A 57,042-nucleotide genomic window follows, 5' to 3' on the forward strand; every position below is an offset into this window, starting at 1 on the left:
TAGTCGGAGCTCTTTATTATTTAGAAGAACATGGTACAGGAAGTACGTGGACTGATCGGTTAGAAGAGATAGTTAATCGTCTGGATTTAAGCCTAGATAATCCGTTGATGTCTGCCCAGGAAATTTTATCTAATCCTCTTCAGAGAGCTTTTACTGAAGTGAATAAAGAATTAGATAAGAGGAGTAGTTAATGAAGCCGCTTGAAATTATATCTTCTAAAATACTAAGTGAGATGAAGGATGCTCTAGAAAGGGATGGGGGAGTGTCAATTTATCAAAATGATGAATCCTATCAGGGGTTAGAAGGTAAAATATTGCTCCCTACTACTATGAAGGTAAGTGAACCAGCTCCTATCCTAGAAGTGTATGGAACAAGAGGGGAAGAGTTAAATGATGCTGAAAACGCAATTAAGGTTTATGAGTTTTTAGGCGCACTAAATAGAACTCAGGCAGCTGATCTTCGGTTATGGGTTACGTTAACTCATACAGTTTTTTGGGAGTATTGCCGAAAGCGTTGGACTGCTATTGGTAGCACTAACTATGTTTTAGAGCATTGGTTTGAAAAGAAGGGGGCTGGATTAGGCGCACTTAGACGTAATTCCATCTCTAGATTGTGGTGGGCCGCTCATCTTACTGTTGCTCCTTGGGAAGGCAAAGGCAAGAAAGAATACGAAATTTTTCAAGACAGTGATCGTGCAATTTACACCGGAATCCTGCTTTCTCAGCAGCAAATATTTTTTGATGTTTTAGAGCGAAGCTACGGTAGTAATTCAAAGATAAGAATATGTCTTTTAGATGCCTTGAAAGAATACCTGCCTCAAGTAACTAATAAAGATGGCCTATCTCGGGAGGTTTCAAAGAAACTGAGATTGGTTTTGAAAGGTCGCCACTTAGAAGCTCTTCCGGTTATTGAACTTAAAAAAATAATGCATAACTTGGTAGAATATGAAGCTGAAAATTTAGTGAGGGTAGAGTAAATTAAGATGCTACAGTATTTCAAGTAGTTGATGAGGGAGGTGTTATATGTGTACATTGAGTAAATAAAACAAGGCATGATAATTTTATTGTCACATATTTTATACAATTGTTATATAAATCATCATACATAATTAATTAGTTGTTTAAATTGAAAAGGAATTCATGAAGAATAAAATATTAGACTTGTCCAAAAATGAGTTGGATGGTGCTCTATCTGCACTTCCTAAGGATGATTTAAATAAGTTTATTTTGTTTACGGAAACAATGCGTATTCTTGACTATTGGTCAGTATTTAGAGATATTCTTCCAAATAAGTATTCACTATCTATTCCTGATTTCGAAATATTAAAACTTGGATGGAATTTAGCACTGGAGCATCTTTATGTTCCTGTTAAGACTAGCGGATTTCCAATAAAAGAAAGCACAGAAGAGACAAGGATTTTTGCAACAAGCCTTTTACATAAATTTGGCCGGTCTGTGTTACTTAATAGAACGTATGACATGTTGAATGCTGGATTTGTTTCTGCAGAAATAAAAGGTTCAAAGATTGTTATCAGAGTAGCTGAGTATTCTGGTAACCAATTCATGGATAATCTTGAGTTTAATCTTCTTTCAGGAATGGAGCAAAATATAAGTAACAGCTTGGGGTCTTATCTAAATGGATGGCATATTGGGGAGTATGATGATCCATTAACTGAAATGAACATGCCGGGTGCTTATTTCCTTCAAGATTCAAAAAAAGAATTTAAAAAATACCATTTAGATGATGTTGATGAGTTAATGGGAAATCTTGTTTTTCCGTGGGACTCAGGTAATGGGGTAATGATGGGTTACGATGCTCTTCCTGAGCTTGATAATCATTTTTTTTCAATTGCTGTTGAAGGTGCTATCAGCTGGAGAAATGATGTTGGTATACATCCATCGGTTCAGCTGAATGGTGTTACAGGTTCTGAGTTAACCTTAATTGTTGCTGTGGTCTCTTCACTACATATGAAACATGTAGGATTTGCACTGTCCGCCATGAAAAAAAATAAGACTATATCAATACCGCAGAGTTTAACTATATGGACAAAAAAATCCGAACTTATAGACTCTATACAAGCACTCGTTAATTTAGATAGGGATACTATTAAAAGGGGAGTTGACTCTATAACATTAACTCCTTTTGAATCTGTTAATATTAATGGTCATACTACTCCATTCATTCCGATGCTTGTTGATCTTGGTAATGGTATGTTGTTGCGTCCTGTTTCAAGCCTTATTAGAAACCCTTTTATCTCTACTTCAACACTACAGGGTTGGAGAACACCTAATATTACAGATATCCTTTCTCAGCCTCGAGAAGACTGGATGAGAGACGATTTATATTATTTATTTAAAGGGACAAAGTATAAAGTTATAGATGGTAATATTAAAATCAGAAATGGGAATAAAGTAGTTACAGATATTGACGCAGCTATATTAGATAGGACAACAGGTGAGCTGGCGTTGTTTCAAATAAAATGGCAAGACTATTATACAAATGATATTAAAAAGTTACGTAGTAAGGCGAAAAATTTTATCGAAGAAATAGACAGCTGGTCTTTTAAGGTAAGCTCGTGGATAGAGGAAAATGGATTGCAAGCTTTAGTCGATACTCTTCGATTAAAGTTACCTAAAAACAAAAAAATAAATAAGGTTTACTTGTTTGGTTTATCTAAGACGTCAGCTAGAATGGCAGGGTATGGTTATAATCTAAATTCTAATAATATTGCGGTATGTAATTGGCCTATGTTTGTCAGAATAAGATTCGAAATTGGGGCGTCAAAACGTGTATTTCATGATTTATATACGGAAATAAAGAAAAATAAAGACAATAAAATTAAAGCAATACCTCTGTCTGTTGAAATAAGTTCTAATGAAAGTGTTATAGAGTTCATCGATTTGTGGAATGATTTTTCTAATTATGAAGACGGCGAGTGAAAAATAATAAATTTTACTAATTATTTTTCGTAGATGGCGGAATGCAAATGTTTTATTTGTGTGAAGTTATGGAGTAACTCTATATGCATTAATAATTATTTTTTAAATGTTAATTGTTGTACTCGCTTTACCTATATCACTGAGTAACTAGGTTAGTCTTATAATCTGGTTCTTGTCTGCACTGCGCCCCTATCGGTACCACTTTTCCCTTATCCGTTGCGCTAGTCGGTAGCCGTCCCTGTTCTGCCGTATTCACTCACAGTCTCTTTTAAATCCGGGCTTATTTGCCCTGCTTCAGGGCATGTCTTTCCTGTAATTAGCCATAAAGCATATTCAGGAAATAGCTTGGCTAATTCCTCTGCTTCATCAACTCCCATCCTTGCTCTGCCGCGCTTAATGTTCGACCAGCGTGCGTACTCTTTTGTGTGAGGTACTGCCAGTTTTTGCATGTCTGCTTGTTCTAGTAATAGCAAAGCTCTATCGGTTGCACTCATTCTATTGAAAAATCCAATTGTTGTACTATGTACAAATTAAGCACATGTTTGTACTATGTGCATTAGTACTATGTGCAAATACATAGCAACAACTAATTATAGAGGCGCAACGATGGAACAACAACCGATTACCCCCGTATCGATCCCCATGCCGCCTCTAATGCAGTGGCGCGAATTCGCAGATTGGATACGTATGGAGCATGGCGTAGTACGTGGTTGGCTGGATAACGGCTACATCCCTACTCAACGAATTGGAAAACATCTGCTCGTTAACGTGGCTCTCTTATCCAAAAATTTATTGGAAAAGGATGACTTGGTTTAGTCACTTATCAGTAGGGATAAAGAGGTGAAAGGTATGGATATTAGCGGTGTATCAAATCAAGTCCCTTTAATGGACAGGTCTAAATTTGCTGAAGAAATTGGTATTTCTTTAGGTTCTTTAAACGAGATGATCAGAAAAGGTTATGTCCCTGTCATCCGTCTTAAAAACCAACATGGCAGAACAAAAAGGTCACTCGTTAACCTGGCTGCACTTCGTGTCACTTGCTTGGCAGAGGAGGGCGAGTCATGAACGTTCTTGTAGCGTGTGAATTTACTGGTGTAGTTAGAGATGCTTTTATCTCTTGCGGTCACAATGCCATGTCATGTGATCTTTTACCTTCAGAATCCAATGCTGGCCCACATTATCAAGGCTCTGTGTTTGATCTTGATTTGACCTCTTATGACCTTGTTATAGCGCATCCTCCTTGTACTGCTTTATGCGTCTCGGGCAATCGTTGGTATTCAAATTCTGAGGAACGTTACCAGGCTGCGTTATTTGTTGGGGAGCTTTGGTCCCGAGTCACGTCGCGGCTTTGTCTTGAAAACCCTGTGGGCGTTATCAATACGTTATTGCCTCATCTACCTAAACCGCAATATATCCAGCCTTGGCAGTTTGGGCATGGTGAAACCAAAAAGACGGGGCTTTGGCTTCGTGGCCTTTCTCCTTTATCACAAACGAATGTTGTATCTGGTCGTGATAATCGCATTTGGAAAATGCCACCTTCAAAAGACCGCTCAAAGCTTCGTTCATTGACATACCCAGGCATTGCCGATGCGATGGCTACTCAGTGGGGAGCCTTATCATGAGAAACCCTCGCTTTCCTATCTTCCGTAAATTCTGCGCTGATGCGTGTAAAAAGCCACTGGTTACACAAGATGAATATCTCAAAGCCATTGATATGTATTTAGATATTTCTCGTGCGGGGAATGGTTCATCTAGAAGAGCTAACCTTCGCTGGGTTCAATTAGTAGCACACAAGTATTTAAGAACATCGGTATTAAGTGAATCTCACAACTACCCTCGTTCTGTGTTTATGGCCCTTAAAAGCCATAACCGTACCGTCTCCCGACACACTGCTAGTCCTCAAGACACTAAAAGCGGTGGGGGGCGTTCGAGTTCTCACCGACTCGGACGTTATAACAACCCGTTCCAAGGTGAATTCTTCAAGCGGCTGACATCCGTTAAAACTGTCCGGGCTCTAGTCTCTTCATACCTTACTGGGAGTCCGTTAAATACTGATGAGGTTGTACACAATGTACGGCCTTAACCTACAACACGCTCCAGGCGAAGTCTGCACACGCTGCAAAGCTGTGTTTGATAACGATAAGACCTTTGCAGCGTTTATCGACCCTTATTTTAATCGTGGTGCTTTGACTCTTTTTGGAGCTGAGTGTTGCAAAAAATGCGCTGAATCAATCCAGCGTTGGGGGACTGTTGCCCGCACTCAATATGCCACGGCTTACGGTATTAACGACCTGAACCTAGTACCTGTTCATGTGTGCTTAGTTTCCTGGTCTAGCTGGTGTCCGTTGTCTTATGAAACGTTCGGACTCCTCAAACGCCCCACACTAACAGCGTTTATCAATTCTCAAATTAAAGGTGAATATCATGGAAATCTCAATGCAAGTAATCGTTACAGCGGCTAAACGTTACGACTTCGACGGTAACAAAGGCGCTCAGGTCTACACACTCGGCGACATGATCGAAGAAGACGATCGTATCGGTTGCCCCGTCATGAAACTAACCGCTGAATACGGCGTTGTGGATAACTTACGCGGCGTTAAATTCCCCGCCAAATTCGATCTTAAATGCAATGTCCAGGTCGGCGCAAAAGACTCAATGAAGTACCACGTTATGAGCGCTATGCCGGTCTTATCTGGTCAACAAGAAAAGGCTTCTCAGCCTGCCAAGGCTTAACGGGTGTCGATAGCGGGCCGTTTTCAGAGAGTCGCTGTTCACTCATCTGAAAAACCGCAAACGCACGGACTTAACCAGAACACGTAACGCGGTGAACTATGAATTATCTCGGATGTGAAGGAAGTATTAGCGTCTCCAGCGAGGGTGCTCCTTTGTGTTCGGATGGTTGGCTTGTCGTTTCTCAGGAAGCGTTAATCCAACAAACAATGGCTCTCTCTCAGGCTGATGCAGCTGAGTTATGGCCGTTGCTCTTGGGCCTCCTAATGCTAGGTGCGTCTATTAAAATTTTGCGAACTGTTTTTTCGCAACCATTGAAAGGTAACTAATCATGAATATGAAACTTGCAGGGCTGGGTCGTCAAGGCTGGAAAAAAGTCGCGGTTGCATCTGTCATCGTGACTCCTTTGGTAACTCAAGTGGCTCATGCTGCACTGGATGCCGCTGTCACTACTCAGGTTGCAACAACCTCTGCTGATATCACTGAAGCGGGTACGTTGTTGGTAGGTCTGGCAGTAGTAGCAATGGGTATGCGTTGGCTTAAAGCTACGTTCTTCTAATCGTCCTTTGGTTAACTCGGGGGGCGTTCTTACGTCCCCTTTTTTGTTTAGGGGGTCACATGTTTATTGATGCGCATACCTTAGTACTTGTGGTGGGTTTGGTCTCGTTAACGATAGCGGTGTCCTGATGAATATTCACTACTTAACAAAACCTAACTTCAAGCCTCACCCGCTTAACTATGTGTTCATGGGGGTGTTTTTCTTTCTCGGTTTTTTGCCTGCCAGTGATGCATTAGCGGCGGATAGTTACTTTACCTATGCTGGTTTAAAACTCACTTCTTCTATTCAATCATCATGCGTGATATATGCAGACTTCAAATATACGGGTGGCCCGACTCATTTCGAATATAAAAACGCACGGGGCTCAGGGTCTAATTGTCATATCATTTATTACTCAGGGGGTACGGCGGGTTCTGGTGAACGTAATTCTTATATTACGTTCAGCTCTGTTACCTGTTCAGCCAGTGCCCCTTATTACTCTGAAAGCTCCCGTTCTTGTACTTCTACTGCTCCGGTTCCTGATGCCCCTGAAAATTGTTCTGATCTAGCCGGTCAAACCTCATCAGTTCGATCCGGTAACTTATCACTGTGTATTTCAGGTTGTCTTGCGGCTACGGGGGGCGGTGTCACTGTGTCGATTGGTGATACAAAATCACTCAATACCTACACCTATACTGGCGATACCTGCAACACCACACCCAACGTACCTTGGCAGCAACAATTCAAAGATGTTTTCGATGGTACTGATCATCAAGAACCGTCAGAAACGGAAGCTCAAAAAGATGATGGTGATCAGCATTCTTGTTATACCGTCGATGGTAAGTATTTAGGTCGTGTTTCTATAAAAGTTAATTGCCCAACTGATCAACAGCGTTGTTATAACAACGAAACGGGGAAATTTACTAATACCATAGGGCCTGGGCAATCCTGTGCAACCGGTGCCAGTACCAAGCAAGCGGCGGATCGTGACACGCTTAAAAAGTGGAATGAGAACACTGTCACCAACCCAGATGGTTCAACAACAACGACTACAACAGAAATAACGACTGAAACCGGCGCTGATGGTTCAAAGCACACCACCACAACGACCACTACCGGTGGTAAAAATGCTGATGGTACTGATAAAGAAGAAACAGAAACCACGTCTAAAAACTCATCTGATACCAATGAAAATACCAAAGAGACTATCTCAGGTTTAACCAACTGCGGGACTAAACCTAAGTGTGCAGGTGATGTTCTGGATTGCGCTTCTATTCAAATCCAATGGGCAACCTATTGTGACGGACAAGGTGCTGAAATTGGGGGGTTAGATAACTGTGCTTCTGCTCCTGTCTGTAAAGGAGATGCTATTCAATGTGCTCAGGTGTATCAGAACTGGAAAGCATCATGCCAAATGTCACAGACAAAATTAGATGAGGCGTTAACCAACTCTGATTATGTCGCGGCTAAAGCGGGGGCCGCCTTGGATGACAGTGGTGGGCTCTCAGGTATCTATGAACAAGTTAATGTTAATGATGCGTTAAACCTCGGCTCTGTACTGGGTGACAATGGCCGTTCCGGTTCTTGCCCCGCTGATGTCCCTTTGCCTTTCTCAATGGCAACTCAATATTTTAAATACGATTCTATTTGTCAGATGATGGATGCCTTGCGTCCGCTTGTCCTGTTTGCGGCGGCATTCTTCTGCGTAATGATGATTTATCGTGGAATAGTGGAGCAAACCTAATGCCTTTTATCATGGCTTTTATCTTCTCAATTGCTGGCCCTCTTGTCTGGACCATCATCCGTTTAATCGGTGTCTCTGCTGTCACCTTCGTGGGTATGAATATAGCGGTCTCCTTTGCTGTCGATTTCGTGATTGATAACTACAACAGCTTGCCTGCTGTTTTATTACAACTCATGGATTTAGCGGGTGTTAACTCGGCGATGGTGATGGTTGGTTCCACCATGTCTACCGTTGCCACTTTCAAAGCAGTCAACCGATTGAATTCAGTCTGGCGTGCTCCGGGCTCTAACAAGCCATTGACGGCATAAGGGGAAAAGCATGTTTTATTTATTTACGGGACAACCCGGCTCTAAGAAAACCGCCAACATGATTCATCATGTCATGTCTGACCCTGACAAAATCTTTGCGGGTCGTCCTGTCTACTTCTACAACATTACAGAATGTATCGTTCCGGGCTGGGAAGAGATAACAGAAGAGCAGGTGAAAGACTGGCCTAACTTCCTACCTGAAGGTGCCATTCTTCTTATCGATGAGGCTCAAGAAATATGGCGTCCTGCGGCATGGGACAAAACCACACCTATACACGTAACAGGATTAGAAAAGCATCGTCATCAAGGAATAGACATTATTGCCACCACTCAGCATCCCATGCTGATACATACGGCGGTACGTCGACAAGTCCAGCAACACAGGCATTTATCAGCCGCTTACGGTCTACGTTCCAAAGCGCTCATTTGGGAAAAGTGCATCAATGATCCTGATGACCACTTTGCTAAACAAGATGCTGCCAGTGAAAGTGCGAGTGTTCCCAAGTCTGTATTCAAGCTCTACAAATCCACTGCCTTAAACACCAATAAAAAACGTATTCCTAAAAAGGTCTACATGATTGGCTTTCTATTTGCGGCGGTGCTGATCGGTGGGGCTAACTTTACTTATGACCTAATGACCCGTGCGGATAACATGCAAGTTCAAGCCGGTACCAATGTTTTAGGCAGTGCATTAGCGGGAGTTTCTCCCGCCACTCAAGGCAAAAAATATGATCCGGTTTACCCCATAGAACCTGAAAAATACTTAGCCCTGTTTAAGCCACGAATCGCGGGAATTCCTGCCACGGCACCTATCTACGATGAACTACAAAAACCCGTTGAGGCTCCTCGCGTATTTTGTGTGCGCATCTATACATCCAAAGGACAGAACTGTCGCTGCCTTACGCAACAAGCCACCAAAGTGAATGTACCCCTAGGTCGATGTGATTCGTTAATTGATGACGGCATGTTTGATTCAACCCTGACTCAATCTGTGAAGTACGACAACCGTGGAAACTCCGATAACAGAGTCACTCAATCGAGGAGAACCGACTCATGATCTACTTATTTGTAGTCCTATTTTTAACCACATCAAGCGTTGATGCTGCGGATCGCCAGCTCAGTGAATGCCAGTACCTGGTAACTAAGTTAGAACAGATTAAACAGGCCAAACGAAAGGGCGGCTCTTCCAGGTACATGAACGCACTGAATCGAGAAAGGCAGAATATTAATAAGACCTACTACAAGCTTCGTTGCTCGATGACAAAAGAACTATTAAAGAGGTGATCTATGAAAATCAATATTGATGTGCCGGTTGAGCAAGTCTATGTCGATCTAGAGCGTGTGGTATCTATGCTGTTTACGGCTGAAACGGTATCAACGGCTTTCGTGGTTGCGTTTGTTCTGGCAGCTTCAAATATCGTCATCAAGCATACGTTTAATTATCGGTATAGCAGAGACAAAGAGGTCATGCTGTTAGAGGCTGAGAATACCCGTCTTGCTAACCTGCTTTTAAAATTATCCGTTTCCACTAAAAGTAATGACTAAATCTCTAATGCGACGCGCGCGCCCCGGTGTGTGGATGAGCGAAGCCCGCATGCTGGGGCGCGAGACACGACCCCTGTAACACGTGAAATATAACCCTTTAGATATACCCGTTAACTGTGTTTTGTTTATTAATTAACCAATTTCGTATGGTGAGATATGAAAAACCACGCTACTAGAGTTAGTTCTTATGATTTTTCAGAGTCAAAGACTGGTGATATTTTTATTGGTCAGGACTTTCAGACTGATTTGTCAGGTATCAATGTGATCATGTCCTCTGTAGATACAGTTAGACAGCTATATCGTTGTACGCTTGATCAAAATTGGCTGTCTGAGTTTGAGAATAAAATCCTTATACACAGATCAACGGTTCAAAAGGTCCAATTGAACGGTTTCGATTTTATTCTAGGCTCTGGTGGTGCTTCTCGTTTTCAATATCGATTACAAAATAACGAACTAGGTATGATCGTATTCGTTAAGTCTGGATCAGTAAAAGGCGAATTTGAAGGAACACACATAAAAATAGAATGCTCCCCGGGGATGCTATTACGTTACCAGGTTGATGTAGTACAGGCGTGGATGGATGGTGTTGTTTCTGAACTAACGGAAGGTGAATTTAGTTACCAGGGCGTTGCAATACATTTAGCAGTAGATGTACAGGGATGGGACGTTCCTAAAGACTTTATGCAACGATTACATTGCCGTTCTTCTAAACGTGTCTCTTATGATGGTATTGAATCTGCTGAGTACACTATGGCGGGGGTTACAGCGACTTACGGCGAAAATGAAACCATGACTTTTGGCTCTGTAAGCTCTGTTCAATTCTCTAACTATGACAAGACCAAACAAATGGTAGTTATGGATAAAGCTGATTTCTTTAAGTCTGCCTGGTCTGGTGAATTTGCTACACCTCTATGCTTCTCTGAATATGACCCTGATAAGCCTGTAAGACGCTTAGAGATGCGTTTCCATCATAGTGTTATCAATCAATTCCATGAAGGTCTACTCAAGCTAGACGGTGAAAAGGCTAGCTCTATGAAGTCATATCAAGATGTTTACCAACACTTGGGTGCTTTGTGGCGTTACTCCATGAATCAATTCAAGTTTATGCATAACGAAAACTGGTTTGATCCTATCTGGACAAAATTCACACAAGATGCAAATTTCAGACAAGCTCATGATGACGCTAAATATAAGCGCGTTTACAAAGAACCAGGGCGCGATAATGCTCGCAATATAGGCATGATGCTAGGGAACATGATTTCCATTTATGCCAGGAACAAAACCAAAGCTCATATAGCCATTAAATCACTGATAAAGATGCCTCTCTGGAATGAAATCTGCGGATACCTCTCTGATAAAGGCATGACGTTTGAAGACTTCTATCGGTGGTTCCAAGATGCCTTATTAGAAAGGCGTATGCGTTCTAAGTGGGGGTAGTGAATCGATGATTAAGCAAAAAACTAATGGCCGGTGGCTAGTTGATATCGAACCAGTTAAAGGTAAGCGGTTTCGTAAAACGTTTGATACTAAGGCTGACTGTAAACGTTATGAAGCACTCATATTAGCGAAATTCTCTAATAATGATGAATGGGTAAATCCTAATTCAGATAAGCGTTCATTAGTCGATATCGTCGATCTCTGGTATCAGCTACACGGGCATACGCTTAAAGATGGTTCTCGTCGATTCCAGGCACTGGTTAGATTGAGTAATGCTTTAGGTAATCCCATTGCTTCCAGGTTAACGTCTGCAATTTTTTTGTTGTATAGAAATCAACGAACCAATCTAGGTTTGAAACCAAAAACACTCAACAACGAGCTCACATATATAAGAGCTGTGTTTAATGAGCTGATAGCGCTAGAGCAATTGAACTATGCGAACCCTCTAGAGAAGGTCAGGCCTTTGAAAGTCCCTGAAAGGGAACTTACCTGGTTAAATAAGGAAGAGATTAATGAATTGTTTGCTGCGGTAAACGAAAGGTCTAATTACAGCAAGAATCCACATTTGCAGTTATTGATAGAAATCTGTCTTTCAACGGGTGCTAGATGGTCTGAAGCTGAAAGTCTTAATCCGTCACTGGTAAAAAACAACCAGGTAACTTTTGTAGATACAAAGAATGGTAAGGCCAGAACGGTTCCTATCTCAGAAGACCTAGCAAATAGACTGCATAAGCATTGGAATGAGTGTGGTCCGTTTACTAGTGCTATCGGTGCATTTAGGCGTGTCCTGGATAAAACAGGAATCGAGCTTCCAGAAGGTCAGGCAACGCACGTACTACGACATAGCTTTGCGAGTCACTTTGTTATGAATGGTGGGAACATTGTCACGTTACAAAGGATTCTAGGGCACTCATCAGTTAAGACAACGATGCGTTATGCTCACCTATGTCCCGACTTTTTGAACGATGCTATTAAGTATAATCCGATGAGCATTATCGGGTTGTTTTGAAATTTATAGGATATAAGTAATGTTAATAATCCTTTAAGTGTACTTATACATAATGTTGAAATGTACATGTTGGTTTAATGTATATGTAGATAATATCAACCTATATGTTGCAAATATATGTTGTTATTTAAGTAGTTTTTGTTTTTTTTTGTAGATGTTTGTTTGTTGATTTGTATATGTTGTCGTACATTGTTGTACATGTGTGCGTTTTGTTCTCAAGGATAAGTATGACCTTTAAACATTTTGATTTAGTCGTTGTTAAGCCTGATTTTGATTCTTCTCTAATTGATGTAGTTCTAGAGCTTGAGCATTTAAGGCGCCTTCAATTGAGAGGAGACACACCGGCACCAATATTTTTTCAGTTGAAAATGGTTTTTCATTTACTAGAAAGCCTTGGTTCTGCGCGAATAGAGGGTAATCATACGACTCTTGCTGATTATGTTGAAAATAAGATAAGTAGTGAAAGTGCTCCTAGCGAAGATATTCAAGAGATCAAGAACTTAGAAGAAGCTATGAGTTATGTGGAAGAGTGTTTGTCCGAAAGCTCAGAGATTACACATACATTTATCAAAGAGCTGCATCATTTGACCGTTAAAGGCCTGAAGAAAGAAGGTGATGATACTCCAGGAGCGTATAGACAGCATAACGTATCTATTTCTGGATCAAAGCATACGCCTCCAGATATTACACATGTCCAACCGTATATGGATGAATTGGTTAATTTTATTAATGCTGAAGGGCCAGCAAAATATGATTTGTTAAAGACCGCAATTGCTCACCATAGGTTCTGTTGGATACATCCCTATGGAAACGGGAATGGTCGAGTAGTGCGTTTGTTGACGTATGCATTATTAATTAAGTATGGGTTTAATGTTCAAACTGGCGGGCGAGTTTTAAATCCGACAGCTGTATTTTGTAATGATCGGGAAGAGTACTACCGTAACTTGGAGTTAGCTGACCAGGGAACGGACAAAGGCATTCAGTCTTGGTGTAGTTATGTGTTGTCAGGTATACGGGATGAGTTATACAAAGTAGATCGTCTTACGGATTATGCTTATCTGAAAAATAAGATTCTATTACCAGCTATAGATTTGGCTAAAAACCGGGGCTTGATCAACACAGAAGAAGAGATAATCTTGCGTTTTGCATTGGAGAAGGGAGAGTTTAAAGCAGGAGACCTTTCTGATGTAATGCCTAGCCTGTCTGCTAGGCAAAGAACTTATTTAATCGGCAAATTAACTGATGCAGGAATGATTCAGCCTTCTAGACCTGGGGCAAGGTCATACATAATTCAGTTTATGAATAACGCCTTGTTACGTGGAGTGATGAGAAGTCTTGAGGCTGAAGGCTTTACTCCATCTCAGAGCTAGATAAACGATGTTATTCAGCACGATCTAATTATTAGTTTCGACACTTTTTCGACACATGCAGTAATTCTTAAACGCCAGACATGAAAAAGGCCTGTAAAAACAGGCCCTTATCATTATGTTTTGGTGGAGGTGGCGGGTTTCGAACCCGCGTCCGCCAATCCGCCGCCATAAGGTCTACATGCATAGACACCTCTATTAAGTTAACCCACCACGGCCCGAGGGTCAGGGCGTTTAGGGCGAGCCTTTTTAGTTTTAACCGTTCAGCTTAAGGCGAAGCATCCGGGCGGTTCTGTCTCAAATGACACCGCGAACCTCTAAGTTACAGACACCTTTGAGTGCGGCGCTAGCGGCCCTTAGGCTGCTAGAGCGTAGTTATCGTCGTTAGCAACTATAACTGTGTAGTAATTGATTTACGTGATTCACTACACTCACGGCATGCACTTAAGGTTTTGTAATCAGCGTCGAAGCCATGTCACCCCCAAGTAGCGGGGATTATAGCGGTTCGTGTGTATGAAAAGAAAGAAGTTTCGTACCTGTTTTAACGTTCCGCCATGATGCGTTGTTTTTGGCGATCCCAATCACGGTTCTTTTCAGTCTCGCGCTTATCATGCAATTTTTTACCTTTTACTAAGGCAATTTCGCATTTTACGCGGCCAGTCTTCCAGTAAAGGCCTAAAGCAACGCAGCTATAGCCTTTTGCTTCAACCTCTTCAGTGAGTCTGTCTATCTGGCGGCGGTGCAATAATAGTTTGCGGTCACGACGCGGTTCAGTGACAAAGTGGGTGCATGCTTGTGATAAAGGGGAGATGTTGGCACCCACAAGCCATGCTTCGCCATCCTTGATCAGGACGTATGAATCGACGAGCTGTCCACGGCCGTCTCGAAGGCTTTTTACTTCCCAGCCGGCAAGTGAAACGCCTGCTTCCAATTTGTCCTCGATATGGTATTCATATCGAGCACGTTTGTTGAGGCAGATGGTGCTACTCGTATTTTTTACTTTCTTCTGTTTAGCCATAGTGCGCGATTATAGCGATGGAGAGGGTTGGTAGGAAGCTGCTTAGTCCTTATTTATTGATTATTTAGTGAAGGATTTTGCAAATTTGCTGCGACTAAAGTTGTCAACGCCGCAAAGAAAGGGAACAATGCGCGCTTATTTATACTAATAGCAAAGAAAATATACTCGAGAAACGTATGCAAGAAAAATTATCAATTCATGGTGCTTGGTCAAACCGTTGGGTTTTTATCTTGGCAGCAACCGGATCTGCAGTTGGTTTAGGTAATATTTGGAAGTTTCCTTACATCACCGGTGAGAATGGTGGTGGGGCCTTTGTACTGGTTTATCTCGTGTGTATCTTGATGGTAGGTATTCCTATCATGGTGTCAGAAGTATTGATCGGTCGCCGTGGTAGACAAAGCCCTATTAACTCGATGAAAGACTTAGCTGTTGAATCGGGGCTCACAACCAAGTGGTCCTTAGCTGGTTGGATGGGCGCGTTGGCTGGTGTCATGATTTTCTCTTTCTATTCTGTAGTTGCCGGCTGGGTGCTTTACTACGTGACCGGGATGGCTAATGGCGACTTTATTGATATCGGTAGCGAGATGGCCGGTAAGCGCTTCGAAACGTTATTAGGCGACTTTGAAACGCTACTAATTTGGCACAGTGTCTTCGTTGTCATGGTGATGGCTGTTGTTGCTGGCGGTGTGAATAAAGGCTTGGAGCGTGCTACACGTATCATGATGCCCGCATTGTTTGTGCTGTTGTTTATTCTATTAGCTTACTCTATGACCTCGGGTGCATTTGAGCAGGGCTTTGATTTCTTGTTTCATTTTGATCCTTCCCAGCTCACCTGGGACTCTGTGCTTGTCGCACTAGGGCACTCTTTCTTTACCTTGTCGTTGGGTATGGGGTCAATTATGGCTTATGGCTCTTATATGCCGAAAAAAGCCAGTATTGGTGGTACGGTTGTGATGATCGCACTCTTGGATACATTGGTTGCTTTGGTAGCGGGTTTAGCAATTTTCCCTATCGTATTTGCTAATCAGTTAGATCCTGGTGCTGGTCCTGGTTTGATGTTTATTACCTTGCCTGTTGCCTTTGGGCAGATGCCAGGCGGGCATATCTTTGGCTTCTTGTTCTTTGTGCTTATTGCCGTTGCTGCATGGACATCCGCTATTTCGTTGATGGAGCCTGCGGTTGCATGGATGGTCGAGAAATTTAAGATCAAGCGTCTTCCTGCCTGTACTGCATTAGGTGTTTTAGTGTGGACGCTGGGTGTGGCGTGCTTGGGGTCGTTCAACTTTATGTCTGATTTCAAAGTAGCAGGTATGACCTTCTTTGATCTTATGGACTTTGCAACGGCTAATATTATGTTGCCGTTGGGTGGCTTGTTTATTGCTATTTTTGCGGGCTGGAAAGTTAAACAGTATGCATTGCAGGATGAGTTGGCTATGCAGGGTTTTTGGTTTTCTGCATGGTATTTTGCTATTCGTTACGTTGCTCCGGTTGCGGTTGCAGCAATTTTTGCTCTAAATTTGTACAATAAGTTTGCCGTGTAGAGTGGAAAGTTAAAACATGACGCAAGTTAATCGCAGTGCATTAGTGCTGCATAGCGCCCAGCAGATGTTCGATATAGTGAATGATGTGTTGGCATATCCGGATTTTTTACCCTGGTGTGCCAATACTGAACTTCTCTTTGAAGATGAGCAGCAGATGGAGGCCACGCTTTATTTAGCAAAAGCGGGTTTGAAATATAGTTTTACGACGCATAACAGCTTAGTTCGGCCTAAAAAAATTGAGCTTGAGCTTGTAGAAGGGCCCTTCTCACAATTATCTGGGCATTGGACTTTTGAGGCGTTAAGTGACGAAGCGTGTAAAGTGAGCTTGAGCTTAGGTTTTGAGTTTGAAGGTAAGTTGAAAAATTTAGCTATGAGCAAAGTGTTTAACCAGGTGGCGACTACCTTGGTTGATGCTTTCGTGCAGCGAGCCGATGCAATTTATGAGTAATACTATGATTAATGTAGAAGTTGCTTTTGCTTTGCCTAGCGAGCAAAAAATTATTGCGCTTAAGGTTGAAGAGGGGGCTACAGCTTACGATGCAGTAAAGCTATCGAAAGTGGATGAGGTTTATCCGCAGATTAATATCGATTCCGACCCAATGGGGATTTTTGGTAAAGCGATAAAAGACCCAAAAGTGACTGTTTTAAAAGAAGGAAATAGAGTTGAGATCTACCGCCCGCTGATTGCTGATCCTAAAGAGGCTAGAGCAAAACGGGCAGCAAAAATCAAAGCACAACAAGAGACGCAACAATAATTATTGCTGTGCCTCTGCTGCAGAAGGTTTGTAATCACCCGACAAGTTAGTTAATTGTCCGTCGGTGAAGAACAGTGAAAGATGTTCTTGTGTTCTGCTTTCTCCACCTTTTTTTAAGGTGGAAATATAGTCCCAACGTTCGCCGTTAAAAGTATCAACAACCAGCGGAGTGCCTAGCACATAGCGAACTTGTTTATAGTTCATGCCTGGCTTGAGTTGGTCGACCATCTCTTGTGTAATGATGTTCCCTTGTGGGATATCAATTTTGTAAACGCCAGGAAATCCTGAGCAGCCTGATAACAAAGTTACGGCGATAATGCTAATTAGAAACTTTCGCATCTGTAAATGACTTCCACTTTTACGTGTAAATAAAGATAATAGAGTCTAACATCCAGTTGTTGGAATCAATAGAGTAAAGATCATGTCCGTCGAAAATCAAGAATTAAGGAAGGCAGGCCTTAAAGTTACTTTGCCACGCGTTAAAATATATCAGATTCTCGAAAAAGCAGGTGAGGGTGATCATTTTAGTGCTGAAGATATCTATAAACTGCTGATGGAAATTGGCGAAGATGTTGGTTTGGCAACAGTTTATCGTGTGCTAACTCAATTTGAAGCAGCAGGTTTGGTGACTCGTCATCACTTTGAAGGTGGGCATTCTGTTTTTGAATTGGCAAGCGCTGAAGAGCACGACCATATTGTTTGCGTCAAATGTGGCAAGGTGCGAGAGTTTGTTGATCAGAAACTGATTGATCGTCAGTACGAAATTGCTAAAGACTTAGGTTTTACTATTACAGATCGTACAATTTATCTTTACGGTGTCTGTGTAGACGGTTGTACTGCTAAATAGATTAAATCGTATTAATAAAGAGCCGACTCAGTGTCGGCTTTTTGGTTTTTTGCCGTTAGCTAAGCCATCTATTGGCTAGACTCCTAACATTTCCTTTGCATGCTCAATTGAGCGCTTAGTTACATCAATCCCACCTAGCATGCGTGCAATTTCTTGAACTCTTTCTTTTTTTAGCAGCGTATTTATGTGTGTATGTGTGTGTTCTTTACCGGCACGTTTGCAAACAAATAGGTGTTGATGCCCTTGTGAAGCTACTTGCGGCTGATGCGTTACACACATTATCTGTGCTCGCTCTCCCAGCTGGCGAAGCATTCGCCCGACAACTTCCGCTATAGCGCCACCAATACCAACATCCACTTCGTCAAAGATTAGCGTAGGCGTTGTTGAGCTTTGTGCAGTGATAACCTGAATGGCAAGACTGATGCGCGAAAGCTCACCTCCAGAGGCTATTTTTGCGAGCGGGCGAGCGGGTTGACCTTTGTTGGTGGCGATTAAAAACTCAATGTCTTCTAAGCCGCTTGCTTGCGGGGCGTCTGTTTCTGTCAGGGTCGCCATGAAGTTGGCTGAAGTCATGCCCAGTAAATGTAGTTGTTCGTTAATTTGTTTGTTTATCTGTCTGGCTGCTTTTCGGCGTACAGCACTGAGTTTTGTTGCAGCATGGGTGTATTCAGAGCGAATTTTATCTACATCAATGCTGAATTGCTCAAGCGTCTCGTCTGTACTTTGTAAAGCATCGAGCTCTGTTTTTAGTTGCACATGAAAAGCGGGCAATGTTTCGGGTGATACACGGTGCTTGCGAGCAATGTCATAAATGCATGAGAGGCGCTCTTCTGTCTCTGTTAAGCGCTCTGGGCTGATTTCGACACGATCAAGGTAGTGACGAAGTTCTTGAGTGGCTTCATCAATTTGTATTTGAGCACTGCTCAAGAGCTCTGTTGCTTGGGTAACGGCAGGTGCTTGGTCGTTTAATTCTGCAAGTAGTTGTAATGCTTGATGCAATAGTTGATTGCAGCTCTCTTGTTCTGCTTCGCAAGTGACTTCAAGAATTTTATGCCCGTTTTGTAAAATGCTGCCGGCTTGGCTTAGTGTTTTTTGTTCTTGCTCAAGGGTTGTTAGCTCGCCTTCAAGCATGCCTAGTTGGTCTAATTCGTTTAACTGGTAGCTAAGGAGTTGAACTTTGGCTTGGTGTTCCTCTCCTTGATTAAGTAGGGCGTCTAGGAGTTTTTGTTGTTTGTGCCACTGCTGGAAAAGGTTCTTAACTTTTGTTGCTTGAATGATCTGGCCAGCAAACTGATCGACCAGTTCGCGGTGATGGTCTTTCTTTAAAAGGCGCTGGTGTTCATGTTGTCCATGAATGGCAATAAGGTGCTCACCAAATTCTTTGAGTGCATTAAGTGGGCAGGGTTGGCCGTTAATATAGCTCCGAGAACGTCCTTCTCGCGTAATTACACGTCGGATAATGCATTCGTTGTCTTGATCAAGGTCTTGCTCTTTGAGCCATGTTTTAGCATCGTGAAGCGCATCAATATTAAAGCTTGCAATAATCTCTGCCCGTTCTGCTCCATGTCTCACGCTGCCGCTATCGGCTCTGTAGCCAAGTGTTAATCCCAATGCATCTAGCATGATGGATTTTCCGGCACCGGTTTCACCGCTGACTACTGTCATTCCTTGCTTTAGTTCAAGATCTAGCGATTCGACAATAGCGTAGTTGCGGATGGTCAGTTGCGTCAGCATTTTGATTATTCCATACATGTGTATTTATACAGTACTTTATTTATAGGCGATTTTTGCGTCAGGTGCAATCGTGTCAAATCAATCCTATTGAAAAAAAGTCGAATTAGGGTTGAATTTACGGCTTGGGGCCCCATAAAGATCGCATTCTAGTTTTTTAGTATTTTATGGCTGCTTGAGTTGGAGAGCCCCATGGCGAATGACCAGACGACACAAAATGAAACGGTTGAATCCGCAGATGTGGATAACGTGAACCTTGATGCATCAAATCTTGATGAGTCAGAAGCGGCAGTAGATGCCAATGATGAGCAAGCTGGCGAAGCTGCGGATGACGTAGCAAAACAGTTGTCCGAAGCTCAGGCAGAGGTTGCTGTACTTAAAGAGCAGGTTTTGCGCTCAGCTGCTGATGTTCAAAATGCTCGTCGTAGAGCAGAAAAGGATGTTGAGAAAGCTCACAAATTTGCTCTTGATAAATTTGTGAATGAAATGCTGCCTATCGTAGATAGCTTAGAGCGTGCGCTAGAAACCTGTAGTGCTGATGATGAAGCAACGAAAGCATTACGCGATGGTGTTGAAATGACACATAGCATGTATATCGCGGGCTTGGCAAAATTTAATGTTGATCGTATTGATCCACAAGGCGAAGCTTTTGACCCGGTTTCACATCAGGCTATGTCAATGGTAGATGCGCCGGATGCGCAACCTAATACAGTAATTGCTGTTATGCAGAAAGGCTATAGCCTAAACGGCCGTTTGATTCGCCCTGCCATGGTTATCGTGTCAAAAAGTTAAAAAAACCACATTAAATGCCTTGAAATTGTACAAAACGTATCCATATAAAGGGCATACAGATTTTAACAGATTTACAGCTCATTGAATTGAGCAATGAATAGCGGAGAAAGAAAGATGGGCAAAATTATCGGTATAGATCTAGGTACTACCAACTCTTGTGTGGCAGTTCTGGATGGCGACAAAACACGTGTTATTGAAAACGCTGAGGGTGATCGTACAACCCCTTCTATTATTGCCTATACAGAAGATGAAATTTTGGTAGGTCAGTCTGCAAAGCGTCAGGCTGTAACTAACCCGCATAACACACTATATGCTATTAAGCGTCTAATTGGCCGTCGTTTTAAAGATGACGTTGTTCAGAAAGATATCAGCATGGTTCCATATAAAATCGTTGAAGCTGATAATGGCGATGCTTGGGTTCAGGTGCGAGATGACAAGATGGCTCCGCCACAGATCTCTGCTGAAATCTTGAAGAAAATGAAGAAAACCGCTGAAGACTATCTGGGCGAAGAAGTAACTGGCGCAGTTATTACTGTTCCTGCTTACTTTAACGATTCTCAGCGTCAGGCAACTAAAGATGCTGGTAAAATCGCAGGTCTAGACGTTAAACGTATTATTAACGAGCCAACAGCAGCAGCACTTGCTTACGGTATGGATCAGTCTAAAGGTGATAAAACAATCGCTGTTTATGACTTAGGTGGCGGTACGTTTGATATCTCTATCATCGAAATTGCAGATGTAGACGGTGAGCACCAGTTCGAAGTATTGGCTACTAACGGTGATACTTTCCTTGGTGGTGAAGATTTCGATATGCGCCTAATCGAGTATTTGGCAGCTGAGTTCAAAAAAGAGTCAGGTATCGATCTACATAACGACCCTCTAGCTCTACAGCGTCTAAAAGAAGGTGCTGAAAAAGCTAAAGTTGAGCTCTCTACTGCTCAGAGCACTGATGTTAACTTGCCATATATCACTGCTGATGCAACAGGTCCTAAGCACCTTAACGTTAAAATTACGCGTGCTAAGTTAGAGTCTTTGGTAGAAGAGTTAGTGACTAACTCTATCAACCCATGCCGTACTGCTTTGAAAGATGCAGGCCTAAGCGCTTCTGACATCGACGAAGTTATCTTGGTAGGTGGTCAGACACGTATGCCTATGGTTCAGCAAGTTGTTGCTGATTTCTTTGGTAAAGAAGCACGTAAAGATGTTAACCCAGATGAAGCAGTAGCCGTGGGCGCAGCGATTCAGGGTGCGGTATTGTCTGGTGATGTAAAAGACGTTCTATTGTTGGATGTTACACCACTAACGTTGGGTATCGAGACTATGGGTGGCGTAGCTACTGCATTGATCGAAAAGAACACAACTATCCCAACTAAGAAATCGCAGATCTTCTCTACAGCTGACGATAACCAGAATGCAGTAACTATCCATGTTGTGCAGGGTGAGCGTAAACAGGCTACACAGAATAAATCACTAGGTCGTTTTGACTTGGCTGATATACCACCTGCTCCACGCGGTGTGCCTCAGGTTGAAGTAACATTCGACTTGGATGCCAACGGTATCCTAAACGTGTCTGCTAAAGACAAGGCAACAGGTAAAGAGCAGTCAATTATCATCAAGGCTTCTTCTGGTTTGAGTGATGAAGAGATCGAACAAATGGTTCGTGATGCAGAAGCTAACGCTGATGCTGATAAGCTGTTTGAAGAGTTGACTCAAGCGCGTAATCAGGGTGATGCAATGGTTCACTCTGCGAAGAAAACACTGAAAGAAGGTGGCGATAAAGCAACTGAAGAAGAGAAAACAGCTATTGAAGCTGCGATCGCTGATTTAGAAGAGTCATTAAAAGCAGATGATAAAGCTGATATCGAAGCTAAAACTGAAGCACTGACTGCTGTTATCTCTGCACTCGCTGAGAAAATGTATGCAGATGCTGCTCAGCAAGGCGAAGGTGCTGAACAGCCAAGTGCTGAAGCAGAATCTCCTGCTGATGACGCTGTTGATGCTGAGTTTGAAGAAGTTAAAGATGACAAGAAGTAAACACTTCTTGCCCTTGTAAATACTGAAGTGTGACAGCGCGGGCGTTAGCCCGCGTTGTTGTGTCCGGCTCCCGGCGGGAGCTAACCGCTGCAAGAGAATTAACCCGGATATGTCTAAGCAAGATTATTATGAAATTCTAGGTGTTGACCGCAACTCCAACGATCGGGATATCAAAAAAGCATTTCGCCGTCAGGCGATGAAGTATCACCCAGACCGTAATCCTGATGACGAAACTGCTGAAGAAAAATTCAAAGAGCTAAATGAAGCTTACGAAGTGCTTTCTGATGCGCAGAAAAAAGCAGCTTATGATCAGTATGGCCATGCCGGGGTTGATCCAAATATGCGTGGCGGTGGTTTTGATGGCGGCTTCTCTGATGTATTCGGTGATGTGTTTGGCGATATTTTTGGCGGGGGAGGCGGTGGTCGTCGTAGCTCCGTTCAGCGTGGTGCAGATCTACGCTACACCATGGAGCTATCGTTAGAAGAAGCAGTCCGTGGCGTTGAGAAAACCATTAAAGTACCTACATTGGTTCCTTGTGAGCCGTGTGATGGTACGGGTGCTAAAAAAGGTACGTCGGCTAAAACCTGTGGTACCTGTGGCGGTGTTGGTCAGGTGCGCATGCAGCAGGGGTTTTTCTCTGTGCAGCAGACTTGTCCTACGTGTCGCGGTGAAGGGAAGGTTATCAGCGACCCTTGTAATAGCTGTCATGGCCAAGGGCGTGTTGAGAAGACGAAGACCTTGTCTGTTAAAATTCCGGCCGGAGTGGATACGGGCGATCGTATTCGTTTGTCTGGTGAAGGTGAAGCAGGTGGTCACGGTGGTCCAGCCGGTGATCTATACGTTCAGGTAAGTGTGCGTGAGCATGCGATTTTTGAACGTGATGGTCGACATCTTTACTGTGAAGTGCCCATTAGTTTTATTGATGCAGCCTTAGGTGGTGAGTTAGAAGTGCCTACCCTAGATGGCCGTGTAAAACTGAAAGTACCGTCAGAAACGCAAACCGGTAAGCTGTTCCGCCTACGTGGTAAGGGTGTGGCTCCTGTGCGTGGTGGTGGTGCTGGTGATTTGATGGTAAAAGTGGTTGTAGAAACCCCTGTGAGCCTGAACAGCCGTCAAAAAGAGCTGTTACGTGAGTTTCAGGAAGCCACTAAAGATGGGCAAAAAAAGCATAGTCCAAAGAGGCACTCCTTCTTTGACTCTGTGAAAAAGTTTTTCGAAGATTGATGTGTAATCGGGCCGCTTAGCGGCCCGAGTTGTCTGGAGTATTGAATGACGATTTTAAGTACAGAGCCAGCTAAGTTGTGGCTGAGTATCCAGGAAGAAGCAAAAACTGAAGTAGCGAAAGAACCTTGCCTGGCTAGCTTTTACCACTCTTGTATTATTAATCACTCTGATCTGAAATCAGCACTGTCCTACCTTTTGGCAAGTAAGCTAGCCGACGATGTCATGTCATCATTGTTGCTTCGTGAGTTGCTAGAAAAAGCGATGGATGCCGACCCTCAAATAATTACTGCGGCGTGTCACGATATTATAGCGGTAAGAAAGCGCGATCCTGCTGTCGTGCATTGTTCTACCGTGTTGCTTTATTTAAAGGGTTTTCATGCGCTGCAGGCACACCGTGTGGCTCATTGGTTTTGGCATCAGAACCGCCGCTCAATGGCGCTATATATCCAGAGTCGTGTTAGCACTATGTGCCAGGTGGATATTCATCCTGCTGCTTGTATCGGTCAAGGGGTGATGTTTGATCACGCTACCGGTATTGTCGTTGGTGAAACGTGCGTCATCGAGAATGATGTGTCTATTTTGCAGTCGGTAACGCTAGGCGGAACGGGTAATGAAAGCGGTGACCGTCATCCGAAGATTCGCGAAGGTGTATTGATTGGTGCGGGTGCGAAGATTTTAGGCAATATAGAAGTAGGTAAAGGCGCCAAAGTAGGCGGTGGCAGCGTCGTGCTAGATAATGTGCCTTGTCACACTACCGTTGTTGGTGTTCCTGCCCGAGTGGTTGGTGATTCGGGGTGTGAGAAACCAGCCTTTAATATGAACCAGCAAATATCTCTAGAAGAGAATTCAGCGCAGGCACACGAGAAGAGAGTTAAATAATGAGAATTGCAGTAATGGGTGCCGCTGGGCGCATGGGTAAAGCCTTGATCGAAGCGGTTTGCCAAGCAGAAGGCGTTAAGTTGAGTGCTGCTGTTGTGCAACCGGGTAGCTCGCTAGTGGGAGCTGATGCTGGTGAGTTGGCGGGTGTTGGCAAGCTAGATGTTCGTTTAGTCGATAAGTTGTCTGACGCAAAAGACGATTTTGATCTGTTGATCGACTTCACAACACCAGAAACAACCATGAGCAACTTAGATTTTTGTGCCGCTCATGGTAAAAAAATTGTGATTGGCACGACCGGCTTATCAGATAATCAAATTCAACATTTAGCCGAATGTGCAAAGCAAACGGCTGTTATGTTTGCGCCAAATATGAGTGTAGGTGTGAATGTTTGTTTTAAGGTGTTGGATCTTGTAGCACGCACGTTAGGTGATGATTACGATATTGAAGTAATCGAAACTCACCATCGCCATAAAGTGGACTCTCCATCGGGTACCGCATTGCGTTTAGGTGAAGTGGTTGCCGATGCGCTAGGGCGTGACCTTAAAGAGTGTGCTGTTTATGGCCGTGAAGGTCAGACGGGCGCGCGTACTCAAAAAGAAATTGGCTTTGAAACCATTCGCGCAGGTGATGTTGTAGGCGATCATACAGTGCTGTTTGCTACTGAAGGTGAACGTATCGAAATTACCCATAAGGCGAGTAGTCGTATGACTTTTGCCAAGGGCGCTGTACGAGCAGCAGCTTGGTTAACAAAGCAGCCAACAGGCCAGTTTGATATGCAGGATGTCTTGGGTCTGCGTTAAGCTCGAGCTGATTTTCTGTTTTAAAAAGCCGCTCTTGAGCGGCTTTTTTTATATGGTCTAAAATAACATCTTAAATACAGATTTTTGTTTCCTTTAGTGAATTTTTTTCTTATGGTATTTTATACTTTGGTATTGATAAGAAAAACAGTGAGGTGGTAGGGATATGTCAGCTGAGAAGTTTCCAACATTAACAGAAATGGGTATTGATGAACCTTCTGATATCGAGCGTTATACGTCTCGTATTGAAGGTGATGTGGATATCCTGAAGATTTACTTTCATCGCCACCAAGGCGACTGGATGACGAAAAGCAAAAAATTTAAATTCAAGCGTATGCACAAAAACATGCGAGTGAATGAAGGGCGCGTACCTTATATTGCTACGACTGAGTCTTCTCCTTACTTTTTGCGTGCAGTAGCAGAGCTGGATCAGCTGGTTAGTGCTGAGAAAACAACGCAAACACGTAAGGCTAAATTGCTGGATGATATTGAGCATCTAGAGAAAGTTGTTGCGCGTAAGATAGAAGATATTCGTCGTCAGATTGACGAAATCTAAATAGCGGCTGCCTGTCAGCAGGTATACCCGTTCGCTGTTAAAAGGGGTCTGGCAACACATCTATATGGGTTGCATAGAGTATTTCACAGGCCCCTGCTCCTACATCTTGACGTGTCATTGATGTATTCCAGAAAAAGCCGTCAGTGCTTCGTACATCGACTAGCTGCCCAGAAATTTGAACAATATCCCCCTCATCTACTTTTGATATTTTATCCTTCACTGCTTGATTGGCAGGAATAATATGTACATTAGATGAACTTGTTTCTAACTCTTTGCGTGGAATAGGTAACTTATCTGCTCTCCAGTGGAACCAACGGCCGCTCTGCGTGATTTTTATCTGATCAGCCACTTGTGGGTTAGCCATAGCTCCCCAGCCTAAGGCAAAGTCATAGGGCGAAAGGTCTGCTTCTCTTCCAAGTCGATAGCGCTCTTTGCCTAATAGTCGAGCTGAAAAGTGTATTTCTGCTTTGGGTTGCAAGATGTATTCATTGAGTAAGAAGGGTTGTGCGTTCTGCTGTGCGCTCTCTATCGGCTTTTGTATAGGCGCTGCAAGGGATGCTAGCACGGGAGTGATACCGGATTGGTATTCTGGTTCAGTGTTATTGTTTGGCGCTAACCAGATGAAAAACATCACGATGGCACCTAGTACAGCAAGTAGTCTGAACATGCGTGGTCCTTTAAATTCTCTATCTTGATTATATATCAAGGCTGAAATTTTGCTTTTTTTGAATAGCTAGTGGGAATGTAATTGAGCATTGTATTAGCTTTGTGATGCATGTTTTATATCAATGATTTTATTGTGAATGAATGATAAATATTACTGTCATAACGCGCTTGCACAATGCGTTAGTCATGTCTTATGTTGTAGGTCAATGCAGTCAATCTTATTAGGAGTTAACGTATGTACAAGCTCGCTTTTTTTGTTCCTGAGTCTCATCTTGATGTGGTGAAAGTTGCTTTGTTTGAACACGGTGCAGGCAAAATAGGGGATTACGAAGCTTGCTGCTGGCAAGTCTTAGGGCAAGGGCAGTTTCGCCCTGGAGAAGGAAGCCAACCTTTTGTTGGAGAGCTTGACCAGTTAGAGATGATGTCTGAGTGGAAGGTGGAAATGGTATGTGAAGACCACCTGATCAAAGAAGTGGTTGCTGTGCTGAAGCAAGTTCACCCTTACGAAGAAGTCGCTTACGACGTCTACAAACTCGCAGATATTTAATTGAAGTTTAACGAGTGAATTAAAGGTTTGTATTTCAGGGAGAGATGAGTGACTCAGCTATTAATGCGTTATTCCCGTATTTTGGAAATTGTCGGTGATATCGTAAAAGTCCATGTGCCGCTGTCCGAGGACGGCGTGTCGGCTATCTGTTTTGGTGACTTGGCACTTATAGAAAGCGTTGAGCACAGTGGTCGCCCCCCTCATTTATCGCAAGTTATTTTACTGGAAGGTGAATCGGTTTCTTTACAGGTATTTTCCGGTACTAAGGGGTTATCAACACATTCTGCCGTGCGCTTTCTTGGCCGCTCTATGCAAGTGACATTCTCTCCTAATATTTTAGGGCGGTCTTTTTCCGGCACCGGGCGTTCTATTGATGGCGGCCCTGAGCTAACGCAAGAGCCCACGATTGAAATCGATGGCCCTACAGTAAACCCCGTTAGGCGAGTGCTGGCTTCACGGATGATTCGCACAGATGTCCCAATGATCGACTTGTTCAACTGTCTGGTCGAAAGTCAGAAAATCCCTATATTTTCAGTGGCTGGAGAGCCTTACAACCAGCTATTAGCGCAGATTGGTGCTCATGCTGATGCAGATATCGTCGTGTTTGGCGGTATTGGTTTGGTTTTTGATGACTATCATTATTTTCGCCAAGCTTTTGAAGAAGCGGGTGTGTTAGCACGTACGGTGATGTTTGTTCACCAAGGCTCTGATCCTGTTGTAGAAGGGTTGCTTGTGCCTGATATGACATTGGCAGTAGCCGAGCGTTTTGCAGTGGAAGAAGGTAAGCGTGTTTTGGTTTTGCTAACGGATATGACCGCTTATGCTGATGCGCTTAAAGAGGTCGGGATTTCGATGGAGCATGTACCTTCTAATCGTGGTTATATCGGCGATCTTTATTCTCAGTTAGCACGTCGCTATGAAAAAGCCTGTGACTATAAAGGTGCTGGCTCCGTGACGATTCTTTCTGTCACGACGATGCCAGGAGATGATGTGACGCATCCCGTGCCAGATAACACAGGGTATATTACAGAAGGGCAGTTATACCTGCATGATGGCGTAATTGACCCATTTGGCTCCTTATCACGTCTTAAGCAGCATGTGATCGGTAAAGTTACCCGTGAAGACCATAGTCAGATAATGAATACTATGGTGCGTTTTTATGCTGAATCTCAAGATGCGGCGCAAAAGCAGGCGATGTCATTTGAATTGAGTGAATATGACCATCGATTGCTAAAGTTTGGTGATCTGTTCCAGCAGCACTTTATGGATATAGGCGTCACTATGCCTCTAGAGCACGCTTTGGATCTTAGCTGGGAAGTATTGGCGGGATGCTTTAGTAAAGACGAGCTTCTTATGAAAAAGGCGTTGGTCGATAAATATTTTCCAGTTAGTGAGTCACTAGAGAAAAATGCTGTTGTGACTGAGTCCTGATTATGGCGAAGTTAGCATTGAATAAAAGCACCCTCAATCGAGAGGGGAAAAACCTAAAAGCTTACCGGCAGTTTGTTCCTGCGCTGGATCTTAAGCGAAAACAGTTAATGGCTGCTCGTGTGAAAATACGTAATGACCTGCTGGTTTTTCAACAAACATTAGATACGCTGAAACTGCAAATAAATGAAGAGTTCTCAGTTTTAGCAACCGCTGAAATTGATGTTGATCGTTTGGTTAAAGTCGAGGCTATTGAGCTTGATTATTACAACCTAGTTGGTCTGCAATTGCCTAAGTTGGGACGGTTTAGTGTTGAGTCACAACAATACTCCAAGCTGGCGACGCCTTTATGGTTTGACCCACTCGTCCTTAATTTGCAACAGTCGGTTAGGCTTGAAGCTGAGGTTATGATTGCTCAGCGTCAGCTTTGTTTGCTTGATGAAGGGCTACGCAAAACAACTCAGCGTCTTAATCTGTTTGATAAGGTGCTTATTCCTACGACAGAAAAAAATATACGTAAGATTAAGATTGCTCTATCAGATGCAGAGCGCGCCGGTGTTGTGAGGGCAAAAATTGCCAAGAATAAACGTCGGAGGCTGGCTTTTACGTGAGTATTCTTCAGCTTAAAAAAGCCACCTTAATCGGCCTTTCTGAAAGCAAACCGCAGATTTTGGATGCTTTGCAGTCGCTAGGTAGCTTACACATAATCCCATTGGCACAACAAAAAAAACGCCCCCAAGCGTTATTAGCGGGCGTTAATTCTGAGCAACTATCTACGGTGCTGGGGTATCTGCTGGGCTGTAGTTACAAACGTCGCCAAGTGCTTAGTGAGCGCCATTTTGATTTAGTTGATGTGGTACGCGCCACAGAGAAAAACCGAGCTGAGCGTCTGCAGCTATTGGAGCGGCGTGAGTTCCTGAAAAAACGTATTAAAGATTTAAAACCGTGGGGGAGTTTTGGTTTTCCTGAACATGGTGAGCTTTTCAATCAACGTTTATGGTTTTATTTAGTCCCTAATTACCGGATGAATGAAGTCGCAAAGATTACCTTGCCTTGGTCTATCGTTCATCGTGATAACCGTCATTCATATGTAGCTGTCATTGCGCCAGATGAGCCGCAAGTAAATCTGATGCCTGTGCAGCGAACCCATACGGGAGCTGTTCCATTAGATGCCCTGATTGTTGAGCTAGAAGATATCGAAATTGCTATTGAAACTATCGAGGCAGAGCGTCAGGCGTTAACTCGATGGATCTATGCTTTGCAGCGCTGTGAAGCGGGAATCGGTGATCAGGATGCACTGAAAAAGGTAAATGAGCAAACATTGGATCGTGGTGAAGTTTTCGCTATTCAGGGCTGGGTTGCAGTACAAGAAATAACTCGGCTTGAAACCTTTGCTCAAAATCAAAGTTTGGTGTTACAACTGAGTGACCCCGGAACTGATGAAATCCCACCAACATTACTGTCTAACCCCCCCGCATTGGCAGGCGGAGAGGAGGTTGTGAGCTTCTTTCAGACGCCAGGCTATAAAGGTTGGGATCCTTCTCGCGTTGTTTTCTTCTCATTTGTTGGTTTCTTCGCATTGATTATGTCAGATGCAGGCTACTCTCTCATGTTGGCATTGATACTGGTGTTCTATTGGCAACAGATGTCGTTAACACAAACGGGGCGTAGGCTCAGAACAATGGGTGTTGCTCTATCGGTAGCTGGTTTTGTCTGGGGTGTAATGGTGGGTAGTTATTTTGGTGCCGCACCTCCTTTTGCATGGTTAGCGTCGCTCAAGGTAATGGATCTGCATGACTTTGATAGCATGATGACGCTTTCTATCTGTATTGGTGCTGGGCATTTGGTGCTCGGTAATTTGATGATGGCATGGGTAAAGAGACATACCAACCAAGCGTATGCTTCGCTTGGTTGGGCTAGTGCTGTTGTTGTCGGATTATCTGGTTGGTTGCAAGGGATAGATTTTTTGCACTGGATTGGTTTTGCTGCTGCATTAATGCTCGTTGTGGTCTATTCGGGGCAAAGTAAAGCGTGGAGCCTTAAACGGTTTCTTGAAGGGCTGTTAGCGCTGACGAATGTGACCAAAATGTTTGGTGATATCTTGAGCTATTTGCGCCTGTTTGCTCTTGGCTTGGCGAGTGCGTCATTGGCTATTACTTTTAATCAATTAGCGGTTGATGTTGCAGCAGCATTGCCGGCCATTGGGCTGCTTTTCAAAGTTCTTATCTTGATTACAGGGCACTTACTTAATTTTGTATTGACGGTTGTCAGTGGTGTGATACACGGCTTACGGCTCAACTTGATTGAATTTTATAATTGGAGTTTGGCGGATGAGGGTTATGCCTTTCAGCGCTTTTCCAAACAGGAGGTTACACCTTGGATAACTTGATTATGATGCTGGGATGGGCGGGTTTGTACGGCCCCATGGCATTAGGTGCTATCGGGAGCATCATCGGCTGCGCAATAGCAGGACAAGCTGCCTGTGGTGCATTGCTTGAGACGGAAACCGGCCATGGGCGCTACATCGGTATTTCTGCTATGCCTTCTTCTCAGGCTATCTATGGCATTGTTGTTATGTTTGCATTAAACCGGACGGTAACGCCGGATAATGCTCCAGGGTTAGCGGCTATCGGCTTGTTATGCGGATTAGCGTTGCTGTTTAGTGCCGCGCATCAAGGGCGTGCTTGTGCTGCAGCGATTAATGTATCAAAAATTCGCCCAGAAATTTTTGGTATGTCACTAGCGCCTGCGGCCATTGTTGAAGGCTTTGCTGTATTTGCATTTATTTTTGCATTAGTCATCAGTGCCGGAGTGCCTGCTTAGGAGGCTTAGTATGAATAATAAAGCTGAGCTGGCCTCATCGGGTGTTGAGACGCTTATTGAACAGTTACGTGAGCAAGGTGTTAAAAACGGACAAAAGGAAGCCTCTAAGTTAATAGAAGAGGCCGAACATCGTTCTGATTGGCTGTTGGAGCAAGCACGCCTTGAAGCTGAACAAATTCTGGTAAAAGCTCGCCGTGAGGCCGCGCATTTAAAAAATGCGGGTGAAGATGCTTTGAAAATTGCCGCAAGGGATTTGCATCTGGAGGTGAAGGAAAGTTTAGCGCATAGCTTTGCCGATCAGGTCGAGCGTCTCGTTGCACATCAGATGGATAACGGCGCTTTTATGCAGAAGTTGATTCTTGAGCTGGTTGGCAAGGTGCGTGACGAGATGGCGTTGGATAAAGCCGCGCATGTTGAAGTGCTATTGCCTAGGGATTTTATTGGTTTGGAAGAGCTTCGTCGCAGCCCTGATGAATACAAAGAAGGCCAATTAAGCCATTTCGTGCAATCGCTGACAGCTGAGCAGCTGCGCGAAGGCGTTGAGATCTCTTTTTATGAAGGTCGGGGCATCAAGGTACGTCTTAGTGGTCAAAAAGTGGAAGTGGACCTGAGTGAAGATGCAGTATCTAGATTATTGTTGAAGCACTTGCAGCCTCGTTTTCGCGCGATTGTCGAAGGGGTTATTCGCTAGTGTCGCAATACTACACCTTGCTAACGTCATTGCCCCATTTGCCGGTGTTGGATAAGTCTCGACAGCTGCCTATCTCACGATTGGCACTTGAACGCCGCCTCAGTATGTTGAGCGAGACTGATTGCGCACAACTTGGTGCGATAGAGGCGCTATATTTTCCGGATTATAGCGTGTTGTCTGATCTAGCTGACCGTGAAGTTGTTCAAGCATGGCAAAGTGCTTTGCTATCGCTCGAATCAGATGTGCTGAAAGAGCGTATTGGTTATCAATTGGAAATTAGAACCTTGCTGGCAGCACTGCGTTACCGTGATGCTGGTGGGAAGAACCCTGATCAGTTTATTGGTTTTGGGCGTTGGCACTCGTTTATTAAAAACCATTGGTTTGAGTCTTTTTTTGGGATGGATGAGTTTCAACCACAGATACAAAAAATAGCACGTTACCTTAAAGAAAATAGACCGGGTCATGCGGATAAATTGTTAGACCAGATGTTATGGCAGGATCTTTTTTACTGTGAAAAGCAACATGGCTTTAGTTTCTCTGCCGTTGCGTGTTATGTGCTGCGTTGGGGGGTTGTTTCTCGTTATTTAAGTGCGGACCCTGATGCTGCTTTAATAAAATTTGATGATGTAACACACAGCTTGTTAATGAAGACGACATTCATAGACGATTTAAATCAGGAGTCGCTAAACAGATGACGGATAGCAAAGTAACCGCACGGGTGAAGGGTGTGCGTGACGATATCGTTACTATTGAGGTGCTTACCGATGCTGAGGGAAATTATTATCCTGTTGTTAAAAACGAAGTGATTCATATTTGTCCAACGCGTCTTGGTTTGGATGATCGTCAGGAGTTTCTTAAGGCAGAGGTGTTGCGTGTACGTCATGGCGAAGCCGATGCGCAGGTATTCGAAAATACACGTGGTGTTGCAATTGGTGACTCTGTAGAGCAAACCGGGCATATGCTTTCTGTCACGTTAGGTCCTGGCTTGCTGGGGCAAGTTTATGATGGTTTGCAGAATCCTCTTGAGTTGATTGCTTCGCAGCATGGTTTTTTCCTACCGCGTGGTTTAGAGGTCGATGGGATTGATCAACAGCAGCATTGGGCATTTGTACCTATAGTAAAAGTGGGTTCTACAGTATGCGCTGGTGATGTTATTGGCTCTGTGCAGGAGGGGCGCTTTAAGCACAAGATTATGGCGCCGTTCAATTTGTTGGGCGAAGCGGAGGTTACTTGGGTTCAGGAAGGCTCGTTTAGTGTTTCCACCCCTGTTGCTCGAATACGTAGCAATGGTGAAGATATCGAAGTAAGCATGCAGCAGTCTTGGCCGGTTCGAATCCCTGTATGTGAGCCCTTACTTCGCTCACGCAGTAGTCAGCGCCATTTTCCCAAAGAGCCGCTACTTACTTCTATTCGTTTGATTGATACCTTTTTTCCTATCGCGCGAGGAGGAACTGCCTGTATACCAGGCCCTTTCGGTGCGGGCAAAACAGTCTTACAAAGTTTAATATCACGCTTTTCCGAAGTAGATATTGTGGTTATTGTTGCCTGCGGTGAGCGTGCAGGTGAGGTGGTAGAAACGATTACTGAGTTTCCGAATATGCCTGATCCAAAAGGTGGGGCGTTGATGGATAGAACAGTCATCATCTGTAATACGTCCTCTATGCCTGTCGCTGCCCGTGAGGCTTCTATTTATACTGGAATCACTATCAGCGAATACTATCGCCAGATGGGAAATAATGTATTACTGATTGCGGATTCAACATCACGTTGGGCTCAGGCTATGCGAGAAACATCGGGCCGTCTTGAAGAGATTCCAGGTGAGGATGCATTCCCGGCGTATTTGGACTCATCTATTCGTGCTTTATATGAAAGAGCTGGACTGATTGAGAATAATCACGGAGATATGGGAAGCTTAACCTTGATTGGAACGGTCTCACCGGCGGGGGGGAACTTTGAAGAACCGGTGACGCAATCAACACTACGTACAGTGAAAACATTTTTAGGCTTGAGTGCTGAGCGTGCCTATAAGCGTGCTTACCCTGCTGTTGATCCGCTGATTTCCTGGTCGCGTTACTTGGAGCAGTTATCTGAATGGTATCAGGAAAATTTAGGTGAGGATTGGATTGGGCAAGTTAAGGAGATGCATACGCTGTTACGTCGTAGTGAGTCTGTGCAGCAAATGATGCAAGTTACCGGTGAAGAGGGGGTGACACTAGAGGATTACATTACATATCACAAAGGTATGTGTCTTGATCAAGTGTATTTGCAACAAGATGCTTTTGACGATGTTGATGTGTCTACTTCGATGGAAAGACAGCAACGCATTTTCGAATTATTGCGTGATGCTTTGTCGCAACAGAAAAATTTCCCGAATAAAGAGGCGGTGCGTGAGCACTATATCAAGCTTACAAGCTTATTTCGTAACCTCAACTACAGTCGGGAAAAGAGCCCAGATTTTAAGCTTTATATGACAGAGATTCAGCATTTGAAAACTGAATTCGATTAAGCTTATATTCATTTTGTCTATTCTGTCTGTTAAAGCTGTTATACAATCGCCGACCTAATATAGGTTTGCAGCGTAAGCAGCCTTAATCCGAAAACTGAAAAGGAAAACAGTTCTCGCTAGTTGGAATAGTATTTAATTTTATGTCATTTCGAATAGATGCTCATTCAATACCTCGATATCAGACATGGGGCATGATGGGAGTCGTACTACTTTTATTGATCACTGTTTTTGGTTTTTTTGTTTCGCGTGAATATGCCGCGGATGATAAACGTACGGCCTTGTTATATCAGGAAATTGTGAATAGTCAGAAGGACCGTTTACGTACAGAGCTAAGCTCAGCACAAGATTACATTCGGTTTATGAATCAGCAAGCCGATACAGTGTTGATGCAGAACGTTAAAGACCAAGTCGATCAAGCCTATAGTGTTGCGACATCAATCTATCAGCGCTTAAACGGATCCCGTCCAGAAGCTGAGGTACAGCAAGTTATTCGTGAGGCGTTGCGTCACATTCGTTTCTTTAACGGTCGTGGCTATGTCTTTATTGATGATATGGATGGTCGTTGTGTTTTGTTACCCACGGCTCCGCAGCTAGAAGGCCAGTCTCTTTGGGATAACCAAGATGATAACGGGCTTTACATTATGCGTTCGCTTATTGATGCAGTGAAAAATCCTAGTGGTGCAGGCTACAGTCGCTACCGCTGGTACCCGCCAGGTAATACTGATGAAATGAAAGAAAAGATTACTTATGTGCGTTATTTTGAGCCTTTCGATTGGGTTATTGGCGCAGGCGATTATATTTTTCAGACGGAAAATGACTTAAAGGATGAGGCTCTAAAGAGAATTTCAGCTCAACGATTTGGAAGAAATGGCTATATCGCTGTGCTCGACCTAGCGGGTAATGTTCTTTATACCCCCTATACCAGTGCAAAGTCACTACCCGCGCACTACAGCGCATTTTCAGATGCTCAGGAGCGTCGTGTCGTTGGTGATATCATGGAGATAGCTGAGCAGGGCGGTGGTTTTACCGAGTATGATTGGTTCATCCCAAACGGTGATGATAAATCGGCTCAAAACTTAACAGCAAAGTTGTCTTTGGTTGATGTTGTTCCTTTGTGGGACTGGGTATTGGTGGCTGGGGTTTATCCTGAAGAGTTTCAAGAAGTATTTCATTTGCAGCAAAAAGAGTTGCAAGAGAAGCTTGAAGCAGATGGTTGGTTCTTATTGCTGAGCCTGTCTTGTGCTGGATTCTTCATGATGTTGATCGTTTGGGTTTACGGACAATGGCTAAAAAGGCTATTTCTAAAGTACAGCGCTGATATTGAATCTAAGCAAGAGCAGATTGAAGATGATGCACGTTCTCTTAAAATTGCTGCTCGGGTGTTTGATACCGCTCGTGAAGGCATCATGGTGACCGATCCTGATAATCGTATTGTTGCGGTAAATAGCTCTTTTACAGAAATTACCGGTTACGCGGCCTCTGAAGTGGTAGGTCTGCTCCCTAGTTTGCTTGCTTCTGGGCGGCACTCTCCTGATTTTTATCGCGGGATTTGGGAAACGCTAGCAGTCTCGGATCAATGGAGTGGTGAAATTTGGAACAACACTAAGTCCGGACAAACCTTTCCAGAACAGTTATCTATTTCTGTTTCTAAAGATGAGGCCGGTGAGGTCGTTAATTATATAGCGACTTTTAGTGACGTTACGGATAAAAAACGCGCTGAAGAGCAACTTCGTTACCTAGCTGAATATGATGACCTAACGGGGCTGCCAAATAGGCGGCTGCTCATGGATCGTGTTGTGCAAACCATAGCAAGAGCTAAGCGCCATGAACTACGTCGTTTCTCTCTGATGTTTATCGACCTGGACCGCTTTAAAAGCATCAATGATTCACTTGGCCATAGTGTTGGTGATTTGGTGCTTCAAGAAGTTTCCCAAAGATTACAGGGTGCGGTGCGTGAAATTGATACGGTTAGCCGCATTGGTGGAGACGAGTTCGTAATTCTAGTAACAGGAAAGGGCAGTGATGCGGTTATTTCTGCAGCAAACTTAGCCCATCGCTTATTGAAAATGGTGTCTGAACCGATACAAGATCAAGATTTAGATTTAGTTGTTACGCCGAGTATAGGAATCGTATCTTACCCGGCTGACGGTGAGGATTTTGAGACGCTACTGCGCAATGCGGATGCCGCTTTGTATCATGCAAAGTCTCGTGGCCGAAATAACTACCAATTTTACGATTGTAAGATGAATGAAAAAGCATCGGCACGTTTGAAATTGGAAAATGCGCTAAGGCAGGCTATCGAAAAAGGAGAGATGCAGCTCTACTATCAACCGCAGTATAAGCTTGGTACGAATGAACTGAGTGGTTGCGAGGTGCTATTACGATGGTTTCATGCAGGGGAGCTTATTTCGCCTGACGTGTTTATCCCATTGGCAGAGGAAACAGGTTTTATCTTGCCATTAGGTAAATGGGTGCTTGAAGAAGGCTGTCGCCAAGGTGCTGAATGGTTGGAAGAAGGCGTAAACCTACCGTCTATTGCGATTAACGTATCTGCTTTCCAGTTCAGGCAAGAGTTTTATCGCACTGTTGATAGTGTATTACGTCATACGGGATTTCCTCCTGAGTTGTTAGTTTTGGAAGTGACTGAAAGTGCATTAATGAGTGATGTTTCTAGGACTGAGTTTCTACTAACGCAATTTCGTGATCTGGGCATTCAAATAGCTTTGGATGATTTTGGAACGGGCTATTCAAGCTTAGCTTATCTGAAGAAGTTCTCTCTTGATAAGTTGAAAATCGATAGAGCCTTCATCGATGGTTTACCGGATGACCAAGATGATATCGCCATTACTTCATCTATTCTTGATGTCGCAAAACACCTAGGTTTAGAAACGATTGCGGAAGGTGTCGAAACTGAAGCGCAATTAAATTTCTTGGAAGCCTATGGTTGTGACCAAGTACAAGGTTTTTATTTCTCCAAACCATTGCCGCTGAGTGAGTTTGAGTTGTTGATTAGTTCTGCTAATGGCCCGTCATAATTATTTGATTGGCAGTTAGAAATAACAGAGTATCCTGCATTGTTTTTGTAATGAGGTGGTTATGCTGGGGCGTTGGGTACCTGTTGTTTCTCTTTTCTTAGCCATGTTGTTATGGGCTAGCTCGTTTATTGCATTGAAAATAGCATTTTCGCACTATGATCCGATGGTCGTTATTTTCGGGCGCATGCTGGTGGCTGCTTTTTGCTTTATGTTTTTTCTAAAGTATTTAATGCGTTTTGAGTATCAGAAAGGTGATTGGCGGTTGCTCTTGTTGATGGTGATATCAGAGCCTTGTTTATATTTTCTATTTGAAGCTCATGCATTGCAGAATACCAGCGCAGCGCAGGCCGGAATGATTACCTCTATGGCTCCGTTATTAGTTGGGATTGGTGCATTGTACTTTTTGCAAGAAAAGCTCCCAAAAGAAGCCTGGTTAGGTTTTTTGGTCGCGGTTATTGGTGCTGTTTGGTTAAGTGTATCTGGTGGTGAAACGGAGCATGCTCCTAATCCGTTACTCGGCAATTTTCTTGAGCTGTGCGCTATGGTGTGCGCTACGGGTTATATCTTGTGCCTTAAGCATCTGTCACAACGATATTCAACCTGGTTTCTCACGGCGCTGCAGGCATTTTGTGGCATGATATTTTTTATACCTTTTCTCCCATTCACAGGTGAAGAAACTGTTTGGAATTTGCAGTGGAACTGGGATGGAGTCTGGGCTGTGTTGTATTTAGGGACGTTGATTAATATTGGGGCTTATGGGCTTTATAATTTAGGCGTCTCAAAGATTAAAGCAGCAGAGGCTTCAGCGTACATCAACTTAATTCCTGTGTTTACATTATTAATGGCTTACCTGATTTTGAATGAGACATTTAATGTTCAGCAAATGTGTGCATCCGCTCTAGTATTAGGTGGCGTGTTTTTGAGCCAAAGAAAGGCGTCAGTCAAGGTTGATGCTGATGCCGCAGATGTTGCTGCGGCTCAATAGGCCAAGCGAAAAGCTTAGTCCTGCAGTTTAATTAGTTGTTTTAGTGGTGCTTCTAGAACGACATTGTGCAATGGGAACTTTCCAGCTTTATAGTCCTCAATATAAAATGTCAGCGCATTTTTGATGGTTTGAAAAGCTAATTGATCCCATGGGATCTCATCAAAGCTGAATAGTTGGACATCAAGCGACTCGATGCCACTTGAAAACTCAAGCGTTGGTAATTCTGCAAGAAATAACATCTGCACTTGGCTAGCATGTACTATGGAGGTAAGCGTGTAGAGGCTGATGATGTTGACCTCTGCGTTTGCTTCTTCGCAGGTTTCGCGAAGAGCGGCGGTTTCAACTGATTCGTTATTTTCCATATAGCCGGCAGGCAAGGTCCAGTAGCCTCTCCTTGGTTCGATAGCGCGCTTACATAGTAGTATTTTATTTTTCTGATACACAGGAAGGCAGCCAGCAACAATATTTGGGTTGCTGTAGTGAGTTGTTTGACAAAAGTGACAGTTGTGACGAGGCCGATTATCGCCTTCTGGTGTGTAATAAGAAACTTTGTTACCGCATTCGCTACAGTATTTCATGCTATCTCCCTGTTCATACTATAGTGTAGAAGTGAATACTCATCGTATTCAATAGTGCTAAGAATAATATGTGACCGCGTTTCTCTTATTGATGTCGGCGCAGTAGCATATAGTGAGGGGTTTTAAGAAAAAATGATGTTAGATCAGTTACGACAGCGGTTAAGTTGTTATCGGGCTCGCCGTTTTGACAGTCAGGAGTCTCAAGCAAGTGTTTTGATAGCACTTACTGATAGTCATGATCCTCATGTGATTTTGACAAAGCGCGCTGCTGGGCTATCCACTCACGGTGGAGAGATTGCTTTTCCTGGTGGGCGTCATGACCTAACAGATCCTGACCTGCTATTCACCGCGTTGCGTGAAGCTAATGAAGAGGTTGGCTTGCAAGCTGAAGATGTAGAGATACTAGCGCCGTTAGGGCAAGTAATGTCTAAGCACCGCTTACAAGTTACGCCTTGGGTGGGCATTGTGCCGTCAACAGTACAGTTAACGCCGAGCCCGGATGAGATCGATAGCATATTTACAGTGCCATTGCGTTTCTTCTTAGATGATGAACGTCACCATACTGACGAGATTCGTTTTAAAGGAATGACGCATTTTGTGCCGGCATATGAGTATGATGGTCATATTATTTGGGGGCTGACGGCCTATATGTTGATAGAGATGCTGAATATAGGTTTTGATGCAAAAATACCCATGAAGCCCCGTCCAGAGCATTCTTATAAATGCTAATGTGTGAATGGGCTAGAAATAACGTTATTGCTAAAGAGTGTTTATTAAAATGACAGAACAAATTAGTCCGGTACGCAGTCCATGCATGGGTGTTTGTGCCTTAGATGAGAACGACTTATGCATTGCATGTCGGCGCAGTGGTATGGAAATTGCCGAATGGGGTGTGCTGACGAATGATCAGCGCCGAGAAGTGATTGAGAAAATTGAGAGGCGATATCAGGGGGAGATTTGCTAAGGCAGTAACAACAAGCTTTTATGGAGCATGATGTTACGCCTTATAAAAGAACCCCCTGCTTTAATCTACCTTAAGTGCTATTAAGCGGGCAGTAGTTATCAAGTTGTCTGTCATCTGTAGTGTTTCTATACGGTAATCACCAATATCTAGGCATACATTAGCGTCAGGAATAGACTCTAACGTTTCAATAATTAAACCATTGAGAGTTTTAGGGCCGTCAGTGGGAAGCTCCCAAGAAAGTGCTTTGTTGATGTCCCGGATAAATGCAGAGGCTTCTATAAAGTAACTACCATCGTCTTGCCTATGGATATCTGCATTCTCTTCCCGGTGATCCGCTGATAGCTCACCTACTATCTCTTCTAAAATATCTTCAAGCGTGGCTATACCTAAAACATCACCGTATTCATCAACTACAAGCCCTATGCGGCGGTTCTCTTTTTGAAAGTTTAAAAGCTGAGTCTGCAGTGGTGTGCTTTCAGGAATGAAGTAAGGTTCGTGTACAACCTGAAGAATGGATGCTTTGGTTACTTTTCCTTGCTGGATTATTTGCGCTAAATTACGCATGTGTAAAATGCCAACTACTTTATTGATATCGCCGTTATAAACGGGTAATCGCGTGTGATTGGTTGTGGATAAGCGGTCGAGGATTGAATTAAGCTCAAGGTCGAGATCGATACCTTGAATATCATTTTTAGTGATCATGATGTCATCAACAGTCACATCATTTAATTCAAGAACACCTAGGAGCATGGATTGCTTACGGTGCGGCAATAAAGCTCCTGCTTCATGTACTAGCGTTCTTAGCTCTTCTGTGCTGAGGTTATGATCACTATTACCATCAGGGTTAATGCCCAAAATTTTTAATAAGCTATTGGTAATGCCGTTAACTACCCATACGAGTGGGTAGGTCAGGGTAAGTAATGGCGTTAAAATGTAAGCGGCAGGAAAGGCAATTTTTTCAGGATAGAGTGCTGCCATAGTTTTTGGCGAAACTTCAGCAAAAATAAGGATGATAATAGTTAGGGCTGCTGTAGCAATGACAATACCTGCATCTCCCCATAGGCGCACGGCAATAACCGTAGCGATGGCGGACGCTAAAATATTAACGAAGTTATTACCAATGAGAATAACGCCGATTAACCGGTCGGGACGCTCTAATAATTTATTGGCTTTTCGTGCGCCACGATGGTTTTGTTTGACGAGATGTTTTAGTCGATATCGATTGAGAGACATCATGCCTGTTTCTGAGCTGGAAAAAAAAGCAGAGCAGAAAATCAGGAAGCAAAGAACTCCTAAAAGAAAACCTATTGATGCGTCTTCCAAAACTATCGCCTAACGTTACTAATTGGAGGTACATTTTCAGTGCGCACTGAAGGTGTGTCAAGATGTTGCTGTCGTCTAAAAGTCAATAATGTCTAGAACGAGTTTTGATCCAAAGAAACTAAGCATCAGTATGAAAAACCCACTGACTGTCCATCTGACAGCTCGGTGACTGCGCCAGCCCCGCATAGAGCGCCCCCACAGTAAAATTGCATAAAGGATCCATGCGATTATCGACAATATAGTTTTATGTACTAAATGTTGTGAAAATAAGTCATCTAAGAAGATAAAACCGGTCACAAGCGATGCGGTTAGCAAAATCATTCCTATCCAAATCATTTCAAACAGTAGTCGTTCCATTGTTTGCAGTGGTGGAAGAGAGGCGACTAGTCCGCGAGTGTGATGTTGTTTTAGGGCTAGATCTTGCTTGGATAACAAAAATGCTTGGAAAGTGGCAACAGTGAAAATGCTATAGGAAAGGATCGATAGCAATATATGGATGATTAGTCCGCCCTGATAAATCTTAGCTACGCCTAAATTTGGCCCCCACACTGAGAGCGCTGCGGTTAATGCCGCCATAGGCAATACGCCGATAAAAAGGTTTTCAATGGGTTGTCTTAGGCTACTGATAATAACGACAGCAGCTACAAGCCAACCAATTAATGAGCCTGCAATAAAGAAACCAAGATTTATACCGTCAGGCTGATGAAGAACGCTATAAACAGAGAAAGTATGCACAATAGCGCCGGCACCTGCGATGGCTTTAATCATTGCAGATGAACTGGTTTGTTGTTTAAGCAGCTTAAATTGCAAAATGGCTGCTATTAGATACAGAAATACCGCTATTAATGTAGATAGGGTGAGCATCTTTTTCTCCTAAAGATGAGTAGTTTGGCATAAATGTGCGGTGGTTGAAATATGGGGGTGTGGCCTTGAACGTCACTAGGCTATAATGTCGCCAAAGTTTTAAGAATTTCAGGGTTTAATCTTATTCGAAGTTTTACTTTGAGAATGAATATTCATCTAAATAAGGTTGGATCCTTGTAGAGGCAACTATGTTTGAGAATCTGTCAGAACGATTAACGAAGACGCTGCGCGCGGTTACCGGGCAGGCAAAGCTTACAGAAGATAATATCAAGGATACCTTGCGCGAAGTGCGTATGGCGTTACTTGAAGCCGATGTTGCATTGCCTGTTGTTAAAGAATTTGTAAATGCTGTTAAAGAGCGTGCAGTCGGACAGGAAGTTTCTAAAAGTCTGACGCCAGGGCAAGTCTTCGTCAAAATTGTGAATGATGAGCTTGTGCGGGTCATGGGAGAAGCCAATGAAGGCTTGGACCTAGCGGCGGTTCCACCTGCTGTTGTATTAATGGCTGGTCTTCAGGGTGCGGGTAAAACCACTTCTATTGCGAAACTGTCTTTATTATTAAAAGATCGTGAGAAGAAAAAAGTATTGGTAGTCTCTGCTGACGTATATCGTCCTGCAGCTATTAAGCAGCTAGAAATGCTGGCGGGTGAGGTGGGTGTTGATTTTTATCCATCATCTGCCGATCAGGACCCGATCGCTATTGCTGAAGCGGCTGTTCAGCACGCTAAGATTCAGCATTATGATGTGCTGCTGGTAGATACTGCTGGTCGTTTACATGTCGATAACGACATGATGGATGAAATTAAGCGTCTGCACAGTGCTATTAATCCAGTAGAAACCTTGTTCGTTGTCGATGCAATGACAGGTCAGGATGCAGCCAATACCGCACGCTCATTTAATGAAGTGCTGCCTTTGACGGGAGTCATTCTAACTAAAGCTGATGGTGATGCGCGTGGTGGTGCGGCGCTATCAGTACGCCATATTACGGGTAAACCTATTAAGTTTATCGGTATGGGCGAAAAAATTGATGCGCTAGAGCCATTTCACCCAGATCGTCTTGCATCACGGATTTTAGGTATGGGTGATGTGCTTTCTCTAATAGAGGAAGCTGAGCGTAAAATTGATAAAGATAAAGCGGAGAAGTTCGCAGCTAAGATCAAAAAGGGTAAAGGTTTTGATCTAGAAGATTTCCGTGAGCAGCTACAGCAGATGAAAAACATGGGCGGCATGATGGGTATGCTCGATAAAATGCCTGGCATGGGGCAGTTGGCTCAAGCTGCAGATGCGAGTAAAGCTGAGAAAGGCATGGGGCAGATGGAGGTTATCATCAACTCTATGACTCGTGGCGAGCGTCGCAATCCAGATATTATCAGTGGCTCTCGGAAAAAGCGTATCGCGATGGGGTCTGGCACTCAGATCCAAGATGTTAACCGCTTGCTTAAACAGCATAAGCAAATGTCGAAGATGATGAAGAAGTTCTCTGGCAAAGGCGGTATGACAAAAATGATGCGCGGCATGAAAGGAATGTTGCCACCTGGTATGGGCGGTGGCCCCGGTGGTATGCCTCGGATGTAATTCCGTGTAAAGAATAAAATAGATTTGCTTTCCAATAGGGGTGCTTTCGCGTAGAATGCGCCCCTTGATTTATTTTGGCTCGACTGAAAATTAATTTGGTCGGAACTGCAACGCTGGGCGATATCAAAACCCACGCAATATAAAGGGATTAACGTATGGTTACTATTCGTTTGTCACGCGGCGGCGCTAAAAAGCGTCCTTTCTATCAACTAACTGTAGCTGATTCACGCAATGCGCGCGATGGTCGCTTTATTGAGCGTATCGGTTTCTTTAATCCGTCAGCTCGCGGCCAAGAAGAGCGTCTTCGCTTGGATATGGAACGTGTTGAATACTGGACTGGTAAAGGCGCACAGTTGTCTGAGCGTGTTGCACAGCTAGTAAAAGAAGCTAAAAAAGCTGCACAGTAATTTTTATATAGTAGCTGGATAGGTCAATGAGCCGAAATACGAATAACGAATTTACTGTAATCGGCCAGATAACCTCGGTTTATGGTGTGAAAGGGTGGGTGAAAGTCTTCTCTCATACCGAACCGATGGATAGCATCCTGACTTATTCACCGTGGATGATCAAAGAAAATGGTCAGTGGAAGCCTCTTAAAGTAGAGACGGCCAAAAAACACGGTAAAGGCTTTATAGCCAAGTTGGACGGTATTACTGATCGTGATGTTGCTCGCAAATTTTGCGGTATGGATATTGCGATTGAATCTTCTCTTCTTCCTGATTTGGAAGAAGGTGAGTACTACTGGAGCCAGCTGGAAAATCTGACAGTTTATACACTTTCTGGCGAATTGCTGGGGCGTGTGAGTCATCTGATGGAAACCGGTGCTAACGATGTCATTATCGTTAAAGGTGATGCAGAAAGTATTGATCGCCGTGAGCGATTAATTCCTTACCTGCCCGATCAGGTGATAAAAGAAATTGACCTGGAGTCAGGTACGATGCGGATCGATTGGGATCCGGAGTTCTAAACCATGTGGTTTGGCGTTATTACGTTATTTCCTGAAATGTTCGATGCTGTAAGTCGGTATGGTGTGACAGGAAGAGCAGTTCGTAATGAGTTGATGTCTATTGAGTGTTGGAGTCCTAGAGACTTTGCTCACGATAAGCATAGCACTGTGGATGACCGGCCTTATGGTGGTGGTCCGGGGATGCTGATGAAAGTCCAGCCGTTACGTGATGCGATCCATGCTGCCAAGGCAGTAGCAGGAGAGGGGGTTAAAGTTATTTATCTCTCGCCTCAAGGTCGCAAGCTAGATCACAAAGGTGTGCAGGAGCTAGTTTCCTGTGAGAAATTGATTTTAGTAGCTGGGCGCTATGAAGGTATCGATGAGCGATTAATAGGCTCAGAGATTGATGAAGAGTGGTCGCTGGGAGATTTTGTTCTCAGTGGAGGTGAATTGCCTGCAATGACCATGATTGACGCAGTCTCCCGATTAGTTCCCGGGGTGTTAGGGCATCAAGACTCAGCTGAAGAAGATTCTTTTGTTGAGGGGTTGTTAGATTGTCCTCACTATACGCGACCAGAATCAATTGAAGGACAGCATGTACCTGATGTGTTGTTAAGTGGTAACCATGAGAATATCAGGCGCTGGCGTCTGAAGCAGCAGTTAGGCAGAACTTGGCAACGCCGATCTGACCTGCTGGAAAAACTCGAGTTGACTACTGAGCAGCAGGCGTTGTTAACCGATTATATCCATGAGACCAATGCGTCTGATGGTTGAATATTAGGAGCGAGCGATGAGCAGCAAAAACTTAATCATTCAGCAGATTGAAGCTGAACAGATGACAAAAGAAATACCAACTTTCTCACCTGGTGACACAGTAGTGGTACAGGTTCGAGTAGTTGAAGGTACACGTAGCCGTTTGCAGGCATTTGAAGGTGTAGTTATCGGTAAGCGTAACCGCGGTCTGAACTCTGCATTCACAGTACGTAAAATTTCTCACGGTGTGGGTGTTGAGCGTACTTTCCAGACTTACAGTGCTGTTGTTGAAGAGATTATTCTGAAACGTCGCGGTGATGTTCGTCAGGCTAAAATCTACTACTTGCGTGAGCGCAGTGGTAAATCTGCACGTATCAAGGAAAAACTCGGCTGAGTTAAACCTGATTCGCTGCTATAGAAAAAAGGTGACCTTATGGTCACCTTTTTTTGTTATGTGATTAGTAAATTGCAGCAAAGATCACTAGAATTATTAAAATACTGTTTTTTTTGTAGGGCATGGATGAGGTTGTAGATGCGGCGTTGGCTGAAGTGGTTATTGGTACCGTTAGTTCTCATGCTCTTGGTAGCAGGAGTTCAGGGGTATTATTGGTACCAGGTGAAGTCTGATATTGATAGTTTAGTTGCATCAATCAGACCTTTCGCTAAAGTTGAGTATGACGGTATTTCGGCTGCTTTTCTTGGCGAAATTGCTCTTGAAAATATTACGATTCAGCCAAACTCCTATAAAGAAAAAATTTCAATTCAGCGTGTATCGCTAACATCATCTTCGCGTGCTTTTTTTATAACAGCGCATGAGCAGCTGCGTACGGGTGTGTTGAGTGATCCTGTCTCTCTCGATTTGACGGGCGTAAGCTATGATCTGAATGCTGATTACGCCAAACGTTTAGTTCTTTCCTCATCTGATTCAAAAAGTAGCTCCTTGGATACTCTGGTGTGCGGTGATACGCACTCCATTGATAGAGCTGCATTACTGGCGATGGGGTATCGCTTTCTTCGGGGTGACTTGAGTTTGTTGCTTGAGTCTTCTGCTAATAAAAAGCTTATGAAGGTACGTTTGGGGTCTGAATTTGCGCAGCTTATTAAAGCTGAGATGAATCTTTGGTTGGCTTTGAGGCAAGGAGGGACGCTTAGGCGAGATGATTTAGCGAAAACGGCTATCCAAATGTTTGGCATGACGGTTAGTGATTTGGGGTATAACCAGCGCTGGAAAGCTTTCTGTGCTCAGCAAGAAGGCGGGGCTGTAGAGGGTTACTTAGAGCGTTATCAGGCTGCGTTGACCCAGAATTTGGGAGGTGGCGCTGCACAGTACGAGGGTGAGCGTTTACTTGGAGCTTTAGTGAGTGCGCGCAGCAATCGCTCTATTGTGGCTGTGCGTCTTGAGCCGGCTGTTCCGCTTGATTTGGGGCAGTTAGCTAGCCCTGGTGGGGCTGATTCTTTGTTTTCCAGTGCGGAGCTTGCGTTACAGGTGAACGGCAAGGTGCTTGAGCTGATGGACGCTGAATGGCAGGTGATGCGTGAGCTATTTGGTGGGAATGTGCGCAGGGCTGCCTTGGCGGTAATGGAAAATAAAAAGGCTATCGTTATACGGGAAAAGGCACCAGAAGTAGCGCCCATGAAAGAAATTATTCCTGGTGTTATGCCGATACGCCCTCCAGAAGTTAAAAAGTCATTTGTAGCAACCCCTGTTAATGAGCTGGCTGGTTATGTTGGCAGTGCGGTTAAGCTAAGAACTTTTTTTGGTCGTGAGATAGAGGGAGCTTTAGTTGATGTGAATGCCAATGCTATCAGTATTCGTCATCAGGTTGAGCAGGGGCGTGCCACCTTTCCTGTAGCAAAAGATAAAATCGCTTTTATTGAAGTGTATCGCTAACCATGTCGGTAGCGCTTGTGGGAGGAGATAAACGCTTTACGAGTCGAATTCCGCACAGTGATGATGTGAAGCTGATTAGACAGTTTATTGATGCAATGTGGTTAGAAGAGGGGTTAAGTAAGAACACTCAGTCGTCTTATCAGCGTGATCTTTCTATTTTTGCCTGTTGGTTAAACGATCTTAAGGGGCGGTTGGTGGGTGCTGATGCGCTAATCGTTCGAAAATATCTATTATGGCGAGTGGAGCAACAGCTCTCGCCAGCGTCCACCTCTCGTTTTCTTTCCTCGGCGCGTCGTTTTTTTAGATACCTGTTACGTGAAGCCCTTATTAGTGAAGACCCTATGTTACTCATCGCCCTGCCTAAGAAGGGGCGCTCCCTGCCTAAAACGCTAAGCGAAGGAGATGTTGAGTGTATTTTGAATTCTCCGGATGTTGATAGTGTTCTTGGTTTGAGAGATCGGGCGATGTTAGAGACCTTGTATGCATCAGGCTTAAGGGTTTCAGAGTTGATTTCCTTAGAATTGGGGCAGATCAATTTAGAGTTGGGTGTAATTAGGGTTGTGGGTAAGGGGGCAAAAGAGCGGCTTGTCCCTTTGGGAGACGAGGCTGTTCGTTGGATAAAAGAATTTTTGCGCTGCGCTCGTGATGAGTTGTTGCAAGATACTACCGATGAAATGCTTTTTCCTAGTCTGCGTGGCCGAATTATGACACGCCAAACTTTTTGGTATCGGATAAAACGCTATGCGCAAGAGTCTGGTGTTGATAAGGCGATTTCTCCTCATGTGCTTAGGCATGCGTTCGCAACTCATTTGCTTAATCATGGTGCGGACTTGCGGGTAGTGCAGATGATGCTAGGGCATAGTGACTTATCTTCTACGCAAATATATACCCACGTGGCGCAGCAGCGTTTACAATCGCTGCACCAACAGCATCACCCTAGAGGTTAATTGAACTTTAAGCGCTTGATTTAATCAGATTATTATCATTACCCGGATATTGAGGAACGTATGCGAATTAAAACGTTAATGGCAGGTGCGCTGTTACTAGCTAGTACGATGGTTGTGGCTGAAGATACAAAAGATATCATCATTAAACAGTTGCAAAAAATTGATCAGCGTATCCCTGTGGTTTCTGTTAAAGAAGCTCAATTGGCCGGTATGTATGAGGTTGAGTTAGGATCAGGAGAGGTTATTTTCTCTGATGCCAAAGGTGAGTACTTCTTATTAGGGCAGCTGTATCAGTTGTCGGATGAGAAAGGTTTTGTGAATCTATCCGAAGCAAAAATGAATACTCAGCGTGCCGCTCAATTACAAGCCATTCCCAGTGCTGAGAAAGTAGTATTTAAAGCAAAGGATGTGGAAAAGGCATCTGTTTATATTTTTACCGATGTTGATTGTCCGTATTGCCGTAAATTGCACAACGAAGTGCCGAAGCTTCAGGCAATGGGTGTGAGTGTTGAATATTTAGCATTTCCTCGACAGGGCCCTAATACTGCGACTTTCAAAAAAATGACTAATATTTGGTGTGCTGAAGATAAAGTTGATGCAATGACGCGCTCTAAGCAGGGCAAGTCGCTCAAAAACCTTGAGTGTGAAAACCCGGTCTTGGCTCAGTATGAGGTTGGACAAAAAGTGGGAGTTACCGGTACACCGGCTATAATCACGAAAGATGGTCAGTTGATTCCAGGCTATATGCCGGCTGAACGTTTGGCTGCGATGTTGGGAATTAAACCTTAATACCTAATTTACGTTAAAAAGGAGCCGGGTGCTCCTTTTTTTATTGCTGTTTATCCTGTGTCGAATAGAGTCTGGAAGAGTTATTCGCTATACTATTTCCCCATTTTTGTTCGTTAATTCAGCTTGCGCTTGGCTTGCGATTGACTAGTAAACTGCGAGGTATTGGTTTGAAACCGGTAAAAGTTGGAATATGTGGTCTAGGTACTGTTGGTAGCGGTACGTTTAATGTCCTGCATCGCAATGCAGATGAAATTTCTCGTAGAGCTGGGCGTCGTATTACGGTTGAGCAGATTGGTTCGCGTCGAGACAACCCAGGGTGTGACACAAAAGGCACCCAGGTTACTCGTGATATTTTTGATATAGCGACTAATCCAGAAATTGATATCGTTGTTGAATTAATCGGTGGTTATGACATCGCGCGTGAACTCGTGATGACGGCAATCGAAAACGGCAAGCATGTTGTTACTGCAAACAAAGCGTTGATTGCTGTACACGGAAATGAAATTTTCGAAGCGGCCCAGCGTCACAATGTGATGGTGGCATTTGAAGCTTCTGTTGCCGGTGGCATTCCTGTTATTAAAGCCATTCGTGAAGGCTTATCAGCTAACAATATAGAATGGTTGGCAGGCATCATTAATGGCACCGGTAACTTTATCCTCACAGAAATGCGTGATAAAGGTCGCGATTTCGCTGATGTTTTAGCTGAAGCTCAAGCGCTAGGTTATGCTGAAGCTGATCCAACATTTGACGTTGAGGGTATTGATGCAGCGCACAAGCTGACAATTCTTGCTTCTATCGCTTTTGGTATTCCGCTGCAGTTTGATAAGGCGTATACCGAAGGCATTAGTGCGATTACACCAGCCGATGTTGAATATGCAGAAGAGCTTGGTTATCGCATTAAGCACCTAGGTATCAGCCGTCGCACTGAGCATGGGATTGAGTTACGTGTTCACCCTACAATGATTCCTACATCTACCTTACTTGCTAATGTAAATGGCGTAATGAATGCTGTGTTGGTTGATGGTGATGCTGTCGGTCAGACATTATATTACGGAGCGGGTGCGGGCGCTGAGCCAACGGCTTCTGCTGTTGTTGCCGATATTGTTGACGTGGTACGCACGCTAACAGCAGACCGTGATAACCGTGTTCCTCATTTGGCGTTCCAGCCATCTGAATTGTCAGATCTGCCAATTTTGCCGATGAGTGATACTGAAACTGGATTTTATCTACGCCTGCAGGCCGCAGAAAAACCAGGTGTTTTAGCAAGTATTACTAAAATCCTAGGTGATAACGGCATTAACATTGAAGCAATTGTGCAGAAAGAAACAGCCGAAGAACAAGTGCCGGTGATTCTGTTAACGCAGCGTGTTCAAGAACAAAAGATGAATGAAGCGATTACAGCCATTGAAGCGCTGGATGACATTATTGGCCAAGTAACGCGGATACGTGTTGAGCATCTTCAAGGTTAAGGAGACTAAACGTGAAATATATTTCTACACGTGGGCAAGCGCCTGCACTTAACTTTGAAGAAGTTCTATTAGCAGGCTTGGCAAGTGATGGTGGCTTGTATGTGCCAGAGAATTTACCTACTTTTAGTCAAGAAGAGATCGCTAGCTGGGCAGGGCTCTCTTATGCCGAGTTAGCGTTCAAAATCATCGCTCCTTTTGTGAGCGATTGCATCGATGATACTGATCTAAAGCAGATGATTGATGAGACGTATGAAGGTTTTAATCATTCAGCTGTTGCTCCTTTAAAAGAGTTAGGCACAAATGAGTGGGTGTTGGAACTATTTCATGGTCCAACCTTAGCTTTCAAAGATTTTGCTCTACAGTTGCTAGGTCGTTTAATGGACCATGTATTGGTGAAGCGTAATGAGCACTTAGTGATCATGGGCGCTACATCGGGTGATACCGGATCAGCTGCGATTGAAGGTTGTCGTCACTCTAAGCATGTGGATATCTTTATTCTACATCCGCATAACCGTGTCTCTGAGGTTCAGCGCCGCCAGATGACCACTATTCTGGATGAGAATGTACATAACATCTCATTAGAAGGTAACTTTGACGATTGCCAAGAGATGGTTAAGGCAAGCTTTGCAGACCAGAGTTTCCTTAAAGGGATGAAGTTGGGCGCGGTTAACTCGATTAACTGGGCGCGTATTATGGCTCAGATCGTTTATTACTTCTCAGCTTCTTTGGCTGTGGGTGGTCCGCATCGTCCCGTAGCATTCTCAGTACCTACCGGAAACTTTGGTGACATCTTTGCCGGTTATCTTGCGAAGAAAATGGGTTTGCCTATCACTCAGTTAGTGGTAGCAACCAACCATAATGATATTCTGCATCGTGCTATTTCTAACAACGATATGTCTAAGAGTGAGCTGGTGCATACCTTGTCACCCTCTATGGATATTATGGTCTCATCTAACTTTGAGCGTATGTTGTTTGATATCTATGACCGTGACGGCGCTGCTATTGATGATTTGATGAAGCGTTTTAAAACTGAATCAGTACAGCTGGATGCTTCGCGTTGGAATACGATGCGTGAGTTATTTGATAGCTGTGCGGTTGATGATGAAACGACATGTCAGACTATTGCTGATGTGCATGCCGAGACAGGTTATCTTCTTGATCCACATACGGCTATTGCAGTGAAAGCAGGCCGTGAATGTAACCGTGATGCCGCCGTACCAATGATTGTATTGGCAACAGCCCATCCAGTGAAGTTTCCTGATGCTGTACTAAAGGCTAATCTCGAATCTCCTGATTTGCCTGTTCATATGGAAGGTTTGTTTGAACGTGAAGAGAAGCTGACAGTCCTGGATAATGATATCTCTGTTGTGCAGCGCTTTATTGCAGAACATGTACATTCTGAGTCATAACGGCTGCTACTTTTAGCTGTTGTAGTTTGCTAGTTGAAAGGTCCGATATTAATCGGGCCTTTTTTGTTTTCTGATAAAAGGAGAGAGTGTGAAACACGTAACCATTCATCGTCGTGGTGTGCCTAATGAGCACTCTCCTATATTTAAGGAAGTACCTAGCGCTTTGGCACGTATTTATGCTGCCAGAGGTATTCAAAGTCAAAAGCAGTTGGGTCGTAATTTAAAAGAATTACTTCCAGATACTCAAATGAAAGGGATGGATGCTGCTGTCTCCCGCCTGCTACAGGCAGTCAAAGCCAATGAGTCGATCATGATTGTTGGTGATTTTGATTGTGATGGAGCGACTAGTACAGCGGTTGCTGTATTGGGGTTGCGAATGATGGGGGCGAGTAATATTGATTACCTAGTACCGAACCGTTTTGAGTATGGCTATGGCTTAAGTCCAGAGATTGTTGATGTTGCTTTTACTCAATCACCACAGCTATTAGTCACGGTCGATAATGGCATATCGAGTGTGGAAGGTGTGGCGCGTGCCAATCAACTAGGTATGGATGTTGTGGTAACGGATCATCACTTGGCTGGGCATGTTATTCCGCAGGCTGTGGCGATTGTTAATCCTAATCAGCCGGGATGTAGCTTTGAAGCAAAATCGACTTGTGGTGTTGGCGTTATATTTTATGTGTTGATCGCACTAAGGCGTGCACTTCAGGCTGAAAATTGGTTTGAGGAAAATAGTATTCCAGCACCTAATTTGGCATCGTTACTTGATCTTGTTGCGCTGGGCACTGTCGCTGATGTTGTGGCGTTAGAACACAACAACCGAACATTGGTATATCAGGGATTACAGCGTATTCGCGCAGGGTGCGCACGGCCCGGCTTACTGGCATTAATAGAGATAGCAGGTCGGCGTAAAGAGCGTTTAGTCGCCAGTGATCTTGGCTTTGCTGTAGCGCCGCGTTTGAATGCGGCGGGTCGCCTCGAAGATATGTCGATCGGTATTGAATGCTTGTTAGCGGATGACCCAGAATATGCGCGTGAATTGGCGCAAACGTTAGATCAGCTCAATCTAGATAGGCGTGCGATAGAGCAAGATATGCAGCAACAAGCATTAAGCTGGTTGGATGAAATGCATTTTGATATTGATACACTGCCGTATGGCGTGTGTTTGTACGATGAAGGCTGGCATCAGGGTGTTGTTGGTATTTTGGCTTCGCGGATAAAAGATCGTACTAATCGACCCGTAATTGCATTCGCGCCTGGTGAAAATGGAGAGATAAAGGGCTCGGCTCGTTCCATTCCTGGCTTGCATATTCGTGATGCGCTTGATCAAATTGCTAGTAGGTTCCCTGAGCTAATTAGCAAATTTGGAGGCCATGCGATGGCTGCAGGCTTGACGATTGCGGCTACAGGATTGGAGCGGTTCCGAGATGTCTTTGATGAGGTTGTTCGAGAGCAGCTCTCTAAAGAAGATTTAGAGCAACGGTTAGAGACCGACGGGGCCTTGCAAGCTACAGACATGACACTTGCATTAGCTGACAATATTAGAGAAGCCGGACCATGGGGGCACCAGTTTCCTGAGCCTTTGTTTGATGGTGTCTTTAGAGTATTACAGCAAAGAATTGTGGGGCAGCGCCACCTGAAAATAGTATTGATGGAGCGCTCTTCTGGTTTAGCTCTTGATGGTATTCAGTTTAATACGGATTTAGCAGTATGGCCTGACGACAAGATTAATAGTGTTCGTGCTGTATATAAATTAGATGTAAATGAGTTCAGGGGACAGCAATCAGTTCAGTTAATGATTGAGTATCTGGAACCTGTTGTAGAAGATTAAGAGGAAAATTTAATGAATGATTTAACATTAACTGAGTTAGCTACCTTGATTGCTGTTTTTGAGCGCGCCGTTGTAGCAGACCAAGATAAAGATGAGCAAGAGATGTTTGAGCGCATAAAACTGGCTCATGCAGAAAGGCTAGAGTTGGAAAGCATGGACTTTGATGATTGCCTTGGCGGCGCTTGCAAACTATAAAAGCTGTGTTTATAGAATCGAGTTATCTATATGAGTACCAATAACCGGGTAAGAATGTGGCTGAATTAAAACCTTATTATATAGGTGCTCATGTTAGTGCTGCTGGAGGCGTTGAAAATGCGCCTCTGAATGCCAAAAAATTGGGTGCTAATGCGTTTGCTTTTTTTACTAAAAATCAGCGCCGCTGGGAAGCAAAACCATTGGCGGCAAGAAGCATCTCTTTATTTAAAGAGCGTTGCCAACAGTTGGGCTTCACTTCAGAGCAAATATTGCCGCATGACAGTTATTTGATCAACTTAGGCCACCCTGAAGCAGAGGCTTTAGAGAAGTCTCGGGTAGCGTTTGTGGATGAAATACAGCGTTGCCAGCAATTAGGGCTAAAATATCTGAATTTTCATCCGGGTAGTCATTTGCGTGTGCTTTCAGAGGCGCAGTGTCTAGATAGAGTATCGGAATCTATCAACTTTGCATTGTCAGAAACGGATGATGTTATTGTCGTAATAGAAACAACGGCAGGGCAAGGAAGTAATCTGGGTTATGATTTTTCGCAATTAGCGCAGATTATTGATGGGGTTTATGATAAGCAGCGGGTCGGTGTATGTATTGATACCTGCCACATTTTTGCAGCGGGCTACCCATTAAATACTTATGCCGAATGTCAAGACACTTTTAAGGAGTTTGCTGAGACAGTTGGTTTTGAATACTTATGTGGTATGCACTTAAACGATTCAAAAGTTGCGCTAGGGGCACGTGTCGACCGTCACCATAGTCTTGGGCTGGGCGAGATAGGGCTCGAAGTCTTTAAGTTTATCATGCGGGATGAGCGCTTTAGGGGAGTCCCTCTTGTACTGGAAACAATTGATGAAACCGTGTGGGCTGAGGAGATTCAGATGCTAAGACGTTTTAGTGTTCATCAATAGCAGTTCTTAAAATAGGGGCTATACTTATTTCAACTTAAGTTTATAGTGCCGAATTATCATGCCGCTAAAAAATCTTGCCAAAACAATGCGTTGGCAGTTTTCTTTGGTTTTCTTCTTTTTGTTGATAAATATATCAACGCCTGTGAAAGCCGATTATAGCTATGCTCCAACCGTATTGGTGATAAATTCTTATCATCAAGGCTTTGCATGGTCTGATGGTATTTATTCGGGTTTTAAAAAAGTAATAGATGACGCTGGTTTTCCTATCGATTTACACGTTGAATATTTAGATACTAAGCGTTTTTCAAGCAAAACAATGTTCCCCTTAGCTGCCGCAATGATGGCAGAAAAAAATGCCAATAGTTTTGATGCTATTGTGGTGACTGATAACAATGCATTAAGTTTTCTAATGAAATACCGGCAATCTCATTTTGCTGAAATTCCTGCTGTGTTTGTAGGTGTGAATTCATACTCGAAAGACTTAATCGGTAATGATCAGTTAATTACTGGTATTGCTGAAACCACCTCCCCTGATGCTAACTATCAACTGCTAATGTCGTTACATCCTGATATGACAGAAATCGTCTTGTTAAGTGATGCCACTCCGACAGGGTTAGCGGAGCAGCAGCGTTTTGTGCAAGCCGCTCAACCATATACGTCTAAGTTTTCCGTGCGATCAATTAGCGACTGGACCTTGGATGAATTAAAGCAGCAATTATCAGCGTTAAAACCTGGCGCTATTGTCTTTCGGTTACCATTACATAGAGATAAAGAAGGTCTTTCTATGACCTTAAAAGAGAGTGTCAGTATTCTATTAGAGAATACTCCCGTTCCTATTTACTCGGCATGGGATACCGCTATTGCAGAAGGTATCGTGGGTGGTTATGTGGCGACCTCTGCCTTACAAGGTGAAGTTGCTGCCCAATATCTATTAGAAATCTTAGATGGTAAGTCTGTAGCCGAGTTGCCCGTTATACTTGAAAGCCCAATTGAGTCCGTCTTTAATGGTGTTTCAGTGCAGAGGTACGCTATAGATAAAAAAAGTATCCCTAAAGACAGCGTTATTCTAAACCCAGTGAGAACCACTGAGTTATCTGACTATTTAATTATCCCTATTGTCTTTTTGTTAGTGGTTTTGAGTGGTTTTATCTTTCAGTGGCGTAGGAAAAAGAATGAGCTTTCGCTTTTGAATGATGAGTTTGAGCATGTGGTTGATGAAACATTGTTGCTCAGAACGTTAATGAACTCGAACCCTGATCATATTTATGCCAAAGGATTGGATGGCCGCTATTTGGACTGCAATCATGCATTTGCAGAGTTTATAGGGCAGCCGCGTGAGAAGGTGATAGGAAAGCGTGTAGAGGACTTCTTTACAACAGAGAATGTTAATTTATCTAATGAGCAAGATGCGCAGGTTTTTTCTAAAGATGAGGTGACCTGTAAAGAGATCTGGGTGCGTGGGAGCTCCGGTGCTGATCAATTGATTGAGTGTGTCAAAACACCTCTTAAAAACTTTGACGGTAAGGTTATTGGGTTGTTGGCTGTGAATAGGGATATTACAAGTCGGCACTTTGAAAATGCTTTGCAAAAACAAAATATGCGGGTGTTGGATATGTTGATCCGCGGAGCCTCCTTGAACAATATTTTTTCTGAAATTGTGAAAGGAATTGAAGATGTTTATTCCAATAGTTTATGCTCTATCCTCTTGCTTGATAAAGAAAAAAAACATCTATTGAGTGGCGCCGCTCCGAACTTGCCTGATTTCTATAGTGATGCAGTTAATGGATTAGCCATTGGTGTAGGAGTAGGCGCTTGCGGCACAGCGGCAAGTACAGGTGAGCGCGTTGTTAGTGCGGATATTAAAAATGATCCTTATTGGGCAGATTTTAAAGATCTTGCAGCTAAAGCGGGTTTGGCTGCGTGTTGGTCTCAACCTGTTTTTGGATCTTCACACGAAATATTAGGCACTTTTGCTATTTACCATCGTTATCCACATCAACCTAATAATGATCATATCTCGATGATGGAGCAGGCTTCTCAACTAGTGAGTTTGGCGTTGGAGCGAAAGCAGGTTGAAGGTGACTTGCAGAAGTTGTCTCGTGCTGTCGAGCAAAGC

The 57,042-nt window shown here is 43.7% G+C and carries 62 protein-coding genes and 1 other RNA gene (2 of these 63 only partly in view); 54 read left to right on the top strand and 9 right to left on the bottom strand.

Features of this window, described 5'->3' with window-relative positions; all coding sequences use genetic code 11:
- The 3 genes from G511_RS0101110 to G511_RS0101120 all read left to right on the top strand — a co-directional run.
- Window positions 1–191, top strand: partial view of a hypothetical protein gene (locus tag G511_RS0101110; RefSeq protein ID WP_028467964.1) — the end only. It extends 640 nt beyond the left edge of the window; the window shows 191 of its 831 coding nt (coding positions 641–831); its start codon lies beyond the left edge, outside the window; the stop codon is at window positions 189–191.
- Entirely contained in the window at window positions 191–976 is a 786-nt protein-coding gene (locus G511_RS0101115) for a DUF6339 family protein (protein ID WP_028467965.1), read from the top strand. The genes G511_RS0101110 and G511_RS0101115 overlap by 1 nt, the downstream gene beginning before the upstream one ends.
- 163 nt (window positions 977–1,139) lie before the next feature.
- A complete protein-coding gene (locus G511_RS0101120; protein WP_028467966.1) occupies window positions 1,140–2,939 on the top strand; it encodes a hypothetical protein in 1,800 nt (599 codons plus the stop codon).
- 221 nt (window positions 2,940–3,160) lie between these two features.
- On the opposite strand, the gene G511_RS0101125 is transcribed toward G511_RS0101120, so the two are convergent.
- Complete coding sequence (locus G511_RS0101125; protein WP_028467967.1) at window positions 3,161–3,433, bottom strand: hypothetical protein; 273 nt, start codon at window positions 3,431–3,433, stop codon at window positions 3,161–3,163.
- 112 nt (window positions 3,434–3,545) lie between these two features.
- On the opposite strand from G511_RS0101125, the gene G511_RS0101130 reads away from it, so the two are divergent.
- From G511_RS0101130 to G511_RS0101205, 15 genes are all read left to right on the top strand, one after another.
- Entirely contained in the window at window positions 3,546–3,755 is a 210-nt protein-coding gene (locus G511_RS0101130) for a hypothetical protein (RefSeq protein ID WP_028467968.1), read from the top strand.
- A 33-nt stretch (window positions 3,756–3,788) separates the two neighbouring features.
- A complete protein-coding gene (locus G511_RS0101135; RefSeq protein ID WP_028467969.1) occupies window positions 3,789–4,004 on the top strand; it encodes a hypothetical protein in 216 nt (71 codons plus the stop codon).
- Window positions 4,001–4,561, top strand: coding sequence for a hypothetical protein (locus G511_RS0101140; RefSeq protein WP_028467970.1), 561 nt, complete (start codon window positions 4,001–4,003; stop codon window positions 4,559–4,561). Before G511_RS0101135 ends, G511_RS0101140 begins: the two co-directional genes overlap by 4 nt.
- Window positions 4,558–5,022, top strand: a complete 465-nt coding sequence (locus G511_RS0101145; RefSeq protein ID WP_028467971.1) for a hypothetical protein — start codon at window positions 4,558–4,560, stop codon at window positions 5,020–5,022. The genes G511_RS0101140 and G511_RS0101145 overlap by 4 nt, the downstream gene beginning before the upstream one ends.
- Window positions 5,009–5,401: a hypothetical protein gene (locus tag G511_RS0101150; RefSeq protein ID WP_028467972.1), complete on the top strand. Its 393-nt coding sequence runs from the start codon at window positions 5,009–5,011 to the stop codon at window positions 5,399–5,401. The genes G511_RS0101145 and G511_RS0101150 overlap by 14 nt, the downstream gene beginning before the upstream one ends.
- A complete protein-coding gene (locus G511_RS0101155; protein ID WP_156905127.1) occupies window positions 5,364–5,672 on the top strand; it encodes a hypothetical protein in 309 nt (102 codons plus the stop codon). The genes G511_RS0101150 and G511_RS0101155 overlap by 38 nt, the downstream gene beginning before the upstream one ends.
- A gap of 98 nt (window positions 5,673–5,770) precedes the next feature.
- Window positions 5,771–5,998, top strand: coding sequence for a hypothetical protein (locus G511_RS0101160; protein ID WP_028467974.1), 228 nt, complete (start codon window positions 5,771–5,773; stop codon window positions 5,996–5,998).
- Window positions 5,999–6,000: 2 nt separating this feature from the next.
- The gene (locus G511_RS21530) at window positions 6,001–6,228 is read left to right on the top strand and encodes a major capsid protein (protein WP_036550820.1); all 228 of its coding nucleotides are present in this window, start codon (window positions 6,001–6,003) and stop codon (window positions 6,226–6,228) included.
- Between the two features lie 127 nt (window positions 6,229–6,355).
- On the top strand, window positions 6,356–7,951 hold the full coding sequence (locus tag G511_RS0101170) for a virulence factor TspB C-terminal domain-related protein (protein WP_028467975.1): 1,596 nt from the start codon (window positions 6,356–6,358) through the stop codon (window positions 7,949–7,951).
- The gene (locus G511_RS0101175; protein WP_028467976.1) at window positions 7,951–8,259 is read left to right on the top strand and encodes a DUF2523 family protein; all 309 of its coding nucleotides are present in this window, start codon (window positions 7,951–7,953) and stop codon (window positions 8,257–8,259) included. Before G511_RS0101170 ends, G511_RS0101175 begins: the two co-directional genes overlap by 1 nt.
- Window positions 8,260–8,269: 10 nt before the next feature.
- Window positions 8,270–9,316, top strand: a complete 1,047-nt coding sequence (locus G511_RS0101180) for a zonular occludens toxin domain-containing protein (RefSeq protein ID WP_028467977.1) — start codon at window positions 8,270–8,272, stop codon at window positions 9,314–9,316.
- A gap of 230 nt (window positions 9,317–9,546) precedes the next feature.
- A complete protein-coding gene (locus G511_RS0101190) occupies window positions 9,547–9,804 on the top strand; it encodes a hypothetical protein (protein WP_028467979.1) in 258 nt (85 codons plus the stop codon).
- A 156-nt stretch (window positions 9,805–9,960) separates the two neighbouring features.
- Window positions 9,961–11,241, top strand: a complete 1,281-nt coding sequence (locus G511_RS0101195; protein WP_028467980.1) for a hypothetical protein — start codon at window positions 9,961–9,963, stop codon at window positions 11,239–11,241.
- A gap of 7 nt (window positions 11,242–11,248) precedes the next feature.
- Window positions 11,249–12,250: a phage integrase gene (locus G511_RS0101200; protein ID WP_028467981.1), complete on the top strand. Its 1,002-nt coding sequence runs from the start codon at window positions 11,249–11,251 to the stop codon at window positions 12,248–12,250.
- A gap of 227 nt (window positions 12,251–12,477) precedes the next feature.
- On the top strand, window positions 12,478–13,620 hold the full coding sequence (locus tag G511_RS0101205; protein ID WP_036550825.1) for a Fic family protein: 1,143 nt from the start codon (window positions 12,478–12,480) through the stop codon (window positions 13,618–13,620).
- A gap of 121 nt (window positions 13,621–13,741) precedes the next feature.
- On the opposite strand, the gene ssrA is transcribed toward G511_RS0101205, so the two are convergent.
- Together ssrA and smpB are read right to left on the bottom strand one after the other, a co-directional pair.
- Window positions 13,742–14,100: a transfer-messenger RNA gene (gene ssrA, locus G511_RS24095) on the bottom strand.
- Between the two features lie 58 nt (window positions 14,101–14,158).
- A complete protein-coding gene (gene smpB, locus G511_RS0101210) occupies window positions 14,159–14,635 on the bottom strand; it encodes an SsrA-binding protein SmpB (protein WP_028467983.1) in 477 nt (158 codons plus the stop codon).
- Window positions 14,636–14,811: 176 nt separating this feature from the next.
- Between smpB and G511_RS0101215 the strand changes: the two genes are divergently transcribed.
- From G511_RS0101215 to G511_RS0101225, 3 genes are read left to right on the top strand one after another with little or no spacing between them, the layout of a single operon-like run.
- A complete protein-coding gene (locus G511_RS0101215; RefSeq protein WP_028467984.1) occupies window positions 14,812–16,176 on the top strand; it encodes a sodium-dependent transporter in 1,365 nt (454 codons plus the stop codon).
- A 16-nt stretch (window positions 16,177–16,192) separates the two neighbouring features.
- A complete protein-coding gene (locus G511_RS0101220; RefSeq protein ID WP_028467985.1) occupies window positions 16,193–16,624 on the top strand; it encodes a type II toxin-antitoxin system RatA family toxin in 432 nt (143 codons plus the stop codon).
- A gap of 4 nt (window positions 16,625–16,628) precedes the next feature.
- Window positions 16,629–16,931 (top strand): RnfH family protein, encoded by a 303-nt coding sequence (locus G511_RS0101225; RefSeq protein WP_036550829.1) that lies wholly within the window; start codon window positions 16,629–16,631, stop codon window positions 16,929–16,931.
- Here the strand turns inward: G511_RS0101225 and G511_RS0101230 are convergent, their stop codons facing one another.
- Window positions 16,932–17,270 carry an outer membrane protein assembly factor BamE gene (locus G511_RS0101230; protein ID WP_028467987.1) on the bottom strand — a complete coding sequence of 113 codons (339 nt, stop codon included), beginning with the start codon at window positions 17,268–17,270 and terminating at the stop codon, window positions 16,932–16,934.
- Between the two features lie 82 nt (window positions 17,271–17,352).
- On the opposite strand from G511_RS0101230, the gene fur reads away from it, so the two are divergent.
- Entirely contained in the window at window positions 17,353–17,778 is a 426-nt protein-coding gene (fur, locus tag G511_RS0101235) for a ferric iron uptake transcriptional regulator (RefSeq protein WP_028467988.1), read from the top strand.
- A 75-nt stretch (window positions 17,779–17,853) separates the two neighbouring features.
- Here the strand turns inward: fur and recN are convergent, their stop codons facing one another.
- The gene (recN, locus tag G511_RS0101240; protein WP_028467989.1) at window positions 17,854–19,512 is read right to left on the bottom strand and encodes a DNA repair protein RecN; all 1,659 of its coding nucleotides are present in this window, start codon (window positions 19,510–19,512) and stop codon (window positions 17,854–17,856) included.
- Window positions 19,513–19,701: 189 nt separating this feature from the next.
- Between recN and grpE the strand changes: the two genes are divergently transcribed.
- The 6 genes from grpE (at window position 19,702) to G511_RS0101270 (ending at window position 25,792) form a co-directional block, all read left to right on the top strand.
- Window positions 19,702–20,301, top strand: a complete 600-nt coding sequence (gene grpE / locus G511_RS0101245; protein ID WP_084628970.1) for a nucleotide exchange factor GrpE — start codon at window positions 19,702–19,704, stop codon at window positions 20,299–20,301.
- 114 nt (window positions 20,302–20,415) lie between these two features.
- Window positions 20,416–22,335: a molecular chaperone DnaK gene (gene dnaK / locus G511_RS0101250; RefSeq protein ID WP_028467991.1), complete on the top strand. Its 1,920-nt coding sequence runs from the start codon at window positions 20,416–20,418 to the stop codon at window positions 22,333–22,335.
- Between the two features lie 109 nt (window positions 22,336–22,444).
- A complete protein-coding gene (gene dnaJ / locus G511_RS0101255; protein WP_028467992.1) occupies window positions 22,445–23,560 on the top strand; it encodes a molecular chaperone DnaJ in 1,116 nt (371 codons plus the stop codon).
- Window positions 23,561–23,605: 45 nt separating this feature from the next.
- Window positions 23,606–24,439 (top strand): serine O-acetyltransferase, encoded by an 834-nt coding sequence (gene cysE, locus G511_RS21535; protein ID WP_051221392.1) that lies wholly within the window; start codon window positions 23,606–23,608, stop codon window positions 24,437–24,439.
- The gene (gene dapB / locus G511_RS0101265; protein WP_028467993.1) at window positions 24,439–25,239 is read left to right on the top strand and encodes a 4-hydroxy-tetrahydrodipicolinate reductase; all 801 of its coding nucleotides are present in this window, start codon (window positions 24,439–24,441) and stop codon (window positions 25,237–25,239) included. Before cysE ends, dapB begins: the two co-directional genes overlap by 1 nt.
- A 163-nt stretch (window positions 25,240–25,402) precedes the next feature.
- Window positions 25,403–25,792, top strand: a complete 390-nt coding sequence (locus G511_RS0101270; RefSeq protein ID WP_028467994.1) for a DUF3461 family protein — start codon at window positions 25,403–25,405, stop codon at window positions 25,790–25,792.
- A gap of 37 nt (window positions 25,793–25,829) precedes the next feature.
- Here the strand turns inward: G511_RS0101270 and G511_RS0101275 are convergent, their stop codons facing one another.
- Window positions 25,830–26,459: a hypothetical protein gene (locus G511_RS0101275; RefSeq protein ID WP_028467995.1), complete on the bottom strand. Its 630-nt coding sequence runs from the start codon at window positions 26,457–26,459 to the stop codon at window positions 25,830–25,832.
- Window positions 26,460–26,693: 234 nt separating this feature from the next.
- Here G511_RS0101275 and G511_RS0101280 point away from each other — a divergent pair, with 234 nt between their 5' ends.
- From G511_RS0101280 to G511_RS21540, 10 genes are all read left to right on the top strand, one after another.
- Entirely contained in the window at window positions 26,694–27,005 is a 312-nt protein-coding gene (locus G511_RS0101280; RefSeq protein WP_028467996.1) for a YqfO family protein, read from the top strand.
- A gap of 48 nt (window positions 27,006–27,053) precedes the next feature.
- Window positions 27,054–28,436, top strand: coding sequence for a V-type ATP synthase subunit B (locus tag G511_RS0101285; protein ID WP_028467997.1), 1,383 nt, complete (start codon window positions 27,054–27,056; stop codon window positions 28,434–28,436).
- A 2-nt stretch (window positions 28,437–28,438) separates the two neighbouring features.
- Entirely contained in the window at window positions 28,439–29,044 is a 606-nt protein-coding gene (locus G511_RS0101290; protein ID WP_028467998.1) for a V-type ATP synthase subunit D, read from the top strand.
- Window positions 29,041–30,822, top strand: a complete 1,782-nt coding sequence (locus tag G511_RS0101295; RefSeq protein WP_028467999.1) for a V-type ATP synthase subunit I — start codon at window positions 29,041–29,043, stop codon at window positions 30,820–30,822. Before G511_RS0101290 ends, G511_RS0101295 begins: the two co-directional genes overlap by 4 nt.
- Window positions 30,810–31,256 (top strand): ATP synthase subunit C, encoded by a 447-nt coding sequence (locus tag G511_RS0101300; protein ID WP_028468143.1) that lies wholly within the window; start codon window positions 30,810–30,812, stop codon window positions 31,254–31,256. The genes G511_RS0101295 and G511_RS0101300 overlap by 13 nt, the downstream gene beginning before the upstream one ends.
- 10 nt (window positions 31,257–31,266) lie before the next feature.
- Window positions 31,267–31,947 (top strand): ATPase, encoded by a 681-nt coding sequence (locus G511_RS0101305; RefSeq protein ID WP_028468000.1) that lies wholly within the window; start codon window positions 31,267–31,269, stop codon window positions 31,945–31,947.
- Window positions 31,947–32,642, top strand: a complete 696-nt coding sequence (locus G511_RS0101310) for a hypothetical protein (RefSeq protein WP_028468001.1) — start codon at window positions 31,947–31,949, stop codon at window positions 32,640–32,642. Before G511_RS0101305 ends, G511_RS0101310 begins: the two co-directional genes overlap by 1 nt.
- Entirely contained in the window at window positions 32,639–34,453 is a 1,815-nt protein-coding gene (locus G511_RS0101315) for a V-type ATP synthase subunit A (protein ID WP_028468002.1), read from the top strand. Before G511_RS0101310 ends, G511_RS0101315 begins: the two co-directional genes overlap by 4 nt.
- Window positions 34,454–34,593: 140 nt before the next feature.
- Window positions 34,594–37,488 carry a bifunctional diguanylate cyclase/phosphodiesterase gene (locus G511_RS0101320; RefSeq protein ID WP_028468003.1) on the top strand — a complete coding sequence of 965 codons (2,895 nt, stop codon included), beginning with the start codon at window positions 34,594–34,596 and terminating at the stop codon, window positions 37,486–37,488.
- Between the two features lie 61 nt (window positions 37,489–37,549).
- Window positions 37,550–38,473 carry a DMT family transporter gene (locus G511_RS21540; RefSeq protein WP_036550834.1) on the top strand — a complete coding sequence of 308 codons (924 nt, stop codon included), beginning with the start codon at window positions 37,550–37,552 and terminating at the stop codon, window positions 38,471–38,473.
- A gap of 14 nt (window positions 38,474–38,487) precedes the next feature.
- Here G511_RS21540 and G511_RS0101330 read toward each other — a convergent pair whose 3' ends face one another.
- Window positions 38,488–39,051: an NUDIX hydrolase gene (locus G511_RS0101330; RefSeq protein WP_028468004.1), complete on the bottom strand. Its 564-nt coding sequence runs from the start codon at window positions 39,049–39,051 to the stop codon at window positions 38,488–38,490.
- Window positions 39,052–39,183: 132 nt separating this feature from the next.
- On the opposite strand from G511_RS0101330, the gene G511_RS0101335 reads away from it, so the two are divergent.
- The gene (locus G511_RS0101335) at window positions 39,184–39,780 is read left to right on the top strand and encodes a CoA pyrophosphatase (protein WP_245573794.1); all 597 of its coding nucleotides are present in this window, start codon (window positions 39,184–39,186) and stop codon (window positions 39,778–39,780) included.
- 49 nt (window positions 39,781–39,829) lie between these two features.
- On the top strand, window positions 39,830–40,015 hold the full coding sequence (locus G511_RS0101340; RefSeq protein ID WP_028468006.1) for a DUF1289 domain-containing protein: 186 nt from the start codon (window positions 39,830–39,832) through the stop codon (window positions 40,013–40,015).
- 60 nt (window positions 40,016–40,075) lie between these two features.
- On the opposite strand, the gene G511_RS0101345 is transcribed toward G511_RS0101340, so the two are convergent.
- Both G511_RS0101345 and G511_RS0101350 read right to left on the bottom strand, forming a co-directional pair.
- The gene (locus G511_RS0101345) at window positions 40,076–41,338 is read right to left on the bottom strand and encodes an HlyC/CorC family transporter (protein WP_028468007.1); all 1,263 of its coding nucleotides are present in this window, start codon (window positions 41,336–41,338) and stop codon (window positions 40,076–40,078) included.
- A 75-nt stretch (window positions 41,339–41,413) separates the two neighbouring features.
- Complete coding sequence (locus tag G511_RS0101350) at window positions 41,414–42,202, bottom strand: cytochrome C assembly family protein (protein WP_028468008.1); 789 nt, start codon at window positions 42,200–42,202, stop codon at window positions 41,414–41,416.
- 188 nt (window positions 42,203–42,390) lie between these two features.
- Here G511_RS0101350 and ffh point away from each other — a divergent pair, with 188 nt between their 5' ends.
- From ffh to G511_RS23710, 14 genes are all read left to right on the top strand, one after another.
- On the top strand, window positions 42,391–43,776 hold the full coding sequence (ffh, locus tag G511_RS0101355) for a signal recognition particle protein (RefSeq protein ID WP_028468009.1): 1,386 nt from the start codon (window positions 42,391–42,393) through the stop codon (window positions 43,774–43,776).
- Between the two features lie 155 nt (window positions 43,777–43,931).
- Window positions 43,932–44,183: a 30S ribosomal protein S16 gene (gene rpsP / locus G511_RS0101360; RefSeq protein ID WP_028468010.1), complete on the top strand. Its 252-nt coding sequence runs from the start codon at window positions 43,932–43,934 to the stop codon at window positions 44,181–44,183.
- Window positions 44,184–44,209: 26 nt separating this feature from the next.
- Window positions 44,210–44,743, top strand: coding sequence for a ribosome maturation factor RimM (rimM, locus tag G511_RS0101365; protein WP_028468011.1), 534 nt, complete (start codon window positions 44,210–44,212; stop codon window positions 44,741–44,743).
- A 3-nt stretch (window positions 44,744–44,746) separates the two neighbouring features.
- A complete protein-coding gene (trmD, locus tag G511_RS0101370; RefSeq protein WP_028468012.1) occupies window positions 44,747–45,496 on the top strand; it encodes a tRNA (guanosine(37)-N1)-methyltransferase TrmD in 750 nt (249 codons plus the stop codon).
- A 16-nt stretch (window positions 45,497–45,512) separates the two neighbouring features.
- On the top strand, window positions 45,513–45,869 hold the full coding sequence (rplS, locus tag G511_RS0101375) for a 50S ribosomal protein L19 (RefSeq protein WP_028468013.1): 357 nt from the start codon (window positions 45,513–45,515) through the stop codon (window positions 45,867–45,869).
- Window positions 45,870–46,007: 138 nt separating this feature from the next.
- Window positions 46,008–47,366, top strand: a complete 1,359-nt coding sequence (locus tag G511_RS0101380) for a hypothetical protein (protein WP_028468014.1) — start codon at window positions 46,008–46,010, stop codon at window positions 47,364–47,366.
- A 2-nt stretch (window positions 47,367–47,368) separates the two neighbouring features.
- Window positions 47,369–48,313: a site-specific tyrosine recombinase XerD gene (xerD, locus tag G511_RS0101385; protein WP_156905128.1), complete on the top strand. Its 945-nt coding sequence runs from the start codon at window positions 47,369–47,371 to the stop codon at window positions 48,311–48,313.
- Between the two features lie 60 nt (window positions 48,314–48,373).
- Window positions 48,374–49,102 (top strand): DsbC family protein, encoded by a 729-nt coding sequence (locus tag G511_RS0101390; RefSeq protein WP_028468016.1) that lies wholly within the window; start codon window positions 48,374–48,376, stop codon window positions 49,100–49,102.
- A 167-nt stretch (window positions 49,103–49,269) separates the two neighbouring features.
- The gene (locus tag G511_RS0101395; protein ID WP_028468017.1) at window positions 49,270–50,571 is read left to right on the top strand and encodes a homoserine dehydrogenase; all 1,302 of its coding nucleotides are present in this window, start codon (window positions 49,270–49,272) and stop codon (window positions 50,569–50,571) included.
- Window positions 50,572–50,582: 11 nt separating this feature from the next.
- Window positions 50,583–51,980 (top strand): threonine synthase, encoded by a 1,398-nt coding sequence (gene thrC / locus G511_RS0101400; RefSeq protein ID WP_028468018.1) that lies wholly within the window; start codon window positions 50,583–50,585, stop codon window positions 51,978–51,980.
- Between the two features lie 88 nt (window positions 51,981–52,068).
- Window positions 52,069–53,811 (top strand): single-stranded-DNA-specific exonuclease RecJ, encoded by a 1,743-nt coding sequence (gene recJ, locus G511_RS0101405; RefSeq protein ID WP_028468019.1) that lies wholly within the window; start codon window positions 52,069–52,071, stop codon window positions 53,809–53,811.
- A 12-nt stretch (window positions 53,812–53,823) separates the two neighbouring features.
- Window positions 53,824–54,006: a hypothetical protein gene (locus G511_RS0101410; protein WP_028468020.1), complete on the top strand. Its 183-nt coding sequence runs from the start codon at window positions 53,824–53,826 to the stop codon at window positions 54,004–54,006.
- Window positions 54,007–54,062: 56 nt separating this feature from the next.
- Window positions 54,063–54,926, top strand: a complete 864-nt coding sequence (gene nfo, locus G511_RS0101415) for a deoxyribonuclease IV (RefSeq protein WP_028468021.1) — start codon at window positions 54,063–54,065, stop codon at window positions 54,924–54,926.
- A gap of 58 nt (window positions 54,927–54,984) precedes the next feature.
- A protein-coding gene (locus G511_RS23710) for an EAL domain-containing protein (RefSeq protein ID WP_051221395.1) crosses the window boundary here: on the top strand, window positions 54,985–57,042 show its 5' portion. Its footprint extends 1,644 nt past the window's final position; the window shows 2,058 of its 3,702 coding nt (coding positions 1–2,058); the start codon lies at window positions 54,985–54,987; the stop codon falls past the right edge of the window.

Source organism: Neptunomonas japonica DSM 18939 (assembly GCF_000422765.1).
GTDB classification, from domain to species: Bacteria; Pseudomonadota; Gammaproteobacteria; order Pseudomonadales; family Balneatricaceae; genus Neptunomonas; species Neptunomonas japonica.

Excerpts from the sequence above, each read along its gene's own strand:
- G511_RS0101115 (WP_028467965.1), top strand. The coding sequence starts at position 191 with ATGAAGCCGCTTGAAATTATATCTTCTAAAATACTAAGTGAGATGAAG.
- G511_RS0101120 (WP_028467966.1), top strand. The coding sequence starts at position 1,140 with ATGAAGAATAAAATATTAGACTTGTCCAAAAATGAGTTGGATGGTGCT.
- G511_RS0101125 (WP_028467967.1), bottom strand. The coding sequence starts at position 3,433 with ATGAGTGCAACCGATAGAGCTTTGCTATTACTAGAACAAGCAGACATG.
- G511_RS0101130 (WP_028467968.1), top strand. The coding sequence starts at position 3,546 with ATGGAACAACAACCGATTACCCCCGTATCGATCCCCATGCCGCCTCTA.
- G511_RS0101135 (WP_028467969.1), top strand. The coding sequence starts at position 3,789 with ATGGATATTAGCGGTGTATCAAATCAAGTCCCTTTAATGGACAGGTCT.
- G511_RS0101140 (WP_028467970.1), top strand. The coding sequence starts at position 4,001 with ATGAACGTTCTTGTAGCGTGTGAATTTACTGGTGTAGTTAGAGATGCT.
- G511_RS0101145 (WP_028467971.1), top strand. The coding sequence starts at position 4,558 with ATGAGAAACCCTCGCTTTCCTATCTTCCGTAAATTCTGCGCTGATGCG.
- G511_RS0101150 (WP_028467972.1), top strand. The coding sequence starts at position 5,009 with ATGTACGGCCTTAACCTACAACACGCTCCAGGCGAAGTCTGCACACGC.
- G511_RS0101155 (WP_156905127.1), top strand. The coding sequence starts at position 5,364 with ATGGAAATCTCAATGCAAGTAATCGTTACAGCGGCTAAACGTTACGAC.
- G511_RS0101160 (WP_028467974.1), top strand. The coding sequence starts at position 5,771 with ATGAATTATCTCGGATGTGAAGGAAGTATTAGCGTCTCCAGCGAGGGT.
- G511_RS21530 (WP_036550820.1), top strand. The coding sequence starts at position 6,001 with ATGAATATGAAACTTGCAGGGCTGGGTCGTCAAGGCTGGAAAAAAGTC.
- G511_RS0101170 (WP_028467975.1), top strand. The coding sequence starts at position 6,356 with ATGAATATTCACTACTTAACAAAACCTAACTTCAAGCCTCACCCGCTT.
- G511_RS0101175 (WP_028467976.1), top strand. The coding sequence starts at position 7,951 with ATGCCTTTTATCATGGCTTTTATCTTCTCAATTGCTGGCCCTCTTGTC.
- G511_RS0101180 (WP_028467977.1), top strand. The coding sequence starts at position 8,270 with ATGTTTTATTTATTTACGGGACAACCCGGCTCTAAGAAAACCGCCAAC.
- G511_RS0101190 (WP_028467979.1), top strand. The coding sequence starts at position 9,547 with ATGAAAATCAATATTGATGTGCCGGTTGAGCAAGTCTATGTCGATCTA.
- G511_RS0101195 (WP_028467980.1), top strand. The coding sequence starts at position 9,961 with ATGAAAAACCACGCTACTAGAGTTAGTTCTTATGATTTTTCAGAGTCA.
- G511_RS0101200 (WP_028467981.1), top strand. The coding sequence starts at position 11,249 with ATGATTAAGCAAAAAACTAATGGCCGGTGGCTAGTTGATATCGAACCA.
- G511_RS0101205 (WP_036550825.1), top strand. The coding sequence starts at position 12,478 with ATGACCTTTAAACATTTTGATTTAGTCGTTGTTAAGCCTGATTTTGAT.
- smpB (WP_028467983.1), bottom strand. The coding sequence starts at position 14,635 with ATGGCTAAACAGAAGAAAGTAAAAAATACGAGTAGCACCATCTGCCTC.
- G511_RS0101215 (WP_028467984.1), top strand. The coding sequence starts at position 14,812 with ATGCAAGAAAAATTATCAATTCATGGTGCTTGGTCAAACCGTTGGGTT.
- G511_RS0101220 (WP_028467985.1), top strand. The coding sequence starts at position 16,193 with ATGACGCAAGTTAATCGCAGTGCATTAGTGCTGCATAGCGCCCAGCAG.
- G511_RS0101225 (WP_036550829.1), top strand. The coding sequence starts at position 16,629 with ATGATTAATGTAGAAGTTGCTTTTGCTTTGCCTAGCGAGCAAAAAATT.
- G511_RS0101230 (WP_028467987.1), bottom strand. The coding sequence starts at position 17,270 with ATGCGAAAGTTTCTAATTAGCATTATCGCCGTAACTTTGTTATCAGGC.
- fur (WP_028467988.1), top strand. The coding sequence starts at position 17,353 with ATGTCCGTCGAAAATCAAGAATTAAGGAAGGCAGGCCTTAAAGTTACT.
- recN (WP_028467989.1), bottom strand. The coding sequence starts at position 19,512 with ATGCTGACGCAACTGACCATCCGCAACTACGCTATTGTCGAATCGCTA.
- grpE (WP_084628970.1), top strand. The coding sequence starts at position 19,702 with ATGGCGAATGACCAGACGACACAAAATGAAACGGTTGAATCCGCAGAT.
- dnaK (WP_028467991.1), top strand. The coding sequence starts at position 20,416 with ATGGGCAAAATTATCGGTATAGATCTAGGTACTACCAACTCTTGTGTG.
- dnaJ (WP_028467992.1), top strand. The coding sequence starts at position 22,445 with ATGTCTAAGCAAGATTATTATGAAATTCTAGGTGTTGACCGCAACTCC.
- cysE (WP_051221392.1), top strand. The coding sequence starts at position 23,606 with ATGACGATTTTAAGTACAGAGCCAGCTAAGTTGTGGCTGAGTATCCAG.
- dapB (WP_028467993.1), top strand. The coding sequence starts at position 24,439 with ATGAGAATTGCAGTAATGGGTGCCGCTGGGCGCATGGGTAAAGCCTTG.
- G511_RS0101270 (WP_028467994.1), top strand. The coding sequence starts at position 25,403 with ATGTCAGCTGAGAAGTTTCCAACATTAACAGAAATGGGTATTGATGAA.
- G511_RS0101275 (WP_028467995.1), bottom strand. The coding sequence starts at position 26,459 with ATGTTCAGACTACTTGCTGTACTAGGTGCCATCGTGATGTTTTTCATC.
- G511_RS0101280 (WP_028467996.1), top strand. The coding sequence starts at position 26,694 with ATGTACAAGCTCGCTTTTTTTGTTCCTGAGTCTCATCTTGATGTGGTG.
- G511_RS0101290 (WP_028467998.1), top strand. The coding sequence starts at position 28,439 with ATGGCGAAGTTAGCATTGAATAAAAGCACCCTCAATCGAGAGGGGAAA.
- G511_RS0101305 (WP_028468000.1), top strand. The coding sequence starts at position 31,267 with ATGAATAATAAAGCTGAGCTGGCCTCATCGGGTGTTGAGACGCTTATT.
- G511_RS0101315 (WP_028468002.1), top strand. The coding sequence starts at position 32,639 with ATGACGGATAGCAAAGTAACCGCACGGGTGAAGGGTGTGCGTGACGAT.
- G511_RS0101320 (WP_028468003.1), top strand. The coding sequence starts at position 34,594 with ATGTCATTTCGAATAGATGCTCATTCAATACCTCGATATCAGACATGG.
- G511_RS21540 (WP_036550834.1), top strand. The coding sequence starts at position 37,550 with ATGCTGGGGCGTTGGGTACCTGTTGTTTCTCTTTTCTTAGCCATGTTG.
- G511_RS0101330 (WP_028468004.1), bottom strand. The coding sequence starts at position 39,051 with ATGAAATACTGTAGCGAATGCGGTAACAAAGTTTCTTATTACACACCA.
- G511_RS0101335 (WP_245573794.1), top strand. The coding sequence starts at position 39,184 with ATGATGTTAGATCAGTTACGACAGCGGTTAAGTTGTTATCGGGCTCGC.
- G511_RS0101340 (WP_028468006.1), top strand. The coding sequence starts at position 39,830 with ATGACAGAACAAATTAGTCCGGTACGCAGTCCATGCATGGGTGTTTGT.
- G511_RS0101350 (WP_028468008.1), bottom strand. The coding sequence starts at position 42,202 with ATGCTCACCCTATCTACATTAATAGCGGTATTTCTGTATCTAATAGCA.
- ffh (WP_028468009.1), top strand. The coding sequence starts at position 42,391 with ATGTTTGAGAATCTGTCAGAACGATTAACGAAGACGCTGCGCGCGGTT.
- rpsP (WP_028468010.1), top strand. The coding sequence starts at position 43,932 with ATGGTTACTATTCGTTTGTCACGCGGCGGCGCTAAAAAGCGTCCTTTC.
- rimM (WP_028468011.1), top strand. The coding sequence starts at position 44,210 with ATGAGCCGAAATACGAATAACGAATTTACTGTAATCGGCCAGATAACC.
- trmD (WP_028468012.1), top strand. The coding sequence starts at position 44,747 with ATGTGGTTTGGCGTTATTACGTTATTTCCTGAAATGTTCGATGCTGTA.
- rplS (WP_028468013.1), top strand. The coding sequence starts at position 45,513 with ATGAGCAGCAAAAACTTAATCATTCAGCAGATTGAAGCTGAACAGATG.
- G511_RS0101380 (WP_028468014.1), top strand. The coding sequence starts at position 46,008 with ATGCGGCGTTGGCTGAAGTGGTTATTGGTACCGTTAGTTCTCATGCTC.
- xerD (WP_156905128.1), top strand. The coding sequence starts at position 47,369 with ATGTCGGTAGCGCTTGTGGGAGGAGATAAACGCTTTACGAGTCGAATT.
- G511_RS0101390 (WP_028468016.1), top strand. The coding sequence starts at position 48,374 with ATGCGAATTAAAACGTTAATGGCAGGTGCGCTGTTACTAGCTAGTACG.
- G511_RS0101410 (WP_028468020.1), top strand. The coding sequence starts at position 53,824 with ATGAATGATTTAACATTAACTGAGTTAGCTACCTTGATTGCTGTTTTT.